Annotated in this window: 51 protein-coding genes and 3 pseudogenes (2 of these 54 cut by a window edge); 27 read left to right on the forward strand and 27 right to left on the reverse strand. The window is 72.1% G+C overall.

Features of this window, described 5'->3' with window-relative positions; translation table 11 throughout:
* A protein-coding gene (locus tag GA0070607_RS16815) for an MBL fold metallo-hydrolase (RefSeq protein WP_089019053.1) crosses the window boundary here: on the reverse strand, positions 1-16 show its start. 782 nt of this gene lie to the left of the window's left edge; 16 of the gene's 798 nt are visible here — the first part of the coding sequence; its start codon is at positions 14-16; its stop codon lies beyond the left edge, outside the window.
* A 138-nt stretch (positions 17-154) separates the two neighbouring features.
* Between GA0070607_RS16815 and GA0070607_RS16820 the strand changes: the two genes are divergently transcribed.
* On the forward strand, positions 155-1,372 hold the full coding sequence (locus GA0070607_RS16820) for an NADP-dependent isocitrate dehydrogenase (RefSeq protein WP_089019054.1): 1,218 nt from the start codon (positions 155-157) through the stop codon (positions 1,370-1,372).
* Positions 1,373-1,643: 271 nt separating this feature from the next.
* Here GA0070607_RS16820 and galT read toward each other — a convergent pair whose 3' ends face one another.
* The 3 genes from galT to cysC all read right to left on the reverse strand — a co-directional run bounded on the left by galT (position 1,644) and on the right by cysC (position 5,176).
* The gene (galT, locus tag GA0070607_RS16825; RefSeq protein ID WP_089019055.1) at positions 1,644-2,720 is read right to left on the reverse strand and encodes a galactose-1-phosphate uridylyltransferase; all 1,077 of its coding nucleotides are present in this window, start codon (positions 2,718-2,720) and stop codon (positions 1,644-1,646) included.
* Entirely contained in the window at positions 2,717-3,541 is an 825-nt protein-coding gene (locus GA0070607_RS16830; protein ID WP_089019056.1) for a DeoR/GlpR family DNA-binding transcription regulator, read from the reverse strand. The genes galT and GA0070607_RS16830 overlap by 4 nt, the downstream gene beginning before the upstream one ends.
* A 105-nt stretch (positions 3,542-3,646) precedes the next feature.
* Entirely contained in the window at positions 3,647-5,176 is a 1,530-nt protein-coding gene (gene cysC / locus GA0070607_RS16835; RefSeq protein WP_089021893.1) for an adenylyl-sulfate kinase, read from the reverse strand.
* A gap of 213 nt (positions 5,177-5,389) precedes the next feature.
* On the opposite strand from cysC, the gene GA0070607_RS16840 reads away from it, so the two are divergent.
* From GA0070607_RS16840 to GA0070607_RS16860, 5 genes are all read left to right on the forward strand, one after another.
* On the forward strand, positions 5,390-6,304 hold the full coding sequence (locus GA0070607_RS16840; protein ID WP_089019057.1) for an ABC transporter ATP-binding protein: 915 nt from the start codon (positions 5,390-5,392) through the stop codon (positions 6,302-6,304).
* Positions 6,297-7,202 carry an ABC transporter permease gene (locus GA0070607_RS16845; protein WP_089019058.1) on the forward strand — a complete coding sequence of 302 codons (906 nt, stop codon included), beginning with the start codon at positions 6,297-6,299 and terminating at the stop codon, positions 7,200-7,202. The genes GA0070607_RS16840 and GA0070607_RS16845 overlap by 8 nt, the downstream gene beginning before the upstream one ends.
* Entirely contained in the window at positions 7,202-8,113 is a 912-nt protein-coding gene (locus GA0070607_RS16850) for an ABC transporter ATP-binding protein (RefSeq protein WP_030491871.1), read from the forward strand. The genes GA0070607_RS16845 and GA0070607_RS16850 overlap by 1 nt, the downstream gene beginning before the upstream one ends.
* Position 8,114: 1 nt before the next feature.
* Positions 8,115-8,825, forward strand: coding sequence for an ABC transporter permease subunit (locus GA0070607_RS16855; protein WP_089019059.1), 711 nt, complete (start codon positions 8,115-8,117; stop codon positions 8,823-8,825).
* 93 nt (positions 8,826-8,918) lie between these two features.
* Entirely contained in the window at positions 8,919-9,563 is a 645-nt protein-coding gene (locus GA0070607_RS16860) for a hypothetical protein (RefSeq protein WP_089021894.1), read from the forward strand.
* Positions 9,564-9,623: 60 nt separating this feature from the next.
* Here GA0070607_RS16860 and valS read toward each other — a convergent pair whose 3' ends face one another.
* The 7 genes from valS to GA0070607_RS16895 form a co-directional block, all read right to left on the reverse strand.
* Positions 9,624-12,188 (reverse strand): valine--tRNA ligase, encoded by a 2,565-nt coding sequence (gene valS / locus GA0070607_RS16865; protein ID WP_089019060.1) that lies wholly within the window; start codon positions 12,186-12,188, stop codon positions 9,624-9,626.
* A gap of 88 nt (positions 12,189-12,276) precedes the next feature.
* Positions 12,277-14,154: an ABC transporter ATP-binding protein gene (locus GA0070607_RS16870; protein WP_089019061.1), complete on the reverse strand. Its 1,878-nt coding sequence runs from the start codon at positions 14,152-14,154 to the stop codon at positions 12,277-12,279.
* The gene (locus tag GA0070607_RS16875; RefSeq protein WP_089019062.1) at positions 14,151-16,007 is read right to left on the reverse strand and encodes an ABC transporter ATP-binding protein; all 1,857 of its coding nucleotides are present in this window, start codon (positions 16,005-16,007) and stop codon (positions 14,151-14,153) included. Before GA0070607_RS16875 ends, GA0070607_RS16870 begins: the two co-directional genes overlap by 4 nt.
* Positions 16,008-16,044: 37 nt before the next feature.
* A complete protein-coding gene (locus tag GA0070607_RS16880; RefSeq protein WP_089019063.1) occupies positions 16,045-16,554 on the reverse strand; it encodes a methylated-DNA--[protein]-cysteine S-methyltransferase in 510 nt (169 codons plus the stop codon).
* Positions 16,551-18,029, reverse strand: coding sequence for a DNA-3-methyladenine glycosylase 2 family protein (locus tag GA0070607_RS16885; protein ID WP_089021895.1), 1,479 nt, complete (start codon positions 18,027-18,029; stop codon positions 16,551-16,553). Before GA0070607_RS16885 ends, GA0070607_RS16880 begins: the two co-directional genes overlap by 4 nt.
* A 171-nt stretch (positions 18,030-18,200) precedes the next feature.
* Positions 18,201-19,586, reverse strand: a complete 1,386-nt coding sequence (locus GA0070607_RS16890) for an FAD-binding oxidoreductase (RefSeq protein ID WP_089019064.1) — start codon at positions 19,584-19,586, stop codon at positions 18,201-18,203.
* A gap of 187 nt (positions 19,587-19,773) precedes the next feature.
* Positions 19,774-20,277 carry a sigma factor gene (locus GA0070607_RS16895; RefSeq protein ID WP_231929963.1) on the reverse strand — a complete coding sequence of 168 codons (504 nt, stop codon included), beginning with the start codon at positions 20,275-20,277 and terminating at the stop codon, positions 19,774-19,776.
* 138 nt (positions 20,278-20,415) lie between these two features.
* Here GA0070607_RS16895 and GA0070607_RS16900 point away from each other — a divergent pair.
* The 4 genes and pseudogenes from GA0070607_RS16900 to GA0070607_RS34140 form a co-directional block, all read left to right on the forward strand.
* A pseudogene (locus tag GA0070607_RS16900) lies at positions 20,416-20,844 on the forward strand (hypothetical protein); the annotation flags it as partial.
* Between the two features lie 224 nt (positions 20,845-21,068).
* Positions 21,069-21,803, forward strand: coding sequence for a Type 1 glutamine amidotransferase-like domain-containing protein (locus tag GA0070607_RS16905; RefSeq protein ID WP_089019065.1), 735 nt, complete (start codon positions 21,069-21,071; stop codon positions 21,801-21,803).
* 97 nt (positions 21,804-21,900) lie between these two features.
* Positions 21,901-22,986, forward strand: coding sequence for a redox-regulated ATPase YchF (ychF, locus tag GA0070607_RS16910; protein WP_089019066.1), 1,086 nt, complete (start codon positions 21,901-21,903; stop codon positions 22,984-22,986).
* Positions 22,987-23,028: 42 nt separating this feature from the next.
* Positions 23,029-23,613: pseudogene (locus GA0070607_RS34140) on the forward strand (DUF1028 domain-containing protein); the annotation flags it as partial.
* A 237-nt stretch (positions 23,614-23,850) separates the two neighbouring features.
* Here GA0070607_RS34140 and GA0070607_RS16920 read toward each other — a convergent pair.
* The 6 genes from GA0070607_RS16920 to GA0070607_RS16945 all read right to left on the reverse strand — a co-directional run bounded on the left by GA0070607_RS16920 (position 23,851) and on the right by GA0070607_RS16945 (position 27,663).
* Positions 23,851-24,225, reverse strand: coding sequence for a VOC family protein (locus tag GA0070607_RS16920; RefSeq protein ID WP_089021896.1), 375 nt, complete (start codon positions 24,223-24,225; stop codon positions 23,851-23,853).
* A 58-nt stretch (positions 24,226-24,283) separates the two neighbouring features.
* On the reverse strand, positions 24,284-24,565 hold the full coding sequence (locus GA0070607_RS16925) for a hypothetical protein (protein ID WP_089019067.1): 282 nt from the start codon (positions 24,563-24,565) through the stop codon (positions 24,284-24,286).
* 117 nt (positions 24,566-24,682) lie between these two features.
* Positions 24,683-25,414 carry a class I SAM-dependent methyltransferase gene (locus GA0070607_RS16930; protein WP_089019068.1) on the reverse strand — a complete coding sequence of 244 codons (732 nt, stop codon included), beginning with the start codon at positions 25,412-25,414 and terminating at the stop codon, positions 24,683-24,685.
* Positions 25,415-25,647: 233 nt separating this feature from the next.
* Entirely contained in the window at positions 25,648-26,010 is a 363-nt protein-coding gene (locus tag GA0070607_RS16935; RefSeq protein WP_007464929.1) for a PH domain-containing protein, read from the reverse strand.
* A gap of 10 nt (positions 26,011-26,020) precedes the next feature.
* Positions 26,021-26,776, reverse strand: coding sequence for a class I SAM-dependent methyltransferase (locus tag GA0070607_RS16940; RefSeq protein ID WP_089019069.1), 756 nt, complete (start codon positions 26,774-26,776; stop codon positions 26,021-26,023).
* On the reverse strand, positions 26,773-27,663 hold the full coding sequence (locus GA0070607_RS16945) for a LysR family transcriptional regulator (RefSeq protein WP_089019070.1): 891 nt from the start codon (positions 27,661-27,663) through the stop codon (positions 26,773-26,775). Before GA0070607_RS16945 ends, GA0070607_RS16940 begins: the two co-directional genes overlap by 4 nt.
* A 116-nt stretch (positions 27,664-27,779) precedes the next feature.
* On the opposite strand from GA0070607_RS16945, the gene GA0070607_RS16950 reads away from it, so the two are divergent.
* Together GA0070607_RS16950 and GA0070607_RS16955 are read left to right on the forward strand one after the other, a co-directional pair.
* Complete coding sequence (locus GA0070607_RS16950; RefSeq protein WP_089019071.1) at positions 27,780-28,133, forward strand: DUF1801 domain-containing protein; 354 nt, start codon at positions 27,780-27,782, stop codon at positions 28,131-28,133.
* Entirely contained in the window at positions 28,130-28,531 is a 402-nt protein-coding gene (locus GA0070607_RS16955) for a VOC family protein (protein WP_089019072.1), read from the forward strand. The genes GA0070607_RS16950 and GA0070607_RS16955 overlap by 4 nt, the downstream gene beginning before the upstream one ends.
* A gap of 239 nt (positions 28,532-28,770) precedes the next feature.
* Here the strand turns inward: GA0070607_RS16955 and GA0070607_RS16960 are convergent, their stop codons facing one another.
* Positions 28,771-29,079: a 4a-hydroxytetrahydrobiopterin dehydratase gene (locus GA0070607_RS16960; protein WP_089019073.1), complete on the reverse strand. Its 309-nt coding sequence runs from the start codon at positions 29,077-29,079 to the stop codon at positions 28,771-28,773.
* 183 nt (positions 29,080-29,262) lie between these two features.
* On the opposite strand from GA0070607_RS16960, the gene GA0070607_RS16965 reads away from it, so the two are divergent.
* Positions 29,263-29,703 (forward strand): (deoxy)nucleoside triphosphate pyrophosphohydrolase, encoded by a 441-nt coding sequence (locus tag GA0070607_RS16965; protein WP_089019074.1) that lies wholly within the window; start codon positions 29,263-29,265, stop codon positions 29,701-29,703.
* A 217-nt stretch (positions 29,704-29,920) separates the two neighbouring features.
* Here GA0070607_RS16965 and GA0070607_RS16970 read toward each other — a convergent pair whose 3' ends face one another.
* The 6 genes and pseudogenes from GA0070607_RS16970 to GA0070607_RS16995 form a co-directional block, all read right to left on the reverse strand.
* The gene (locus tag GA0070607_RS16970) at positions 29,921-30,988 is read right to left on the reverse strand and encodes a succinate dehydrogenase/fumarate reductase iron-sulfur subunit (RefSeq protein ID WP_089019075.1); all 1,068 of its coding nucleotides are present in this window, start codon (positions 30,986-30,988) and stop codon (positions 29,921-29,923) included.
* Positions 30,988-32,904 (reverse strand): fumarate reductase/succinate dehydrogenase flavoprotein subunit, encoded by a 1,917-nt coding sequence (locus GA0070607_RS16975; RefSeq protein WP_089019076.1) that lies wholly within the window; start codon positions 32,902-32,904, stop codon positions 30,988-30,990. Before GA0070607_RS16975 ends, GA0070607_RS16970 begins: the two co-directional genes overlap by 1 nt.
* A 12-nt stretch (positions 32,905-32,916) precedes the next feature.
* Positions 32,917-33,723, reverse strand: coding sequence for a hypothetical protein (locus GA0070607_RS16980; protein ID WP_089019077.1), 807 nt, complete (start codon positions 33,721-33,723; stop codon positions 32,917-32,919).
* 262 nt (positions 33,724-33,985) lie between these two features.
* Positions 33,986-35,398, reverse strand: coding sequence for a TldD/PmbA family protein (locus GA0070607_RS16985; protein WP_089019078.1), 1,413 nt, complete (start codon positions 35,396-35,398; stop codon positions 33,986-33,988).
* Positions 35,395-36,831 (reverse strand): annotated as a pseudogene (locus GA0070607_RS16990) (TldD/PmbA family protein). The gene GA0070607_RS16985 and the pseudogene GA0070607_RS16990 overlap by 4 nt, the downstream one beginning before the upstream one ends.
* Positions 36,832-36,864: 33 nt before the next feature.
* Complete coding sequence (locus GA0070607_RS16995) at positions 36,865-37,413, reverse strand: Uma2 family endonuclease (protein WP_089021897.1); 549 nt, start codon at positions 37,411-37,413, stop codon at positions 36,865-36,867.
* Between the two features lie 275 nt (positions 37,414-37,688).
* Between GA0070607_RS16995 and GA0070607_RS17000 the strand changes: the two genes are divergently transcribed.
* The 5 genes from GA0070607_RS17000 to GA0070607_RS17020 all read left to right on the forward strand — a co-directional run bounded on the left by GA0070607_RS17000 (position 37,689) and on the right by GA0070607_RS17020 (position 43,672).
* Positions 37,689-38,753 (forward strand): ABC transporter ATP-binding protein, encoded by a 1,065-nt coding sequence (locus GA0070607_RS17000; RefSeq protein WP_172899194.1) that lies wholly within the window; start codon positions 37,689-37,691, stop codon positions 38,751-38,753.
* A complete protein-coding gene (locus GA0070607_RS17005) occupies positions 38,750-39,775 on the forward strand; it encodes an ABC transporter ATP-binding protein (protein WP_089019080.1) in 1,026 nt (341 codons plus the stop codon). The genes GA0070607_RS17000 and GA0070607_RS17005 overlap by 4 nt, the downstream gene beginning before the upstream one ends.
* Positions 39,772-40,779 carry an ABC transporter permease gene (locus GA0070607_RS17010; protein WP_089019081.1) on the forward strand — a complete coding sequence of 336 codons (1,008 nt, stop codon included), beginning with the start codon at positions 39,772-39,774 and terminating at the stop codon, positions 40,777-40,779. The genes GA0070607_RS17005 and GA0070607_RS17010 overlap by 4 nt, the downstream gene beginning before the upstream one ends.
* A gap of 9 nt (positions 40,780-40,788) precedes the next feature.
* Entirely contained in the window at positions 40,789-41,775 is a 987-nt protein-coding gene (locus GA0070607_RS17015) for an ABC transporter permease (RefSeq protein WP_089019082.1), read from the forward strand.
* A 154-nt stretch (positions 41,776-41,929) separates the two neighbouring features.
* Positions 41,930-43,672 carry an ABC transporter substrate-binding protein gene (locus GA0070607_RS17020; protein WP_089019083.1) on the forward strand — a complete coding sequence of 581 codons (1,743 nt, stop codon included), beginning with the start codon at positions 41,930-41,932 and terminating at the stop codon, positions 43,670-43,672.
* Between the two features lie 117 nt (positions 43,673-43,789).
* Here the strand turns inward: GA0070607_RS17020 and GA0070607_RS17025 are convergent, their stop codons facing one another.
* The gene (locus GA0070607_RS17025) at positions 43,790-45,934 is read right to left on the reverse strand and encodes a S9 family peptidase (RefSeq protein ID WP_089019084.1); all 2,145 of its coding nucleotides are present in this window, start codon (positions 45,932-45,934) and stop codon (positions 43,790-43,792) included.
* Positions 45,935-46,020: 86 nt separating this feature from the next.
* Between GA0070607_RS17025 and mshB the strand changes: the two genes are divergently transcribed.
* From mshB to GA0070607_RS17040, 3 genes are all read left to right on the forward strand, one after another.
* The gene (gene mshB / locus GA0070607_RS17030) at positions 46,021-46,947 is read left to right on the forward strand and encodes an N-acetyl-1-D-myo-inositol-2-amino-2-deoxy-alpha-D-glucopyranoside deacetylase (RefSeq protein WP_089019085.1); all 927 of its coding nucleotides are present in this window, start codon (positions 46,021-46,023) and stop codon (positions 46,945-46,947) included.
* Positions 46,944-47,399: a hypothetical protein gene (locus tag GA0070607_RS17035; RefSeq protein WP_089019086.1), complete on the forward strand. Its 456-nt coding sequence runs from the start codon at positions 46,944-46,946 to the stop codon at positions 47,397-47,399. Before mshB ends, GA0070607_RS17035 begins: the two co-directional genes overlap by 4 nt.
* Before the next feature lie 82 nt (positions 47,400-47,481).
* The gene (locus GA0070607_RS17040; RefSeq protein ID WP_089019087.1) at positions 47,482-47,946 is read left to right on the forward strand and encodes a hypothetical protein; all 465 of its coding nucleotides are present in this window, start codon (positions 47,482-47,484) and stop codon (positions 47,944-47,946) included.
* 26 nt (positions 47,947-47,972) lie between these two features.
* Here GA0070607_RS17040 and GA0070607_RS17045 read toward each other — a convergent pair whose 3' ends face one another.
* A complete protein-coding gene (locus tag GA0070607_RS17045; RefSeq protein ID WP_089019088.1) occupies positions 47,973-49,022 on the reverse strand; it encodes a GNAT family N-acetyltransferase in 1,050 nt (349 codons plus the stop codon).
* A gap of 79 nt (positions 49,023-49,101) precedes the next feature.
* Between GA0070607_RS17045 and fdxA the strand changes: the two genes are divergently transcribed.
* Genes fdxA through GA0070607_RS17070 form a run of 5 tightly spaced genes read left to right on the forward strand, consistent with a single transcriptional unit; the run spans position 49,102 to position 52,872 of the window.
* Positions 49,102-49,428 (forward strand): ferredoxin, encoded by a 327-nt coding sequence (fdxA, locus tag GA0070607_RS17050; RefSeq protein WP_007464872.1) that lies wholly within the window; start codon positions 49,102-49,104, stop codon positions 49,426-49,428.
* A complete protein-coding gene (gene dapC, locus GA0070607_RS17055) occupies positions 49,425-50,531 on the forward strand; it encodes a succinyldiaminopimelate transaminase (RefSeq protein ID WP_269458435.1) in 1,107 nt (368 codons plus the stop codon). The genes fdxA and dapC overlap by 4 nt, the downstream gene beginning before the upstream one ends.
* Before the next feature lie 16 nt (positions 50,532-50,547).
* A complete protein-coding gene (locus tag GA0070607_RS17060; RefSeq protein WP_089019090.1) occupies positions 50,548-51,576 on the forward strand; it encodes a prephenate dehydrogenase in 1,029 nt (342 codons plus the stop codon).
* 10 nt (positions 51,577-51,586) lie between these two features.
* Positions 51,587-52,225, forward strand: coding sequence for an SIMPL domain-containing protein (locus GA0070607_RS17065; RefSeq protein WP_089019091.1), 639 nt, complete (start codon positions 51,587-51,589; stop codon positions 52,223-52,225).
* Complete coding sequence (locus GA0070607_RS17070; RefSeq protein WP_089019092.1) at positions 52,225-52,872, forward strand: nucleoside/nucleotide kinase family protein; 648 nt, start codon at positions 52,225-52,227, stop codon at positions 52,870-52,872. The genes GA0070607_RS17065 and GA0070607_RS17070 overlap by 1 nt, the downstream gene beginning before the upstream one ends.
* A gap of 33 nt (positions 52,873-52,905) precedes the next feature.
* On the opposite strand, the gene GA0070607_RS17075 is transcribed toward GA0070607_RS17070, so the two are convergent.
* Entirely contained in the window at positions 52,906-53,463 is a 558-nt protein-coding gene (locus GA0070607_RS17075; protein WP_089019093.1) for a sugar O-acetyltransferase, read from the reverse strand.
* Positions 53,464-53,649: 186 nt separating this feature from the next.
* Between GA0070607_RS17075 and GA0070607_RS17080 the strand changes: the two genes are divergently transcribed.
* Positions 53,650-56,129: the 5' portion of a S8 family serine peptidase gene (locus GA0070607_RS17080; protein ID WP_231929964.1), read on the forward strand. It continues 793 nt past the right edge of the window; the window shows 2,480 of its 3,273 coding nt (coding positions 1-2,480); it begins with the start codon at positions 53,650-53,652; its stop codon lies beyond the right edge, outside the window.

A 56,129-nucleotide genomic window follows, 5' to 3' on the forward strand; every position in this document is an offset into this window, starting at 1 on the left:
TGCGGCTCAGTGGCATCGGGTGATGATGTCAGGAGGTTTCTGCGCCGTGCAGCCCGGTTTCCGCCGGCCGGCCGAGGCCGGCTGGGGGCTGCCGGCTCGTTTCCAGTACGCTCGTACTGCTTGAGCACGTGTCCCCCGAGAGGAGCGCCGGCCGATGGCGAAGATCAAGGTAAACAACCCGGTCGTGGAACTCGACGGCGACGAGATGACCCGGATCATCTGGAAGCAGATCCGGGAGCAGCTGATCCTGCCCTACCTCGACGTCGACCTGCACTACTACGACCTGTCGATCCAGCACCGCGACGAGACCGACGACCAGGTCACCATCGACGCCGCCAACGCCATCAAGGAGCACGGCGTCGGCGTCAAGTGCGCGACCATCACCCCGGACGAGGCCCGGGTCGAGGAGTTCGGCCTGAAGAAGATGTGGCGGTCGCCGAACGGCACGATCCGCAACATCCTCGGCGGCGTCGTCTTCCGTGAGCCGATCATCATGTCCAACGTGCCGCGGCTGGTCCCCGGCTGGACGAAGCCGATCATCATCGGCCGGCACGCCCACGGTGACCAGTACAAGGCCACCGACTTCGTCGTCCCCGGCCCGGGCACCGTGACCATCACCTACACCCCGGCCGACGGCGGCGCGCCGATGGAGATGGAGGTCGCCAACTTCCCCGGCGGCGGCATCGCCATGGGCATGTACAACTACGACGAGTCGATCCGGGACTTCGCCCGGGCGTCGTTCCGGTACGGCCTGGACCGCAACTACCCGGTCTACCTGTCCACCAAGAACACCATCCTCAAGGCGTACGACGGCCGGTTCAAGGACATCTTCGCCGAGGTGTTCGAGAACGAGTTCAAGGACGAGTTCGCCGCCGCTGGCATCACCTACGAGCACCGGCTCATCGACGACATGGTCGCCGCCGCGCTCAAGTGGGAGGGCGGCTACGTCTGGGCCTGCAAGAACTACGACGGTGACGTGCAGTCCGACACCGTCGCGCAGGGCTTCGGCTCGCTGGGTCTGATGACCTCGGTCCTGCTCTCCCCGGACGGTCGTACCGTCGAGGCCGAGGCCGCGCACGGCACTGTCACCCGGCACTACCGGCAGTACCAGAAGGGCGAGAAGACCTCGACCAACCCGATCGCGTCGATCTACGCCTGGACCCGGGGCCTCGCCCACCGGGGCAAGCTGGACGGCACGCCGGCGGTGACCGAGTTCGCCAACACCCTGGAGCAGGTCATCGTCGACACCGTCGAGGGCGGCCAGATGACCAAGGACCTCGCGCTGCTCATCTCGCGCGACGCCCCGTGGCTGACCACCGACGAGTTCATGAACGCGCTCGACGAGAACCTGGCGCGCAAGATCGGCGCCTGATCCACGCGTACCGCAGCAACGGAGCCCGTCGGCACCCGCCGGCGGGCTCCGGCGTGTCCGCGGTCGACACACCGCCCGCGTCACCCCGACCGGCGCGCCTCGTTGACCAGGGTGGACGAGATGCCAGTCGCGTCCAGGAAGGTTGACCGCGGTCGACCCGCGGCATGCGTGCCGATCAGCCAGCCTTCCCGGCTGTGTCGAGCACAGCCAGCCGTCCCTTCCCTGCGGGGGGCCCTGTCCCGGGCCCCCCGCGCCCTGTTTCCGGCCTGTCTCAGGCGGCGCGCAGGAGGTCGGCGGCGCGTTCGGGGGAGATGTCGTTGATGAAGACGCCCATCCCGGACTCGGAGCCGGCCAGGTACTTCAACTTGTCCTTGGCGCGCCGGATGCTGAACAGCTGAAGGTGCAGGTGGCCCAGCTCGCGGTCGATCCGTACCGGCGCCTGGTGCCACGCCGCGATGTACGGCATCGGCATGTCGAACAGCCCGTCGAAGCGGCGCAGCAGGTCCAGGTAGAGCGGCCCGAAGGCGTCCCGCTCGCTGTCGCTGAGCGCCGGGATGTCCGGCACGACGCGGCGCGGCGCGACGTGCACCTCGAACGGCCAGCGGGCCGCCGCCGGCACGAACGCCGTCCAGTGCTCGTTCTCGACGACCACCCGGTCGCCGGCTGCGCGTTCGGCGGCCAGCACGTCCGCGTAGAGGTTGCCTCCGCCGGTCCGCTCGGCGTGCCGGCGTGCCGCGGCCAGCAGCGCCCGGGTGCGCGGCGTCACGAAGGGGTACGCGTAGATCTGCCCGTGCGGGTGGTGCAGCGTGACACCGATCTCGACGCCCCGGTTCTCGAAGCAGAACACCTGCTCCACGCCGGGCAGCTCGCCGAGCACCTCGGTCCGGTCGGCGAGCGCGTCCAGCACGGTGCGGACCCGGCTCGGGGGGAGGCTCGCGAAGGAGGCGTTGTGGTCCGAGGTGAAGCAGACGACCTCGCACCGGCCGAGGCCCGGCCGGACCGGCGTGAACGGGGTGATCTCCCCGGGTTCGTCGGCCACCCGGCCGCTCAGCGACGGGAAGCGGTTCTCGAAGACCACCACGTCGTAGTCGGGGGCCGGGATCTCGGTCAGGCGGTCGCCGACCGACGGGTCGAGCGGGCACTCGTTCGCCGGCGGGAGGAAGGTGCGGGTCTGCCGGTGCACGGCGACCGCCACCCACTCGTCGGTCAGCGGGTCGTAGCGCAGTTGGGACGCGGGGGGTGGCGGCGGGAGGTCCCGGCGGTCCGGCTGGTCGCGGACGGCGTCGTCGCGCTCGTCGAAGTAGATCAGCTCCCGGCCGTCGGCCAGGTCGATCGCGGTGCGCTTCACTGCGCCGTCCCCTCACTCGTCGGCGTGCGCGTCACGCGGCCCGCCCCCGTCGCCTTCACGATGATCAATTCGCCCACCTGTTCCTCGAGTACCCGTCGGGCGGGCGGAGGCAACCGGTCGTCGCTCACCAGGACGTGCGCCGCGGCCAGCTCGACGATCGAGGAGATGCCGACGGTGCCCCACTTGGTGTGGTCGGCGAGCACCACCAGCCGGTCCGCCGCCGCGACCAGTGCCCGGTCGGTCTCCGCCTCCATCAGGTTCGGCGTGGTGAAGCCGGCCCGTTCGCTGATGCCGTGCACCCCGAGAAAGAGCAGGTCCAGATGCAGCGTCCGGACGGTGCCGACCGCGAGCGGGCCGACCAGCGCGTCCGAGGGTGTGCGTACGCCGCCGGTGAGCACCACCGTCTGGTCCGGCCGACCGGCGGCGTGCAGGATCTCGGCGACCGGCAGCGAGTTGGTCACGACGGTCAGGCCGGGAACATCCACCAGCCTGCGGGCCAGCTCGGCGGTGGTGGTGCCGGCGGAGAGCGCGACCGCGGCGCCCGGCCGGACCAACTGGGCGGCCCGGTCCGCGATGGCGGCCTTCTCGGGCAGTTGGCGGACCGACTTGGCGTGGAAGCCAGGCTCGTCGGTCGAGCTAGGGCCGGCCGCCGTGGCGCCGCCGTGCACCTTGGCCAGCAGGCCGCGCTCGTGCAGCGCCTCCAGGTCGCGCCGGATGGTCATGTCGGAGACGCCGAACTCGATGGCCAGCTCGGTCACCCGGACGCCGCCCGTCGACCGGACCCGCTCCAGGATGGCCGCCTGCCGCTGCTGAGCGAGCATCCGCCGTGCCTCCCGGGGTCCACGTAGTCTCACGCGGTCAAACGTGTTCCAACAAAGATGAACACTAGCGCGTAGCCGGCAGCGGTGGAAGGAACGGGGTACGCCTCAGGCGGACGCGGTTTTCATCTCCACCCAGCCGGTCTCGGTCAGGTGGTGCAGCACGGCCTGCACCGCCTCCGGCACGCTCAGGTCGGTGGTGTCCACCACCAGGTCGGCGTCCGTCGGCTCCTCGTACGGATCGTCGATGCCGGTCATGCCGGTGAGCAGGCCGGCCCGGGCGCGCGCGTACAGGCCCTTGCGGTCCCGCTGCTCGCACACCTCCAGCGGGGTGGCGACGTGCACCAGCACGAAACCGGCCCCCGCGGCCAGGGCCATCTCCCGGGCGGTGGCACGGGCCGCCGCGTACGGGGCGATCGGGCAGCAGATGCCCACCCCGTGGTGCCGGGCGATCTCCGCCGCCACCCAGCCGATCCGCCGGATGTTGAGATCCCGGTCCGTCTTGCTGAATCCAAGCCCGGCGGAGAGTTCCCGGCGCACCACGTCCCCGTCGAGCAGGGTCACCGTCCGGTCGCCGCTCTCGCGCAACACGTCCGCCAGGCCTCGGGCGATTGTCGACTTGCCGGAGCCGGAGAGCCCGGTCAGGAAGACGACCAGGCCACGGTGCCGGCGCGACGGCCGGGCCCGGGCCAGCTCCTTCGCCACGGCGGGCGGGGTGTGCCACTCCGGCAGCGGGAAGCCCCGGTCGAGCAGGTCGTCGATCTCCTCCTGCGTCAGCGCGAGACGGCGGTTGCGCGGCGGGATGTCCTCCCGCCAGCGCCACTGCCCGTCCCGGTTGTCGTACGCCAGCTCGCGTGGCACCAGCACCCGCAGCCCCGCGCCGGAGAGCATCTCCCCGGTGGAGAGCAGGTGGGTTACCCCGTAGGCGGCGGAGACCCGGGCGCGCAGCAGCGCGTCGGCGATCTCCTCCCGCCGGTGCGACAGTGGCACCGCGACCAGGGTGGCCGGTGGCATCCGGTCCCGGGCGGCGAAGATGCTGCGCACCAGAGCCTCCGGCGGGAGCCCGCCGGCGCCACCCTCACCGACCGGAATCATCACCAGCAGGTGCGCGGCCAGGGTGCGGGCGGCGTGGGCGATCTGGGCGAGCTGCGGCCGGTGCAGCGGCCGGTCGGCGATCACTCCGAGCACCCGGCCCGGCGGCAGCAGCGCGCGGACCTCCTCCGGGCTGCGGCGCAACCGCTGGAACGGCCCGTGGCCACCGTCACCCAGCCGCCGGACCTGGCCGCCCACCCCGGCCACGCCCTCGCGTACCGGCCAGACGTCCGCCACGTCCAGGGCTGCCACCGGCGCGCCCTCGCCGTCGGTCAGCACAAGCGCCCGGCGGGCCGGGTCGCGCGGATCGAAACCCTGGGCCAGCGCGGCGGGCAGCTGGAGGGTCACCGCGACCTGCCACGGCGTGCCGTCCGCCAGTCGGCCGCGGCGGCTGACCGAGACCAGATCGGCGCGGGTCATGAAGCCGGTCAGGGGGGCGTACGCGCCGGTCAGCAGCAGCTCAAGATCTGCGAGCTCACCGGGACGCGGCGTGTACGCCGGCGCGTCCCGGAGCACCTCGTCGGGCAGCACCCAGCCGTTGCTCATCCACACCCCCCACTCGCTGACCGGCACACAGTTTCGCAGCCGACCGCCGATCGGTCGAGGCCGCCACTCCACCACCCGGGCGGCCGGTCAGCGGCGGATCCGGCCCGCGCGCATCCGAGAACGCACCCTAGGGGTCGGCCGCCACGAGGATCAGGGGAGTGCAGGGGGCGCGCCGGTGTCCGCGGGGGGCATCGACTCCCTACGCTTGGCACCGTGACACTGATCGCGACCCAGTCGCTCACCAAGACGTACGGAGGTCGGGTCACCGCGCTGGCCGACCTCACCGTCGCCGTCGAGCCGGGGATCATCGGCCTGGTGGGCGCGAACGGCGCCGGGAAATCCACGTTGATCAAGATCCTGCTCGGCCTGATCGCACCAACCAGCGGGCAGGTCTCGGTGCTCGGCATCGACCCGACCGCCGACCCGGCGGCCGTCCGCGCCCGGGTCGGCTACATGCCCGAGCACGACTGCCTCCCGCCGGACCTGTCCGCCGCCGAGCTGGTCACCCACCTCGGCCGGATGAGCGGCCTGCCGCGCACCGCGGCCCGCGAGCGGGCCTCGGAGGCGCTGCGGCACGTGGGGCTCTATGAGGAGCGCTACCGCCCGGTCGGTGGCTACTCCACCGGTATGAAGCAGCGGGTCAAGCTGGCGCAGGCACTGGTGCACGATCCCGACCTGCTGTTGCTCGACGAACCGACAAACGGGCTCGACCCGGCCGGGCGGGACGCCATGCTGGCGCTGGTGCACCGCATCGGCACCGAGTTCGGCATCTCCGTGCTGGTCTGTTCGCACCTGCTGGGCGAGGTGGAACGGATCTGCGACACGCTGATCGCCATCGACGGCGGCCGGTTGCTGCGCGCCGACAACATCTCCGCGATGACCTCGGCCACCGACGTGCTCGCCGTGGAGGTCAGCGAGGGCACCGAGGAACTCGCCGCCCGGCTCGCCGCGCTCGACCTGCCGGTGGCGCGGGACGGCCGGCTGCTGCTCGTACCGCTCGCCGACGACAGCACCTACGACCTGATCCTCGGCGCGGTCGCCGAGCTGGACCTGCCCCTGCACCGACTGGACCAGCGCCGGCACCGGGTGGCCGAACTCTTCGCCACGAGGGAGCTCTCCCATGCCTGAGCTGTCAACCGCCGCCGGGCGCTCCACGCCGACGGGCGTCATCCACGACATCGGCTACCAGCGCTACGAGGGCCCACGGCTGGGCCGCCGACAGGTCTTCGGCGCGCTCTACCTGCACGGTCTGCGCACCGCGTTCGGGTTCGGGCGCAGCGCCAAGGCCAAGATCTTCCCGTGGCTGGTGGTCGGCATCGTCTCCCTGGTCGCGGTGGCCCTGGCCGCGGTACGCAGCCAGATCGGCGAGCCGGTCGCCACGTACGCCCAGTTCGCCGACGCGATGAGCTGGCTGGTCATCTTCTTCGTCGCGGTCGTCGCTCCGGAGCTGGTCTCTCGGGACCTGCGCAGCGGTGTGCTGCCGCTGTACTTCTCCCGGCCGCTGCCGCGCGCCGACTACGCGCTGGCCAAGCTGCTGGCGCTGGTCACCGCCCTCTGGCTGCTGCTCGGCGGACCGCAGTTGCTGATGTTCCTGGGTGCCGCCTTCACCACCAAGCAGGGTATGCGCGGGGTGTGGAACGAGCTGCTCGACCTGCTGCCCGGGCTGCTCTACGCCGGGCTGTGGGCGGTGGTCTTCGCCTCGGTCGGGCTGCTGGTCGCCTCGCTGACCGGCAAGCGCGCCTTCGCCGCCGGTGGGGTGGTGGCGGTCTTCCTGATGACCACCCCGATCGTCGGGGTGCTGAGCATCCTGCCGTCGCGCGCCGCCAACGAGCTGGCCGGGCTCGCCTCGCCCTCCACGCTGGTGCAGGGGGTGGGCATCTGGTCGCTGGGTGACCTGCTGGTCGAGGGCGATCCGGGCGAGATGATGATCGGCGGGTTCGGCCCGGTCTACGCCCTGGCCGCCCTGCTGCTGGTCGCCGGCGCGACCGCCCTCCTGCTGGCTCGCTACCGGAAGGTCGCCTCCTGATGAGCACGCTGAGCCTGACCGGGGTGTCCCGGTGGTACGGCAACGTGGTCGCCGTCAACGACATCAGCATGGCGCTCGGGCCGGGAGTGACCGGCCTGCTCGGCCCGAACGGCGCCGGCAAGACCACGCTGCTGCACATGATGGCCGGGTTCCTCGCGCCGTCGCGGGGCACCGTGACCCTGGACGACGAGCCGACCTGGCGTAACCCCGACGTCTACCGGCGGCTGGGGCTGGTCAGTGAACGGGAGGCGGTGCAGGGTTTCCTCACCGCGTACGAGTTCGTGCTGGCCAGCGCGAAGCTGCACCGGCTGGCCGACCCGGCGGCTGCGGCCCGGCGGGCCATCGACCTGGTGGAGCTGGAGTCGGCGCAGGACCGCCGGATCGGCACGTACTCTAAGGGCATGCGGCAGCGTGCCCGGGTGGCCGCCGCGTTGGTGCACGACCCGCAGGTGCTGCTGCTCGACGAGCCGTTCAACGGGATGGACCCGCGCCAGCGGCTGCACATGATGCAGCTGCTGCACAGCCTGGGTGACGCCGGTCGGACGATCCTGTTCAGCTCGCACATCCTGGAGGAGGTCGAGCAGGTCTCCGGGACGGTGCAGGTGATGGTGGCCGGGCGGTTGGCGGCGTCCGGCGACTTCCGGACCATCCGCCGGTTGATGACCAATCGCCCGCACGTGTTCGCGGTGCGCTCCACCGACGACCGGGCCCTGGCCGTCGCGCTGATCGCCGAGCCGTCGGTCAGTGGGGTCGAGTTGGACCCGACCGGCCTGACCGTGCGGGCCGGTGACTACGGCGCCTTCACCCGGGCGCTACCCCGGATCGCGCTCAAGCAAGGCATCCGGGTGCGCCAGCTGGTGCCGTCCGACGAGTCTCTGGAGAGCGTCTTCTCCTACCTGGTGGAGGCCTGACATGTCGACAATTAGCTGGATCACCGCACGCGGGCTGTTCGGCCGGCGTCGATTCCTGCTGCTGCTTCCGTTGCCGTTGGTGCTGCTCGGGCTGGCCGTGCTCTGCCGGTCGTTGGGGGTGGACCCGGGCGAGTGGGGGCCGCCGGTGCTGGTCGGCCTCGGGCTGGCCGTGGTGCTGCCGGTGGTGGCGCTGATCATCGGCACGGGCGTGTTGGGCGCCGAGATCGACGACGGCACTGTGGTGCACATCCTGACCAAGCCGCTGCCGCGCTGGCAGATCGTGCTGCCGAAGCTCGCGGTGGCCGCCGCGGTCACCGCGGTCACCGTGGCGGTGCCGCTCTACGTCGCGGGCGTGCTCGCCGATTCGGTACGCCTCGGCCTGGCGCTGGCGGTCGCGGCGGCGCTCGGCGCGCTGGCGTACTCGGCGTTGTTCCTCGCGCTCAGCCTGGTCACCAGGCGGCCGGTGCTGCTCGGGCTGGTCTACGTGCTGATCTGGGAGGGGCTGCTGGGCAACTTCGTCAGCGGCACCAAGGTGCTCTCCATCCAGCAGTACGTGATCGCCCTCGCCGACCGGCTCGCCCCCACCGGGCTGCTGGAGACCACGGTGTCGGTGCCGGTGGCGTCGGTGATGACCGCGCTGGTCAGCGTCGGCTTCACAGTGCTGGCCATCGACCGCCTGCGCTCGTTCAGCGTGGCCGGCGAGACGAGCTGAACCGGTTGCGAGTTGCTGTTCCGGCCAGCCACCGCCCGGCGGTAGGGCTGGCCGGATGGACCGGCAGGGGCGTCGCCGGCCAGGCTGGTGGGCGTGAGCGTCGAACTGGAGCGGATGTCGTTGGCTGAGCCGTACTCCCGGAGCAGCCGGCCCTGGCTGACCAGCCTGGCGGTCGCCGGGCTGGCCTGCGCCACTGTCGCGACGGCGGCTCAGGGCAGCGGACGGTTCCACTGGTGGGCCGGGTTCATCCTGATCCCGGGCGCGTTGATCGCGGCCAGCGGCGGGCCGCTGCTGGCCCGGCGCGGGGGACGCGCCTTCGCCGGTTACGTCATCGCCTGCGTCGGCACGCTGGTGTTCGCGGTGGGCGCCCTGCTGATGTTCGGTGTGATGGGCCGGGGCTGGCCGGTGCTGGTGGTGTTGCCCTGCCTGGCGGTCGCCGGCACCTACCTGTGGCGGGCGGCCCACCCGCTGGCCCGTGGCCTGCACCGGGCGGTGGCCCTGCTCGCGCTCACCGGCGCGTTGCTCGGTCTGACCCTGCAACTGATCCGGGTGGATCTGATCCACCTGGAGACTGGCTGGTGGGGCGCTTTCCTGATGCTGGCCGGGGCGATCGTGCTGGGCAACGCCGTCGAGCTGACCCGGCACCGGATGCCGTACCGGCTTCAGGCGATCACCCTGCTGGTCGGCCCGGCGGTGGTCTCGATCCTGCTCGGCCTGCGCTTCCTGCGCGGCTGGTGAGCTGTTAGGAAGGGTCCCTTCTTATGCACCAGGCGTTAAGAAGGGGCCCTTCCTTGCGGGTCAGAAGGCGCAGGCGATGACGAGTTCCGGGGTGCGGTCGGGGAGCAGATCGAGCTTGCCGATCCGGCCGGCCGCGCGCAGGTCGTCGGCGACCAGGGTGAGCTGGTCCAGCAGCGCCGCCGGGCCGAGCGCCTCGGCCAGCGGCACCTCCGCCTTCATCGACAGCTTCCGCTCCGACTTGGCCCGCCGCACCTGGCTCAGCGCGTCGCCGGCCAGCCGCAGCAGCGCCGGTTCGCCCGTTCCCTCGATCGCCCGGGCCACCTCGTGGGTGGTGGGCCAGGGCGCCCGGTGCACCGAGCCGTACCGCCACCAGGACCAGACCTCCTCTGTGACGTACGGCAGGACCGGGGCGAACAGTCGCAACTGCACCGACAGCGCCGAGGCCAGCGCGGCCCGGGCGGAGTCGGCCGCCGCTCCGGTGCCGTACGCGCGCTCCTTGACCAGCTCGATGTAGTCGTCGCAGAACCGCCAGAAGAACGCCTCGGTCACCTGCAACGCCGCCGTGTGGTCGTAGGAGTCGAAGGCGGCGCCCGCGGCGGTGACCACGGTGGCCAACTCGGCGAGCATTGCCCGGTCCAGCGGCGCGGTCGCCGGGGCGCGCAGCGCGTCCGCGGCTCCCAACCCGAGCGCGAACTTCGACGCGTTGAGCAGTTTGGTGGCCAGCCGCCGGCCCACCTTGATCTGCGCCGGGTCGAACGCCAGGTCCATGCCGGGCTTGCCGCTGGCCGCCCAGTAGCGCACCGCGTCCGAGCCGTGCTGCTCCAGCAACGCCAGCGGGGTGACCACGTTCCCCTTGGACTTGGCCATCTTCTTGTGGTCCGGGTCGAGGATCCAGCCGGAGAGCACGGTGTCCCGCCAGGGCAGCACCCCGTGCTCCAGGTGCGACCGGACCACGCTGTCGAAGAGCCAGGTCCGGATGATCTCCTGCCCCTGCGGGCGGAGGTCCATGGGGAAGACCTGGGCGAACAGCTCCGGGTCGGTCTCCCAGCCACCGACGATCTGCGGGGTCAGCGACGAGGTGGCCCAGGTGTCCAGCACGTCCGGATCACCGACGAAGCCGCCCGGCCGGCCACGCTGCGATTCGTCGTAGCCGGATGGCGGGTCGGTGGATGGATCGACCGGCAGCGCGGACTCGTCCGGCGTGAGAGGCTGGGACCAGTCCGGCTCGCCAGCGTTGTCGAGCCGGTACCACACCGGCACCGGCACCCCGAAGAAGCGCTGCCGGCTGACCAGCCAGTCGCCGGTCAGGCCGCCCACCCAGTTGTCGTAGCGGTGCTTCATGTGCGCCGGCACCCAGTGCAGTTCCTCACCCCGGGCCAGCAGCGTCGCCCGCAGGTCGGCATCCCGACCGCCGTTGCGCAGGTACCACTGCCGGGTCGAGACGATCTCCAATGGCCGGTCGCCGCGTTCGTAGAACTTCACCGGGTGGGTGATCGGGCGTGGCTCGCCGATCAGGTCACCCGCGTCGGCGAGCATGCCGACGATCTCCCGCCGAGCACCGTTGACGGTCTGCCCGGCCAGTGCCGCGTACGGCTGCGCCGGCACCCCGGCCGGCGGCTCGGGGAGCAGCCGGCCGTCCCGGCCGATCACCACCCGGGTGTCCAGCCGCAGCTCGCGCCACCAGGTCACGTCGGTCAGGTCGCCGAACGTGCAGACCATCGCGACGCCGGTGCCCTTGGCCGGGTCGGCCAGCGGATGGGCGTACACCGGCACCTCGACGCCGAACAGCGGGCTGCGCGCCGTGCCGCCCACCAGGTCGGCGTACCGCTCGTCGTCCGGATGGCAGACCAGCGCCACGCACGCCGGCAGCAGCTCGGGCCGGGTGGTGTCGATCAGCACCTCCCGCCCGCCCGGTCCGGTGAACCGCAGCCGGTGGTAGGCGCCGGGCCGCTCCCGGTCCTCCAGTTCGGCCTGGGCGACCGCGGTGGCGAAGCCCACGTCCCACAGCGTCGGCGCCTCCGCCTGGTACGCCTCACCCCGGTGCACGTTGCGCAGGAACGCCCGCTGGCTGGTCGCCCGGGCCACCCGGCCGATCGTGGTGTACGTCAGGGACCAGTCCACGGAGAGCCCGAGCCGCCGCCAGAGCGCCTCGAAGGCCTGCTCGTCGACGACCGTCAACCGCTCGCACAGCTCGATGAAGTTGCGCCGGGAGATCGGGGTGGGGTCGCGGCGGGCGGCGTCGTCGACCGGGGTCGCCGGTGGCCGCCACACCGGGTCGTACGGCAGCGCCGGGTCGCACCGGACGCCGTACACGTTCTGCACCCGACGCTCGGTGGGCAGGCCGTTGTCGTCCCAGCCCATCGGGTAGAAGACCGCCTTACCGCGCATCCGCTGGTAGCGGGCAGTCGTGTCGGCGTGGGTGTACGAGAAGACGTGTCCCATGTGCAGTTCGCCCGATACGGTCGGCGGCGGGGTGTCGATCGAGTACACGTCGGCACGTCCCTTCGCGCGGTCGAACGCGTACGTGCCCTCCTCCTGCCAGCGGCGTGCCCAGCTCTCCTCGAGCCCGTCCAAACTCGGACGCTCGGGGACGCCGGCGCGGGCCGTCCTCGCCGTTTCGGTCATCCTGCGATCGTAGGCACCACCTCGGGGCCGGGCCACGTAGTTGCCGCCCAACACCCCGCCCGGCCGGGAAGAACGACGCGGCTCGTGGCTAGACCAGCGATTCGCGCCACTGCCGGTGCAGTGCCGCGTACCGGCCGTCGGCCTCGGCCAGCACGGCGGGCGGGCCGTCCTCGACGACCCTCCCCCCGTCGAGGACGAGTACCCGGTCAGCGGTCTCCACCGTGGAAAGTCGATGCGCGATAACCAGTGCTGTCCGGTCCCGCAGGATGGTGCCGAGCGCCCGCTGCACCAGCCGCTCGGTCGGCACGTCCAGCGAGGACGTCGCCTCGTCCAGGATCAGGACGGTCGGATCGGCCAGGAAGGCGCGGGCGAACGCGACCAGCTGCCGCTGCCCGGCGGAGAGCCGGCCGCCGCGCCGGTGCACCTGGGTGTCGTACCCCTCGGGCAGCGCGGCGATGAACTCGTGCGCGCCGATCGCCTGGGCGGCGGCCTGCACCGCGGCGTCGTCGGCGTCCGGCCGGCCGAACCGGATGTTCTCCGCCACGGTGCCGCTGAACAGGTGGTTCTCCTGGGTCACCAGCACCACCGCGCGGCGGAGGTCGGCGTCGCTCACGTCGCGCAGGTCGGTCCCGTCCAGCCGGACCGTGCCGGCGTCCGGGTCGTGGAACCGGGCCACCAGCTTGGCGATTGTCGACTTGCCCGCGCCGGTCGGCCCGATCAGCGCGACGGTCTGCCCGGCCGGCACGGTCAGCTCCAGCCCGGCGAGGATCGGGGTGTCCGCGCGGTAGCCGAAGGAGACCGCGCGAAAGGTCAGCTCGCCGCGGCCGGCGCCGTTCGGCAGCGGCACCGGCCGGGCCGGCTCGGCGACCGCTGGCCGCTCGTCCAGCACCCCGGCCAGCTTCTCCAGGGCGGCGGTGGCCGACTGGAGCGAGTTGTAGAACTGGCTGAGCTCCTGCATCGGCTCGAAGAAGCGACGCAGGTAGAGCAGGAACGCGGCGAGCACCCCGACCTCGGTCCGCCCGCCGAGCACCCGCCAGCCGCCGTAGCAGAGCACCACCGCCACTGTGACGTTGCCGATCAGCTTGATCGCCGGGGAGTACGTGGCGATCAGCCGGAACGCGTGCAGGCTGCTCGACCGGTAGTCGTCACCGAGCGACACGAAGATCCGCTGGTTACGTGGCTCCCGGCGGAACGCCTGCACCGCCCGGATGCCCCGCATCGACTCGACGAAGTGCACGATGACCAGCGCGACCGCCTCCCGGGTCCGCCGGTAGGCGCTGGCCGACGCCCGCGCGAACCAGCGCGAGAGCCAGAACAGGAACGGGAAGGCGAGCAGCGTCACCGCTGCCAGCGGCAGGTCCAGCCAGAGCAGGATGGCGGCCACCGACAGGATCGACAGCCCGGCGAGCACCAGGCTGTCGATCCCGCCGTCGACCAGCTCGGCGATCGAGTCGAGGTCACTGGTGAGCCGGGAGACCATCCGGCCGGAGGTGTACCGCTCGTGGAAGCCCACCGACAGTCGCAGGAAGTGCCCGAACACCCGCTGCCGCAGGTCCAGCAGGACGGCCTGGCCGATCCGGGCGGACAGGGCGAGGAAGCCGCGCCGGGCCGCGTACTCGGTCACCGCGGCGGCGGCGAACGCCCCGGCGACGGCGGCGAGCGGGCCGGGGTTGCCGGCCCGCAGCGGCGCGATGGCCCGATCGATGCCGATCATGACCAGGTACGGGCCGGCCATCGCGGCGGCGTTCTGGGCCAGCAGCAGGCTGACCGCGGCGGCGAGTCGCCCCCGGTGCGGGCGGAGCAGATCGGCCAGCAGTGCCCGGCTGTGCCGGCGCAGCCGGGTCACCGCCTCGGGGGTGCTCTCCTCGGCCCGGCTGCGGTCGGCCTCCGGGTCGGTGGCCGTCCCACGCCACCGGGTCAGCTCCGGCTCCTCCCCGGGTGGATCGGCCTGCTCCGGCACGCTCACGAACGCACCAGCCCCCGTCCGCCCGCGGTGGGCGCGGCGGGCCCGGTGACCCCGGCTGGCGGTGGCTGCCCGGCCGGCGGCTCGGCAGCCAGCAGGGCCCGGTAGGCCGGTACGGTGGCCAGCAACTCGGAGTGCCTGCCGATCGCGGTGATCCGCCCGCCGTCGAGCAGGGCGACCCGGTCGGCCAGCGCGATCGTCGACGGTCGGTGCACCACCAGCAGCGCTGTGCTGTTCCGCAGCACCCGCCGCAGCGCCGCCTCGACCAGCGCCTCGGTGTGCACGTCGAGCGCGGACAGCGGGTCGTCCAGCACCAGCAGCGCCGGGCGACCGAGCACCGCCCGTGCCAGCGCCAGCCGCTGCCGCTGGCCACCGGAGAGGGACAGCCCCTGCTCACCCACCCGGGTGGCCAGCCCCCACGGCAGGTCGTACGCGAAGTCGGCCTGGGCCAGCGCCAGCGCGGCCCGGACCTCGTCGTCGCCGGCGTCCGGGTGCCCCAGGGTGAGGTTCTCCCACACCGACATGGAGAAGAGCGTCGGCTCCTCGAACGCCACCCCGACAAGTCGGCGCAGCGAGTCGAGCCGCAGCTCGCGCAGGTCGTGTCCGTCCAGGGTGATCCGGCCGCCGGTCACCTCGTGCAGCCGGGGCACCAGGGAGAGCAGCGTGCTCTTGCCGCTGCCGGTGGCGCCCACCAGCGCCAACGTCTCGCCCGGCTCGATGCTGAGGTCGATCTCGCGCAGCACCGGCGTTGTCGTGCCCGGGTAGCGGAACGCGACCCGTTCGAAGCGGAGTCGGCCGTGGACCGCATCGCGGGGCAGGGCGAGAGCGCCCGGAGCGTCCACGATCTGCGGCGGGGTGTCCAGCACCTCCTGGATCCGGTCGGCGGCGGTGGCCGCCTCCTGGCCGTTGGCGATGATCCAACCCAGTGACTGCACCGGCCAGATCAGCATCAGCTGGAGGCTGACGAACGCGACCAGCTCGCCGATGGTGAGCGCACCCCGCGCGGCGGCGGCAGCCCCGGCCACCAGCACCACGCCGAGGGTCAGGTTGGGCACCAGGTCGAGCAGCGCCGCGGTGTTGGCCAGCAACCGGCCCTTGGCCACGCCGGTGTCGTGCAGCGTCCGGGCGCCGCCGGCGAAGCGGCCGGCCAGCTCGACCCCCCGGCCGTACGCCTTCATGGTGCGCAGGCCCTGCGCCGTCTCCTCGACCAGGGTCGCCACGTCTCCCTGCTGGTCCTGCATCCGGCGCGACGCGGCGTGGTAGTGCCGGCCGAACCGGCGGCTGATCAGCAGCAGTGGCACCGCGCTGGCCGCCACCAGCAGTCCGAGCGCCGGGTGCAGGTGGATCAGCAGCAGCACCACCACCAGGTAGGTGGTCAGGTTGAGCACCAGGAAGAACACGCCGAAGGAGAGGAACCGCCGGATCACCGAGAGGTCGCTGGTGATCCGGGAGAGCAACTGGCCGGACTGCCAGCGGTCGTGGAAGCTGGTCGGCAACTGTTGCAGGTGCGCGTAGACGTCGGCGCGCAGCGCCGCCTCCATGCCCACCGCGGAGGAGGACTGCACCCAGCGGCGGATGAAGATGAGCACCGCCTCGACGACGCCGAGCAGCAGCGCCAGGCCACCGAGCTGGAGCAGGCCGGCGGGATCGTGCCGGGCCACCGGCCCGTCCACCACCCGCTGCACCACCAGCGGTACGGCGATTCCGGCAGCGGTGCCGGCGAGCCCGGCGACCAGCAGCCAGGCGAACTCGGTGGCGTACGGGCGCAGGTAGCGGCGCAGCCGCCAGAGGTTGTGCACGGGGTGGGGGCCCGCGGCGACCCGGGCGGCCGGGTCGCCGTCGCTCTCCACAGGCACTACCCGACGGTAGCGTCAATGGCTGTCGATGCTTGTGTCAGGTTGTTGTCAACCGCCGCTCATGACCGAGAAGCCACTTCTTCACGTCCAGCCCCCAGCGGTAGCCACCGAGCGTGCCGTCGGTACGCAGCACCCGGTGGCAGGGCACGAACAGTGCCACGGCGTTACGGGCGCAGGCGGCCGCGGCGGCCCGCACCGCCGGTGGCCGGCCGGCCAGCGCCGCGTACCCGGTGTAGGTGACCGGGGTGCCCGGCGGGACCTCGCGCAGCACCTCCCAGGCGTGCGCCATGAACTCGCCGCCGGTGCTCTGCCGCACCGGCACCGCGTCGATGGCGGTGAGGTCACCGTCCAGGTAGGACCGGACGGCCACGCTGACCGGGCCGAGGTCGGCCCGCGGCCGCAGGGGCGCCCGCAGGGTGGGGTGGACCAGGGGCAGCAGCGCCGCCGGGTCGGGGGTGAAGCCGGCTGCCCGGACCTCACCGTCCGGACCGGCGATGATGCTCAGTGGGCCGGTCGGTGTGCTCAGCACGGTGCTGTCGATGCTCATGCCGCTCTCCAGAGTCTGATCGTGGCGTAGGACCGCCAGGGGCGCCAACGTTCGGCGTACGCGTCGAGGGTCTTCGAGGTGTCCGGCAGGCCGAGCGCGGCCGCGCCGCGCCGGACCGCCAGGTCGGTGGGGAGTAGGACGTCCGGGTCGCCGAAGGCGCGCATCGCCAGGTAGCCGGCGGTCCACGGGCCGATGCCGGGCAGCGCCAGCAGGCGCCGGGCGGTCTCCTCCCGGTCGCCGCCCGAGGCCAGGTCCAGCTCCCCGCCGGCTACCGCCCGCGCCAGAGCGCGCACCGTCTCCCGCCGCCCAACCGGCATCCCGAACCCCTCATCCGGCACCTCCAGCAGCTCCTCGGCGGTGGGAAAGCCCCGCAACCCACCCCGCTGATCATGAAGTTGTTGCCGCGACACGCCGGCATCGTCGACAACAACCTCATGATCAACTCGGGCGGCCAGCAGGCGGGTGAGGGTGGTGCGGGCGGAGGTGACCGAGACCTGCTGGCCGATGATGGCGCGGACCGCCAGCTCGAAGCCGTCCACCGCACGGGGGACCCGGATGCCGGGTTCGGCGGCGACCGCCGGGGCGAGCGCCGGGTCGGCGGCGAGCGTGGCGTCGATGGCGACCGGGTCCGCGTCCAGGTCGAGCAGCCGGCGGCAGCGGGCCACCGCCGGCGCCAGGTCGCGCAGGTCGGCCAGGCGCAACGTCGCCGCCACGTGCCCGTCCGCCGGGGTCAGCGCCACCTCGCCGGCACCGTGCGGCAGCCGCAACCCCCGGTGGTACGTCCCGTCGCGGACCTCCTCCACCCCGGGCAGCGCCCGCACCGAGAGGAAGTCCAGCAGCGCCCGGGCGTGCAGCGGCGGACGGTACGCCAGCCGGAGCGTGATCGTCCCCGCCCCGACCGGAGCCTGGCGCCGGCCACGGGCGGACCGCAGCTCGGACGGTGCGACGCCGTACACCTCGCGGACCGTGTCGTTGAACTGCCGCACACTGCCGAATCCCGCGGCGAACGCGATCTCGGCCATGCCGAGGCCGGTCGTCTCGATCAGGATCCGGGCGGTCTGCGCCCGCTGGGCCCGGGCCAGCGCGAGCGGCCCGGCGCCCATCTCGGCGCGCAGCATCCGGTGCAGGTGCCGCTCGGTGTAGCCGAGCCGGGCGGCCAGCCCGGGGACGCCGTCCCGGTCGACCACCCCGTCGGCGATCAACCGCATCGCCCGGCCGACCACGTCCGCGCGGACGTCCCAGTGGGGCGAGCCGGGTGCGGCGTCCGGACGGCAGCGGCGGCAGGCACGTAGCCCGGCACCCTGCGCCGCGGCGGCGGACGGGAAGAACCGGACGTTCTGTCGCTTGGGGGTGGTCGCGGGGCAGGACGGCCGGCAGTAGATCCCGGTCGACGTCACGCCGGTGTAGAACCAGCCGTCGAACCGCTGGTCACGGCTGTCCACGGCCCGGTAGCACCGCTCGAAGTCCATCTCCACGTCACCGATGATGCCCCGCTCCACGAGCGATCGGCTGGCGGAAATCGGACGCGGCCGTGCGGGAGCAAACGGGTGCGGGCGTAAGGAAGGGCACCTTATTAACGCCTGCTGCATAGCAAGGGCCCCTTGTTAACGGCCGGCCGGCGGCGGGGGCGCCGTGGCGCTGGCGGCTCAGCGGCGGCGCCGATGAGGCTGGCCGGAGCGGGTCGGCTGGCCGGATCGGGCGGGCTGGCCGGTGAGCAGAGCCGGCCGGAACACGCCGTCCGGGTCGTACCGCCGCCACAGCCGACGCACCCGGGCACCGGCCTCACCCGGGTAGATCCGGGCGAACGCCGCCGGGTCCGGCCGGCTCTCGAAGTTGACGTAGGCGCCGTCGGCCCGGCCGGCGGCGCCCCGCCAGGCGGCGTCCAACGCCGCACCGCCCTGCGGAGGGAACGTCGAGGCGATGACCAGGGTGTGCTGGTGCCGATGTGGGTAGGCGGTCGCTTCCGGGGCGATGTCGTTGACCGCTCCACCCATGGAGCGGAGCTGGATCACCGCCCGTCCGGTGACCGCCCGCATCACCGCCCGCGCACCGGCCTCGCCCAACTCGGTGAACAAACCGTTGGTGGTCGTGCCCCGCTGCTGCCCGACGTTCGGGTGCAGGTGCGCGGTCGGCACCAGGGTCGGATAGGGCAGCAGGTCGGCACGGTGTTCGAGCACCTTCCCGATGGCCAGTAGCGGCTCCACCAGGGGCCGGGCCCGGCGCAGGCTCTCGGCGGCCACCACGGCGGTGACGGACATGAGGGCCGACCGTCCCTCCGCGAACAGCACGGCGGCCGCGGACAGCTCGCGGGGCGCCTGCGACAGGTAGTTCGCCCACTCCCGAACGGTGCGGCCGTCCGGGTGCGCCTCGATGACGAGCTGCGCCACGCCGACGTTGCGCTGCTCGGTGGCCTCGATCTCGAACGCCACCACGATTCCCGCCCCCGGGCCGGCGCCCCGCACCAGCCAGAACAGTTCCGGCTCGTGCTCCGCGTCCGCGCGCAACAGCGTCCCGTCCGCGAGCGCCACCTCCACGGCACGGACGCGGTCGATGGTGAGGCCGTAGGAGCGGACCAGCCAGCCGACGCCACCGCCGGTGGTCAGGCCGCCGACGCCGACGTTGCCGTGGTCACCCGAGCTGATCACCAGACCGTACGGGGCCAGCGCCTTCGCGACGTTCGCCCAGCGCGCGCCGGCCTCGACCCGGACCACCCCGGACCGCTCATCGAGAACCTGCACCCGGTTGAGCATGGACAGGTCGATGACCAGACCACCGTTGTTGGAGGAGGCGCCGGAGAGGCCGTGTCCGCCGCTGCGGACGGCGATCGGCAGCCGTTGCTCCCGCGCGTACCGGATCGCGGCGACCACCTGCGCGGCGTTCTTCGGCAGCAGGACGCCGGCCGGCGACGCCGTCGTGGTGTACGTCGAGCGCAGCTGCGCGTACCTGCGGTCGCCGGGTGTGACGATCTGTCCGGTGAGCGAGTCGGGCACCCGGGCCAGGGCGGCGGCGCGCCGGTGTCCGTGGTCGGTCATCGCTCAAGAGTGGGCGGTCGCACCGGCCCCGACAAACTCGCGTTGGCCACTGATCCTGTTCGTCGGGTTGCGGGAGCGCGCCGGTTCGGAAAATGCCGCGCGAGGGTGACCGGGATCTCGGACCGAGCGTTCGCCCGGGCCGGTCAGATCGGGCGGCAACCGCCCGATCTGACCGGATCTGATCAGCTCACTCGGCTCGGCACGCCGGGCGGGCCGAGCGGGCTGGGCTCGACCGTCGGAGGCGCCGGGCTGGGTACGACGACCGGCCCGGACGGACTGGGTACGGCGACCGGCCCGGACGGGGTGGGCGCGGGCAGGCTGGGCACGACACGACCACCGCCCGCTGCGCCGGTGGCAGGTGGCGCAGTGCAGCGCGCATCGCCAGCCGCACGTCCGACCCGCTGCTCGGATCGGCGCCCACCGGCTCGTCGGCCGGGTTGAGCGGCGTCTCCCGCCACCGCCGCAGTCGCCGCCACCAGCTGATCTGCTCGCGGTACATGACCACCCGCAGGTATCCCTCGGGGTCGGCGTGCCGGATGGTTCCCCACTTCGGGATGGTGCGTGCCAACGCCGACTGGAACAGATCCTCGGCGGCGTTGCGATCCCCGGTCAGCAGGTACGCGACCCGCAGCAACGCCGGAGTCCGGCTGGCGACGAACTCGGCCAATCGGGCGCGTTCGTCGTCGTCCACCCGCCACCCCCGTTTGGTTGTCACCCGTACAGACGCCCCAGGTCATCCTCGCTATCCACGATCCGTGCCGCTTTTCCGCCCGGAAGTGTCGGTCGTGGCGGGTAACGTCCGGCCACCAACTCAAGAAGGGGTGCGGTGATGGCGAGCGTGGCGGGTCGGGCGGCGGCATCGACACGGGACGCGTTCCCGCCGCTGCCCCGAGCGGTGGTGCAGTCCTTCTACCGCCGGATGCGTGCCGTGGCACCGGCGGCCGTCGGCGCGATCGAGCGGGACCGGGCGGCCGACGCCGAGCCGGCCTTCGCCGACACCGCCTGCGGCCGGTTGGCCCGCTCACTCGACGACGCGGGCCTGCGCGCGCTGGGCATGTGGACGCACCACTGGTGCATGCGCTTCTACGACGACGACACCCGGGTTGGCCGGCGGCTGGTCCGGGAGATCGCGGGCCGGCCGGGGCTGGGCTGGACGGCCGACGAGGTGCGCTGGATGCTGCGCGAGTCGGTCTGGGCCGGCCCGGCCGCCGCCGAACGGTTCACCCTGCCCCACGCCGCCGCCGCGCAACTGCCCCCGGAGGAGCGGCCGTTCGGGGAACTGCCCCCGGGTCACTGGCCGGAGGACGAGCCGGCCGAGGGCCAGCGCACCGAGTCGACCGGAACGATCGTCGACGCGCCGGCCTTGGTGCCCCGCCAGAGACGCGCTGGCTGAGCGGGCATCGGCCCCACCACGGGCGGGGTGATCGGCCGGCGGCCCGCTGCGGCAGGATGAAGCCGTCCCGCACCGACGGAAGGACCCACATGCCCGCCAGCGAACCGACAATCCTCGCCACCAGCATGGGCTTCTTCCGGGGCGACCGCGGCCCCACCGACCTGCGCCCGGGCCCGGTGTTCGAGCTGGCCGCCGAGCTGGCCGAGGCCGGCCCGCAGCCGCGCATCTGCTACCTCGGGCAGGCTGTCGGGGACCAGCCCACCTCGTTCACGGCCATCTACGGCGCGTTCGCCGACACCCGCTTCCGGCTGTCGCACCTCGCCCTGTTCCCGATGCCGAACGTCGAGGACGTCCGCGCCCACCTGCTCGCCCAGGACGTGATCTGGGTCGGCGGCGGCAGCGTTGCCAACCTTGTCGCGCTGTGGCGGGTGCACGGGCTCGACGAGATCCTGCACGAGTGCTGGCAGGCCGGCGTGGTGCTGGGCGGCGTCTCCGCCGGCTCGATCTGCTGGCATGTGGGTGGCGCCACCGACAGCTTCGGCCCCCGGCTGCGTGGCTTCACCGACGGCCTGGGCTGGCTGCCGTACGGCAACGGGGTGCACTACGACAGCGAGGGCCAGCGCCGACCGCTGATGCACGAGCTGGTCGGCGACGAGACGTTGCCGACCAGCTACTGCACCGACGACGGGGTGGGGCTGGTCTACCGGGGCACCCGACTGGTCGAGGCGGTCGCCGACCGCGAGGGCGTTTCGGCGTACGAGGTCAGCCGCGGCGCGGACGGCAGCGTCCGGGAGGCGGTCATCGCCCCGCGCCTGCTCGGCTGACCGCCGCCCCCGCAAGCGCCTCCGGAGCGGGCCGGCTGGAGTCGAAAACCGAGCCGCGTGGACCGGCCGGTCCGGCACCGGCGTAAGCTGGCCCGTCGTGAGTCTCACCATCGGCATCGTCGGCCTGCCCAACGTCGGCAAGAGCACGCTTTTCAACGCGTTGACCAAGAACGACGTGCTGGCGGCGAACTACCCGTTCGCCACCATCGAGCCCAACGTCGGCGTGGTCGGGCTGCCCGACGAGCGGCTGGGGAAGCTGGCCGAGATCTTCTCCTCGCAGAAGGTGCTGCCGGCTCCGGTGTCGTTCGTCGACATCGCCGGCCTGGTCCGCGGCGCGTCGAAGGGGCAGGGCCGGGGCAACGCCTTCCTGGCCAACATCCGGGACGCTTCGGCGATCTGCCAGGTGGTGCGGGCCTTCTCCGACCCGAACGTGGTGCACGTTGACGGCAAGGTCTCCCCGGCCGACGACATCGAGACGATCAACACTGAGCTGATCCTCGCCGACCTGCAGACGCTGGACAAGGCGCTGCCCCGGTTGGAGAAGGAGGCCAAGCTCCGCAAGGACCGCCTGGCCGCGGTCGCCGCCGCGAAGGCGGCCATCGAGGTGCTCGACGGCGGCACCACCCTGTACTCCGGGGCCGCCGCCGCCAAGATCGAGCTGGAGCACCTGCGTGAGCTGCACCTGCTCACCACCAAGCCCTTCCTGTACGTCTTCAACGTCGACGAGGCCGAACTGGCCAACGCCGCGTTCCTCGACGAGCTGCGCGCCCTCGTCGCCCCCGCCGAGGCCGTTTTCATGGACGCCAAGATCGAATCTGAGCTGGTGGACCTGCCCGAGGAGGAGGCCCGCGAGCTGCTGGAGTCGATCGGGCAGAACGAGCCCGGCCTCAACCAGCTCGTCCGGGTCGGCTTCCGTACCCTCGGGCTCCAGACGTACCTGACCGCCGGCCCGAAGGAAGCGCGCGCCTGGACCGTCCCGGTCGGCGCCACCGCGCCGGAGGCCGCGGGCGTCATCCACTCCGACTTCCAGCGCGGCTTCATCAAGGCCGAGGTCGTCTCCTACGACGATCTGGTCGCGGCCGGATCGATGGCGGCGGCCAAGGCGGCGGGCAAGGTCCGCATCGAGGGCAAGGAGTACGTCATGCAGGACGGCGACGTCGTGGAGTTCCGCTTCAACGTCTGAACCCGGGCGTCTCCCACCTGGCAGGCGTCAGTCGAGGCGAACATGGGCAACCGGGGCCGGCTCCGGCATGCCTGGCGTTCGTCCGGGTACCTGCCGACCGTGACCTTTTCGATCGCCGCACGGTGTCCGCGTACCGGTCAGCTCGGGGTGGGAGCCCTGACGGCCAGGCCGGCGGTCGGCAAGATCGTCGCACACGTTCACTCCGGCGGTGGTGCGGTGGCAACCCAGGCCACCTCGAACCCGTTCCTGGCCTACGACGGCCTGCCGTTGCTCGGCGAGGGCCGCTCGCCGCAGGAAGTCCTGACCGAGCTGCTGGCCCGGGACCCGGGTCGGGAGGTGCGACAGGTCGGCATGGTCGACCATCAGGGTCGCTCGCACGCGTTCACCGGCTCCCGGACAAGCGCCTGGGCGGGACACCGCACCGGGCCGGGTTACGCGGTACAGGGCAACCGCCTGGTGGGCCCGGAGACCCTCACGGAGATCGTCCGGGTGTTCGAGGACAGCCGAGAACTCGACCTGGCCGAGCGGCTCGTGCTGGCCGTCGGGGCCGGCGAGGAGACCGGTGGCGACCGGCACGGCGCACGGTCGGCGACCGTGACGGTGATCGGCGATCAGCCGTACCCGCTCTGGGACGTACGGGGTCGACGACGCCGAGCATCCGGCGCGGGAACTACGCCGGCTGCACGGCGTCTTCCAGGAGGAAGTGCTGCCGACCATCCAGGGGCTCCCCACCCACGACGACCCCATGGGCGAGGCCGCCCGGCGGGCGCTCGGGGGACAGCTGCGCGACGCCCTGTGAGCAGGCGGAGGATAGCGTCTCGGACCTTGACGCGGAACTGAGCCGTAGTTCGCCGTCCACGCCCGCTACAGCTCGGACCAGACGCCCAGTTCGTTGCCGCTGGGGTCGGTGAAGTGGAACCGACGGCCTCCGGGGAAGTCGTACGGCCCGTTCACCACCTGGCCGCCGGCGTCCTTCACCACCTGCGCGGATCGATCCAGGTCCGCCGAGTAGAGCAGCACGAGCGGACCGCCGGCCCGGACCTCCTGGTCGGCACGCAGACCGCCCACCTCGGCTGCGGCGTCACCGTGGGGGCTGCGGATGCCGGCGTACCCCGGCCCGTAGTCGTTGAACTGCCAGCCGAACGCTTCGGCGTAGAAGCGCTTGGCCTGGTCGAGGTCGGTGACCGTGAACTCGATGTAGTCGATGGCGTGGTGTCGGTGCGGAGATGACTCGGACATGCTCCGCATCGTGCCCGCCGGGTACGACATGGCCAGGACACCCACCGGTGAGCCGGGATCACCGGTCCGGGCGGTCGTCCTCGACGCGAGGACGGTCCGGACGCAGGGCCGCTCTCGATGGAGTCTCGCCGCCGAGTAGCGCCGCCCGCAGCCGGGCGTTCTCGCGTGCGGCGTGGCGGCGCGGGCCGATGTCGGCGACGACGGCGCCCGCCCAGGCGAGGGCCACCAGCGCCCAGCCGATCCAGTACGCCGTGCCGTCCGAGGCCTCCTCCACGAGCAGGCCCACGATCAGCAGGATCGCCGAGAGTGCCCGGACGATCAGGCGGCTGCGTCTGCTCATGGCGGGAACCTCGCTTCCGCCGGCGGAGATCGACTCCGGCTCCGTGAAGGTCGGGTGTCATCGACAGTGACACATCGAGACCACCGGCCTCCCGGCCCCGGAGTCGATCAATCGCCGCTATTCCGCCCGGTAGACGGAGATGTGGGCCGTGCTGTCCGCCTCGAACGGTCGCCGGTGCCAGTCGGCGTACCGCTCGGTGAGCCGGAGCCCGGCCTGCTGCGCCATCGCGTCGATCTGGTGCGGCCAGGCGTACCGCATGGCGAACGGCTTCAGGTGTACGCCGTTGCCGTCGAACGTGATGGTCTGCCGGATGAACCGCTGCGCCGGCCGGTCGTACCTGTGCAGTCGGATCGTCGCGGAGTCCTCGGTCACGGCACGGACCTGCACCTGTTCGTCCCGGTCGAAGCTGCGCGGGTCGGGCACGAAGGTCTCGACGACGAACGCGCCGCCGGGCGACAGCACCCGGGCGACGTTGCGGAAGCAGTCCGCCTGCCGCTCGGCGTCCACCAGGTTGAACAGCGTGTTGTAGACCAGGTAGGCGAGGCGGAACGGGCCCGGCACGGGTACGTCCGCCATGTCGGCGACCACCACCGGGATCTGGTCGCCGCCGGGCTTGGCCCGGAGTTGCGCCAGCATCTCCTCGGACGCCTCGACGCCGTGCACGCTCAGGCCGCGCTCGGCCAGCGGCAGCGCGACGCGGCCGGTGCCGATCGCCAGTTCGAGGACCGGACCGCCGTCGGCCAGGCCCGCCAGGAAGTCGACGGCCGGCGCCGGGTCGGGATTCGGTCCGTCGTCGTAGCCGGCGGCCCACAGTTGGCCGAAGAGGCCGGGATCGTCGAAGACCGACATCAGCGGCCTCCGGGGGTGGTCAGGGTGTCAGCGGTGCTCTCCCGCGACGCGGATGTCGGAGCGGATCTGCTCACGAAGCCTCGATTCCTCAGGTCGGATGACGTTCGGGCGGAGGAACTTCGTCGAGTGGGGCATGTCGGCTGCTCCTTTCACGCGGCTGTCGGCTGAGGACACCAGAGGCCGCCGGAGCAGGGCAAGGCATTTACCTCGCGCGACCCGGCGGCCCGGGCGGTTCAGGAGATGTGGTGCAGGATCACGTTGTGCACGTGGTGGCTCTTCTGCGCGCCACGGAACTCCACCTCGTAGGTGTGCGTGCCGACGTGGATGGCGATCGCGCCTGTGGAGAAGAACGTGCCGCCCCAGGACTTGTTGCTGACCACGCTCACGCTGGTGATCTTCGAGTACGGGATGCTGGTGATCGCATGCCGCTTCCCGACGAACGAGCGGTCCTGGATGATCACGCGCCGGTCGGTCAGCCCGATGAACCCGGTGCCGGTGCCGACAGCGTCGTAGACGGCGATGATCTGCTCACCGTCGAGGAGCCCACTCTCGATCTGCTGGACCTGCTCCTTGCGGTCGTACGCGATGTTCGCCATGCAGACCAGGCTAGGTAACCGGCGCCAGCCCGCCGCTGTGGGCGATGACCAGGAACTCGCCGTCGCCCTGGCCGACGGGCTCGCGGTGCCAGCCGCCGTGGATCCGGTCCACGGTGAAGCCCGCAGCGGCCAGGGAGTCGCGCAGCTGCGCCTCGGAGCGGAAGCGCAGATCCGCCGTGCTGAGCAACTCCTCGCCGTCGACGAAGCGGTAGTGGTGGGTGAAGCTGACCGTGCCGTCGCGTACCCCGGTGACCTCGGTCCACGCACGGACCTCGTCGCCGTCCGGCAGCATGATCAGCCGCTGGGAGTCCACCGGGTTCCAGCGCTCCCAGCGGCGGTCCGCCGGGTCGCGGGCGTCGAAGACCAGCCGGCCGCCGGGCGCCAGCGCCCGGTGCAGGTCGGCGAGGGTACGCGCACACTCCGCGTCGTCGACGAAGAACTGCGCCACGTGGCTGGTCAGCACCGCCACGTCGAATGCCCCGGCCGGCAGCACGGCCGAGGTGCCCTCGATCCAGGTCACCCGCTCGCCGCCCGGCCGGGCGCGGGCGGCGGCCAACGACGCGCCGGCGGGGTCGACACCGGTGACGGTGTGGCCGGCGGCGGCGAGGGCGACGGTCAGGCGGCCGGTGCCACAGCCCAGGTCGACGACCCGAGCGGCCGGGGTCTCGTCGACCACCGCCCGGAAGAAGTCGTCGTCCGGCCCCCACGCGCACTCGGCGTCGTAGACCTGGACCAGTCGCGGATGTCGGAACTCGCCGTGTCTCATCGGCCCGCGCTGTTCGCGTCGGTCGCCGCGCGGACGAACTCCCGTACCCGGTTGGTGGTGTTGCTGGCCAGCCACACGGGGCCCCGCTCGATGGGCGGCGCGTCGTGGATCGGCACGTACGCCACGTCGGGGCGGGGGTAGTAGCGGGGGGTGTGCCCGCCCACCGGCAGCACGCCCCGGCCCATCGCCACCAGTGTCAGCATCTCGGAGAAGGTGTTCCCGGCGGGGCCCTTTGGCACCGGCCGGCCGGACGGGGTGTGCTCCGGAGTCCGGTCCCGCTTGAACTCCGCAGACGTCACAGATGGGTACTGCACCACGGGATGGTCGGCGAGCACCTCCAGCGACACGGACCGTTCCCGGGCGAGCGGGTGATCCGCGGCCACCGCCAGCATCCGGCCTTCGGACAGCAGCGCCGGGCCGTTGACCATCCCGTCGAACGGGTACGAGGCGATCAGCACGTCGGTCGAGCCGTCGAGCAGCCCGGACCGGGTGGTGGACAACTGCGCCTCGTGCACCTCCACCTTGCAGTCGGGGTGCCGTTCGGAGAACAGGGCCACCGCACGGAGCAGCACAGGCGCGGTCCACTCGCCGAGGAACGCCACCCGCAGCGTCCCGGTGATGCCCCGGCCGGCGTCGACCGCCCGGCGGACCGCCTCGTCGATCCCGGCCACGTGCGGGGCCAGGTCGTCGGCGAGTTGCCGCCCGATCGGGGTGAGCTGGACGACCCGACTGGTCCGGGCGAACAGCGGTGCCCCGATCTGGCGCTCCAGCTTCTTGATGACGTGACTGACCCGGCCGGTGCTGACCCGTAGTCGCTCGGCGGTCCGGCCGAAGTGCAGCTCCTCGGCGAGGGTCAGGAAGGTCTCGACCTCGTACCGCTCCAGCACGTCGCTCCCACCGTTGACCTGTGGTCAACGATCGTAGCGGCAACCGATCTTGGTCCGCTGCCCCCGTCGGCGCATCGTGGAGCAGGCAAGGAACCCGCCGATTGAGAGGCTGCGAAATGAGCATCGACGACTACCTGGCCGGTCTGGCCGGCCCGCTCCGCGAGATCGGGGAGAAGCTGACGCCCGTCATCGCGGACGCCCTGCCCGGGGCGACCGGCGCGATGTGGCACGGCCACCCGGTGTGGAGTCTGGGCGGCCGGCCCGGCCAGCGCCCGGTCTGCCTGGTCAAGGGGTACGGGTCCTACGTCACCTTCGGGCTCTGGCGGGGGCAGGAGATCGTCGACCGGTCCGGGCGACTGGTGCCCGCCGCACGGGCCATGGCGGTGGTGAAGCTGCACGGCGTCGCGGACATCGACCCGGCCCTGTTCACCGACTGGCTGCGCGCGGCGGCCGCGCTGGAGGAGGCGTGAGCGCGGTGCGGGTGACGGGATTCGACCATCTGGTGTTGACCGTCACGGACGTGGAGCGGGCCCTGGACTTCTACTGCGGCCGGCTCGGGCTCGCGCCGGTACGGGTCGACGAGTGGCGGGCCGGAACCGTCCCGTTCCCGTCGGTGCGGATCAGTTCCGAGAGCATCATCGACCTCGTCCGGGGCGACCCGCAGGGCACGAACGTCGACCACTTCTGCCTGGTGGTGGCGCCGCTGGACTGGGCGCAGGTGATCGCCTCGGGCGTCTTCACGGTGCTGACCGGGCCGGTCGACCGGTTCGGTGCCCGCGGCTCGGCAACCTCGATCTACGTGCGCGACCCGGACGGCAACTCGGTGGAGCTGCGCTGGTACCCGCAGGACGGCCGCGCTGACGGATGAGCCCGACCACGCGGAAGCCCCACGCTTCCCGTCCACGCGACGGGGAAGCGCGGGGCTTCCGGGGTGTGTCAGTGGTCGCTGCGCGGGTCGTGGTCGGCGCTGCGGCTGCCGGACTTGGCCAGGCCGCGGCTCACCAGGTAACCGATGGTCAGCAGGGTGATGTACCACCAGGCCTTGTCGGCGGCGAAGTAGTCGCTGACCGGTGTGCTCGACGTGGTCGGTGCCGTCGCAGCGAGCGGTCAGGACTCGGTGACCGCGCGGTACGCGTCCTCGATGCGGGCCGCCAGCAGGACCTCGCCCTCGGTCAGCGGCTCGCCGTTACCGTGCCCGACCCGGATCTGGGTACTGTCTGACCGGCGGCTGATCTCGGGACGAAGACGCAGCGCGTCGGCGACGACCTTCACCCGTTCGGTCAGCGCCGCGTGTTGGGTATCGTCGATCTCCAGAGTCCGTCGAATCTGCTCGCCTTCACGCGTCCAACCCGATAGCAAGGTCAACGCGTCGGAAAGGTAGTCGTGCTTGGCCCGGCTGTTGAACAGCACGCGCATAACCGCACCCCCCAAGCGCCGTTGCCGGCTTGTGGCCAAATCGTCGCCATCCCGTGTCTTGTCGGTGCCCTCTAGTCTGTCGTCGCTCGGAAGGGGTGTCCACGCCCACACTTCCGTGTTCTATTGGCCTAGCGGACGGCGACGGTACCCAAACCGCCGATTGATCTGGCACCCTGGACGCCCGTGCGGACCGAACGGGCTAATGGTGGCGGGCAGGCTGAACGACGGGACCTGAAGGTGATCGTGGGAGCGGCGATCATCCGGGATGGGCGGGTGCTCGCCTGTGCCCGTTCCGCCCCGCCCGAGGTGGCGGGGATGTGGGAGTTTCCGGGCGGAAAGGTCGAGCCGGGGGAGGCCGAGACCGACGCGCTGGTCCGCGAGTGTGCCGAGGAGTTGGCCGTACGCGTGGAGATCGGCGACCGGGTCGGCCGCGACGTGCGGATGGCGCACGGCCGCTCGGTGCTCAAGGTGTACGCCGCCCGGCTGCTGCACGACGATCAGCCGCAGGCGCTGGAGCACTCGGGGCTGCTCTGGCTCTCCGCCGACGAACTGGACTCGGTCACCTGGCTCCCCGCCGACGCCCCGATCGTCGCAGCCCTCCGCTCCCTCCTGACCACCTCCTGACCCCCAACCCTCCCGGACCCTCCCGGACCCCCTCCGCCTCCCGCTGCCCCCCGCTGCCCCCGTTGATCATGAAGTTATTGCTGCGACACGCCGATCAGAGCGGCAACAACTTCATGATCAACGGGGTGGGAGGTTGGGGGGAGGGGGAGGGGGAGGGGGTGGGTATGGGGACGGGGGCCCCCGGCGATGCCGGTAGCCCCCGTCCTGGTGGTCGTGCTCAGTGCTTGTCGTCCTGCTCCGGGTGGGCGAAGTTGAGGTGCTCCGGAGGCAGCGGGAAGGTCACGTCGTCACCGAACGGCGACGGCGCGGCGGCCCGGTCGAAGGTGAGCTCGGTCAGCGGCAGCCGGCCCCGGTCGTCGACCGCTGGCGCGGTCGGGTGTGGCACCTCCCGGTGCCAGTTGACGCCGCTCTGCGCCTGCGCCTCGGCCTGCGGGTCGTGGGAACCACCCGCGTGCGAGTGAGTGCCGCCCCGGCTCGTACCCGGCGGCGTCGCCGAGCCCTGACGGGCGGTGGTCACGCTGGTCTGGGGCGTCTCGCCCCGACGGAAGATCTTGCTACCAAGCCACACAAGGGGATCGTACCTGCGGTCGACGACCCGCTCCTTCATGGGGATGATCCCGTTGTCAGTGATCTTGATGTGCTCGGGGCAGACCTCGGTGCAGCACTTGGTGATGTTGCAGAAACCGAGGCCCTGTTCGGCCTGCGCGTACTCCTTGCGGTCGGTCCGGGTGTCCAGCGGGTGCATGTCCAGCTCGGCCGCCCGGATGAAGTACCGGGGTCCGGAGAACGCCTGCTTGTTCTCCTCGTGGTCGCGGACCACGTGGCAGACGGTCTGGCACAGGAAGCACTCGATGCACTTGCGGAACTCCTGCGAGCGCTCCACGTCGACCTGCTGCATCCGGTAGTCGCCCGGGGCCACGTCGGCCGGCGGGGCGAACGCCGGCGTCTCCCGAGCCTTCTCGTAGTTGAACGAGACGTCGGTGACCAGGTCCCGGATCACCGGGAAGGTACGCAGCGGGGTGACGGTGACCGTCTCGTCCTCCGTGAAGGTGGACATCCGGGTCATGCAGCCCAGCTTCGGCATGCCGTTGATCTCCATGGAGCAGGAGCCGCACTTGCCGGCCTTGCAGTTCCACCGACAGGCCAGGTCCGGCGCGTCGGTGGCCTGGAGACGGTGGATGATATCGAGGACGACCTCGCCCTCGTTCACCTCGACCGTGTAATCCTGCAGGTCGCCACCGTTCTCATCGCCCCGCCAGATGCGGAACTGCCTCTTGGTTCCCATCAGTTGCCCGCCTCCTCAGCGAGGGCGTCGAACTCCGCGAGCTCCTCGTCGGTCAGGTACTTGGCCAGCTCCGCCCGGTCGAAGAGGCCGATCAGCTCGGCCCGCATCTTGGGCAGCGGTTTGCGGGTCAACCGCACGGTGTCCCCGTCCAGCGCGCAGACCAGGTTGACCTGCCGCCACTTGGGCTCCATCGCCGGGTAGTCCTCCCGGGTGTGCCCGCCGCGCGACTCCTGCCGCTCCAGCGCCGCCTTGGCGGTGCACTCCGAGACGACAAGCATGTTGCGCAGGTCCAGTGCCAGGTGCCAGCCGGGGTTGTAGCGCCGGCCACCGGCCGCGCTCACCTTCGCCACGCGCTCGCGCAGCTCGGCCAGCCGGCCCAGAGCGTCGGCCAGTTCGCCCTCCCGGCGGATGATCCCCACCAGATCCCCCATCACCGCCTGGAGATCCTGCTGGAGCGTGTACGGGCTCTCGCCGGTGTCCCGCTGCAGCGGGGCCAGCGCGGTCTCCACCGCGGCCTCGACCGCGTCGACGGCCACCTTCGGTCGCGCCGGCAGCCCGTCGGCGTAGCTGGCCGCGTGCCCACCCGCGCGCTTGCCGAAGACCAGCAGGTCGGACAGGGAGTTGCCGCCCAGCCGGTTGGAGCCGTGCATGCCGCCGGAGACCTCACCGGCGGCGAAGAGCCCGCGTACGTGACCGAAGGCGGCACCGGAGTCCGGGTCCACCTCGACGCCACCCATCACGTAGTGGCAGGTCGGCCCGACCTCCATCGGCTCGGCGGTGATGTCGACGTCGGCCAGCTCCTTGAACTGGTGGTACATCGAGGGCAGCCGCCGGCGGATCTCGTCGGCCGAGCGCCGGCTGGCGATGTCCAGGAAGACGCCACCGGCGGGGGAGCCCCGGCCGGCCTTGACCTCGCTGTTGATCGCTCGGGCCACCTCGTCGCGGGGCAGCAGCTCCGGCGGACGCCTGTTGTTGTCCGGGTCGGTGTACCAGCGGTCCGCCTCCTCCTCGGTCTCCGCGTACTGCTTGCGGAAGACGTCGGGGACGTAGTCGAACATGAACCGCTTGCCGTCGGAGTTCTTCAGCACGCCGCCGTCGCCGCGTACGGATTCGGTGACCAGGATGCCCTTCACCGAGGGCGGCCAGACCATGCCGGTCGGGTGGAACTGGAGGAACTCCATGTTGATCAGAGTCGCCCCGGCGCGCAGCGCCAGCGCGTGCCCGTCCCCGGTGTACTCCCAGGAGTTCGAGGTGACCTTGTAGGAGCGCCCGACGCCGCCGGTCGCCAGCACCACGGCCGGCGCCTCGAAGAGGATGAACTCCCCGGACTCCCGGTAGTAGCCGAACGCGCCGGCCACCCGGTCACCGTCGAGCAGCAGCTCGGTGATGGTCGTCTCGGAGAACACCCTGATCCGGGCGTCGTACGAGCCGAACTCCCGGAGGTCCTCCTGCTGGAGCGAGACGATCTTCTGCTGGAGGGTGCGGATCAGCTCCAGGCCGGTCCGGTCGCCGACGTGCGCCAGCCGGGGGTACTCGTGGCCGCCGAAGTTCCGCTGCGAGATCTTGCCGTCCTTGGTGCGGTCGAAGAGCGCACCGTACGTCTCCAGCTCCCAGATCCGCTGCGGCGACTCCTTCGCGTGCAGCTCAGCCATCCGGAAGTTGTTCAGGAACTTGCCGCCGCGCATGGTGTCGCGGAAGTGCACCTGCCAGCTGTCCCGGCTGTTCACGTTCCCCATCGCGGCCGCCGCGCCGCCCTCGGCCATCACCGTGTGCGCCTTGCCGAAGAGCGACTTGGAGATGATCGCGGTCTTCTTGCCGGCGAGCCGGGCCTCGATCGCCGCACGCAGACCGGCGCCGCCGGCCCCGATGACGACGACGTCGTAGTGGTGTCGTTCGATACGAGTGGTAGTGGTCATGTCAGGGGCCCTTTAGTTGATGAACCGCAGGTCGGAGAACCAACCGGCCGCGAGCGCCATGATGTAGAAGTCGGCCAGCGCCAGGGTGCCGAGGGTGATCCAGGCGAGCTGCATGTGCCGGACGTTCAAGGCCGAGATGAACGTCCAGGCCTTGTACCGCACCGGATGCTTGGAGAAGTGCTTGAGCCGGCCGCCGATGATGTGCCGGCAGGAGTGGCAGGAGATGGTGTACGCCCACAGCATCACCACATTGACCAGCAGGATGATGTTGCCCAGCCCGAAGCCGAAGCCCTCCGGCGAGTGGAAGGCGAGGATCGCGTCCCAGGTGTTGATCAGCGAGATGATCACGGCGGCGTAGAAGAAGTAGCGGTGCAGGTTCTGACCGAGCAGCGGGAAGCGGGTCTCCCCGCCGTACTCCTTGTGCCCGTCCGGCACGGCGCAGGCCGGCGGCGACAGCCAGAACGACCGGTAGTACGCCTTGCGGTAGTAGTAGCAGGTGAGCCGGAACAACAGCAGGAACGGCAGCGTCAGCGCGGCGTCCGGGATGATCCACCACCCCGGCAGGAACCGGCCGAAGTGCGAGGCTCCCTCCACGCACCGCTCTGTCACGCACGGCGAGTAGAACGGGGTCAGGTAGTGGAAGTCGTCCACCCAGTACCACTTGTGCATGAAGACCCGGACCGTCGCGTACGCGACCCAGGCGCTCAGCCCGATCACGGTGATCAGCGGGGCGAACCACCACCGGTCGGTACGCAACGTCTTCGCCGCGATCGCGGCGCGCGCCCGCGCTCCCCGCGGCCTCGTTGCCGTTGATGTCATTCGAGTCGTCTCCTCGACGGGCCCGTACGGGCGGGCTGATCTTCTCCGGTCGGCACGCGGACCGGCGAACCCGCACCCGCTGCCACGTCATGCGCACACCAACAACCACGCCGGATCGACCGGCGCAGCTAAGTGACACACGTTACGCCGATCTCTGCGAGCCGTCCGCGCAAGGGACCGTCCCGTGTGTCCGACCTGCGGAAAAGCCCTGGTACGCAGGTTAATGGCGCGGTGTTGAAAAGATCACTGTCGGCCCGCCCGCTCAGCCGGAGGCGCCCCCGGTGAAGTGCCAGGACGCCAGTCGCACCGGCGGCGCGGCCCACCAGGCACCGTCCACCCGGTCCGGTTGGCGTACCGGCCGCGCGCCCAACCCGAGCACCGCGCCCGGTCCGAGCGCCTGCGGGTACGACTCGGTGAACCGCAGATCGCGGACCGCCCGCGTGACCGTGCCGTCCTCGACCAGCCAGACGCCGTTGCGGGTCAACCCGGTGACGACGAGGCTCTTCGGGTCGAGCACGCGGGTGTACCAGAGGTCGGTGACCAGCAGCCCTCGACGTACGCCGGCGACCAGCGCGGCGGTGTCCGAGTCGACGACGGCGCCGGCCGCCGCACCGGTGGTGCTCCGGCCCACCGGACTGGCCGGGCCGGCCGCCGCACCGGACAGGCGCAGGTTGCGGGCCATCGGCCCCCAGGTGGCACCGCCCGCGACCGCGTGCCCGGTGGACTCCGCGCCCGCCTCGACGGCGGTGCGCCGGTCGTGCGCCACCGCTCGGGTGGTGCCCCCCTCGACCAGGGTCAGCGCCCGCCGGCCGGTGCCCTCGGCGTCGAACGGCAGCCCCGACGCGCTCAGCGGGTCGTCCACCAGGGTCACCGTCCGGTCGAACTGGTCCGCCCCCGGCTCGGCGAAGGACTGCCGCTCGGCGTACCGCTTGCCGTTGAAGCCGTACCAGGAGAGGTTCTGCAGCAGATCCGCCACGGCGGCCGGCTCGAACACCACCTCGTAGTGCCCCGGCGGCAGCTCGATCGGGTCGGCCGCGGCCTGGGCCTTGGCAGCGGCACGCCCGCCCAGCTCGGCGCCGTCGATGTCGGACAGCCGGTCGGCGCAGTGCCGGGCCACCCCGTCCGCGCCGCCCTGGCGGGCGATGCCATCCATCGCCGCCTCCACCGAGCGACCCTGCGCGGTGTGCCCGGTCGAGTTGGCGTACGCCGACGAACGGTGTGCGGTGCGGCAGTAGCCCGCCGTGCTGAGACCTCCGGCGGCGGCCACGAACGCGCGGACCCGGTCGGCCCGCTGGTCCGGCTCGGCGTGCGCGGTGGCCTCGTCGACGGGCGGGGCGAGCGGCGCGGGCGTGGGCGGGGCCAGGCCCGGCCAACCCGGGTCGGGTGGGCAGAGCCGTGCCGCGGCCAGTGTGCGCTCGACCAGCGCGCGCAACCCGTTGGCGGTGACGACGCTGCCGCTGCCGGCGGCCGTCCGCCCGTCGACGTGCACCCGCAGCCGGATCCCGACGGTCGACTCGGCGACGTTCTGGTGGATGGCCGAGTTGGCGAACCGGGTAAGCGCCAGGTCGGCGCGGGTCACCACCGCCTCGGCCTGCGCGGCCGGGCCGCCGAGACGCCGGACCAGCTCGATGACCTGCCCGGCAAGCTCCAGTTCCGTCGGCCCATCCGCCCTCATGCCGACACCCCCACCCGGACGTTGCGGAAGCGAGCCGGCGCGGCCGGATGGCCGGTGTGCCCGGTCTGGCCGGGCTGGCCCTTGCCGCAGTTGGGCGTCCCCCAGGGCACCGTCTCGCCGGAGAGCATGTCCATCGAGCGCCAGAAGAGCGGGCCGATCCCGGTGTAGGTGGGGTTGCGCAACATCCGCCCACGCCGGCCCTTCTTGATCTCCCAGCCGATCTCGCAGCCGAACTGGAAGTTGAGGCGCTTGTCGTCGATCGACCAGGATCGGTTCAGGTCCATCAGCACCCCGTCGTCAGTGGCCGCGATGATCTCGTCCAGGGTGTGCGGGCCCAGTTCCAGGCCCACGTTGGTCATCCGCACCATCGGCAGCCGGGCCTACCCGTCGGCCCGTACGCTGCCGCCGTAGTCGAGGCTGGCCATGGCGGCCGAGTCCCGGCCGGCGAGCACGCCCACCCACCGCCCGTCGCGGACCGCGTCCCGCTTGACCGCCGGGGAGCCCTCGTCGTCGAAGCCGAAGCTGCCCAGCGCGCCGGGGATGGTCGGGTCGATGGTGACGTTCATCAGCTCGGAGCCGTAGCGCAGCGAGCCGAGCTGGGCCAGGTCCAACCAGGACGTGCCGGCGAAGGCCGCCTCCCAGCCGAGGATCCGGTCCAGCTCGATGGCGTGCCCGACCGACTCGTGGATCTGCAGGGCCAGCTGCTCGCCGCCGAGGATCAGATCCGTCTCGCCGGCGGGGCACTGCGGTGCGGTGAGCAGCGCCCGGGACTCCTCGGCGATCTGCGCGGCGTGGGCGGCCAGGTCGAGCGACTCGACCAGCTCCCAACCGGTGGTGCCGTACTGCCCCCGGTAGCTGGGCCAGGAACGGCGCTGCGTCTCGCCGTCACCGATCGAGGTGGCCGAGATGCCGCCGCCGCACTCGCGGATCCGCTGGTCGATCCGGTGGCCCTCGCTGGAGACGAACCACTTCGCGGTGTCCCAGATCTGGTACAGCCCCTCGGCCAGGTCGGCGCCGTGCTCGGCCATCGTGCGGGTCGCGCCGACCAGCAGGTCGCCCTTGTCCGACAGGGGCACTCCGAGCGGATCGATCTGGCAGCCCGAGGCCCAGCTGGCGGTGACCGCCTCGACCGGCACCAGGTCGACCGGCGGGCCGGGCACCCGCGCGCTCGCGGTGGCGATCCGGGCCGCGCGCCGGCCGGCGTCACGGGCGGCGGCGTCCGAGAGATCGGGTACGGCGTGGAAGCCCCAGCTCGCCCCGACCAGCGCCCGGACGCCGATCCCGATGCTCTCGTCCTGGGTCAGCTCCTCCACGTCGCCGTTGCGCGCGGTCATCGACTCGTAGCGGCGGTGCATCACCCGCGCGTCGGCGTACCGGGCACCCGCGTCGAGGGCGGCCTGGACAGCGGCCGTGGCCGCGTCGAACTCGCTCATGGGACCGACCCTAGGCCAGCCGACGGACAGCCGTCAGGGGAGCAGATCCTCCGGCCGGATGGTGGCCTTCACCGGCTCGGTGAGCACCAGCAGATCGCCCGGTCTGGTCACCGACTGCTCGGTGTAGTGGCCGCCGCGCCGCCGGTACAGATGCATTGTGCCGCTGTCCTGCTCCACCAGGAGATACCACTCGATGCCGGCGGCGGCGTAGTAGTGCATCTTGAGCACCTTGTCGGTCGACGCGTTGCTCGGCGAGATGATCTCGCACACCAGCCGCACGTCACCCGCCTCGACGTTGAGTTCGTCGAAATCGATCGGGCCAGTGATGACAAGGTCGGGAATCGGGATCCGTCCCGGCCTGAGTCGAACGTTCACCGCTTCCAGCACGTGCAGGCCGGCCTCGCGAACCGGGGCTCGTAGCACCGCGCGTAGTTCGCCGGAGATGTTCTGGTGTCGGGGGGTGGGGGCTGGGGTCACGTGGAGGCTCCCGTCGAAGAGTTCGACGCGTTGCTGCGTCTCGCCGAGGGCGAGGTACTCCTCTTCGGTCCACGGGCCTTCGTGGTTGAACACCGCCGCGGTCATCGTCACCTCCACCTCGTGCCGGCGGGAATCCTTCCGGTGCTGCCGCCACCATGGTCGCACCCGCCGTGCGATCACGGCATGAACGGCCATGAATGGCGAGGTGAGGGGTGTTCAGGCCGATGCCGACTCGTTACGCTCGGGCCCGCTGACAGTGCCGACTTCGTAGCTTATTTTCACCCTCGGGACTTTCCTGTAAGTTCTCTTCGTCACTGAGGGAGGCGGCCGTGGACAGCTCGGATCCGGCGCCGTCCGGGGAACCGGACGACCGTCCCACCGTGCCGGTGCAGCGCTCCGACCAGGATGCCTACCTGCGGGTGACTGACCTGCGGGTCCGGTTCGACACCGAGGACGGCGTGGTGCGCGCGGTCGACGGGGTGTCGTTCGCCGTCGAGCGGGGCCGCACCCTCGGCATCGTCGGCGAGTCCGGCTCCGGCAAGAGCGTCACCTCGCTGGCCATCCTCGGCCTGCACGACGCCAAGCGCGCGACCATCACCGGCGAGATCTCCGTCGGCGGCCGGCAGTTGGTGGGCCTCGGCGACGAAGAGGTGCGTCGACTGCGCGGCCGGGACATGGCAATGATCTTCCAGGATCCGCTCTCCGCGCTGCACCCGTACTACTCGGTGGGCCGGCAGATCGCCGAGGCGTACCGGGTGCACCACCCGAAGGCCAGCCGGCGAGAGGCCCGCCAGCGGGCGGTGGACATGCTCGACCGGGTCGGCATCCCGCAGCCGGCACGCCGCTTCGACCAGTACCCGCACGAGTTCTCCGGCGGCATGCGCCAGCGGGCGATGATCGCCATGGCGCTGGTCAACGACCCGGCCCTGCTGATCGCCGACGAGCCGACCACCGCCCTGGACGTCACCGTGCAGGCGCAGATCCTGGACCTGCTCGCCGACCTCCAGGCCGAGTTCCACTCCGCGATCATCCTGATCACCCACGATCTCGGCGTGGTCGGCCAGGTCGCCGACGAGGTGCTTGTGATGTACGGCGGTCGGGCCGTGGAGCGCGGCAGCGTCGAGCAGGTGCTCCGCTCGCCGCAGCACCCGTACACCTGGGGGTTGCTCTCCAGCGTGCCGTCGTTGCACGGCGACGCGGACGCGGACCTGCTGCCGATCCGGGGCAACCCGCCCAGCCTCATCAACCTGCCGTCCGGCTGCGCCTTCCACCCGCGCTGCCGGTACGCGGACCGCCCCGGGGACCGCGCCCGCACCGAGGTGCCCGAGCTGCGTCCGGCGGGCTCAACCGGCGCGGACGGCCACCTGGTCGCCTGCCACCTGACCGCCGAGGAGCGCACCACGCTCTACGCCGAGGACATCGCATCCGTGGGGGTGGCCCGATGACCGATCAGCCGCTGCTGCGGGTACGCGGCCTGACCAAGCACTTCCCGGTACGCCAGGGGCTGCGCTCCACCGGTCTGGTGCAGGCGGTGGACGGGCTCGACTTCGACGTGCGCCCGGGCGAGACGCTCGGCCTGGTGGGGGAGTCCGGCTGCGGCAAGACCACCACCGGTCGGATGCTTGTGCGGTTGCTGGAGCCGACCGCCGGCAGCATCGAGTTCGAGGGGCGGGACATCACGCACGCCGGCCGGCGTGAGCTGCGCCCGCTGCGCCAGGACCTTCAGATCATCTTCCAGGACCCGTACGCCTCCCTGAACCCCCGGCACACAGTGGGCCGGATCGTGGCGATGCCGCTGCAGGTCAACGGGATCAAGCCGCCGGGTGGGATCAAGGCCCGGGTGCAGGAGCTGCTGGAGCTTGTCGGGCTGAACCCGGAGCACTACAACCGGTACCCGCACGAGTTCTCCGGTGGCCAGCGCCAGCGCATCGGCATCGCCCGGGCGTTGGCCCTGCGGCCCAAACTGATCGTCGCCGACGAGCCGGTCTCCGCGCTGGACGTCTCGATCCAGGCGCAGGTGGTCAACCTGCTGCGGGACCTGCAACGGGACCTCGGCCTGGCGTTCGTGTTCATCGCCCACGACCTGGCAGTGGTCCGGCACTTCTGTCAGCGGGTCGCGGTCATGTACCTGGGTCGGATCGTGGAGATCGGTGACCGGGCGGACATCTACGAGCGCCCGCAGCACCCGTACACCCGGGCGCTGCTCTCGGCGATCCCGGACGTCACCCGGCTCGGCCCGGGCGGCCGGATCCGGTTGACCGGCGACGTGCCCACCCCGCTCGACCCGCCGTCGGGCTGCCGTTTCCGCACCCGGTGCTGGAAGGCGCAGGACATCTGCGCCACCGAGGAGCCGGCGCTGGTGCCGCGGGACGGCGGCGAACAGGCCACCGCGTGTCACTTCTCGGAAGCGGGAGAGGTCCCCACGGGGGACGCTGCCGGCGCGATCGTCGAGGAGGTGGCGCGGTGAGCCTGTCGCCGGTGGAGGGAGTGGCGCTGGCCGAGATCGAGTCCAGCGCGGACGCGGGCGGGCCCGCGGCCAAGGGTGTCGTCGGTCGCTCGCCCGGTCAGCTCGCCTGGCTCCGGCTGCGGCGCGACCGGACGGCCATGGTCAGCGGGGTGCTGCTGATCTTCTTCATGCTGCTGGGGCTCGCTGCTCCGCTGATCGAGATGGTCTACGGGATCGGCCCACGTGAGCAGTTCCAGAGCCTGCTCGACGGCTTCGGCATGCCGCTGGGCTACGTCGGCGGCGTCAACGGGGAGCACTGGTTCGGCCTGGAGCCGGGGCTGGGCCGGGACATCTTCATCCGGCTGATCTACGGGCTGCGGACCTCGCTCTTCATCGCGTTCGCCGCGGCCGTGATCACCGCGACGATCGGCATCGTGCTCGGCGCGCTCGCCGGCTACCTGGGCGGCTGGCTCGACGCGGTCATCAACTGGATCACCGACCTGACCCTGGCCATGCCGTTCCTGATCATCGCGTTGGCGCTCACCCCCACCCTGACGCTGCGCTTCTACGGCGAGCGGGGACAGGTGTCGTCGGCCTTCGGAGTGGGCGTGCTGATCGCCGTCTTCGCCGTCTTCGGCTGGACCAGCACGGCCAGGCTGGTGCGCGGGCAGGTGATCGCGTTGCGTGAGCGGGAGTTCGTGGAGGCCGCGAAGGCCAGCGGCGCCGGGCTCGGGCACATGCTCTTCCGGCAGTTGCTGCCGAACATCTGGGCGCCGATCCTGGTCTCGTTCTCCCTGGCGGTGCCGCAGTTCATCACCAGTGAGGCCGCGCTCTCGTTCATCGGCGTCGGCCTCAGCGACGAGACGCCGAGCTTCGGCCGGATGATCTACCGCAGTCTGGACTTCCTCCAGACCGACCCGGCGTACGTGTTCTTCCCGGGCATCACGATCTTCGCGCTGGTGTTCGCCTTCAACCTCTTCGGCGACGCGTTGCGTGACGCGCTCGACCCGAAGTCGTCCCGGTAGGGGTTTCCCATGGCGCGATTCCTGATCAAGCGGCTCTTCTCGGCCACGCTGACCCTCTTCGCGGTGAGCGTGCTGACCTTCCTGATGTTCTTCGCCCTGCCGCGTGACCCGGTCACCGGCATGTGCCCGAAGAACTGCAACCCGGAGCGGCTGGAGCGGGTCCGGACCGAGCTGGGCCTGAACGACCCGCTGATCAGCCAGTACGCCGGCTACATGAAGGGCATCGTGACCGGACGCGACCTGGGCAGCGCCCAGGGTGGCCGGTGTGACGCGCCCTGCCTGGGCTGGTCGTACGTCACCAACGAGGCGGTCTCGGACACCATCGCCCGGGTGCTGCCGGTGACGCTGAGCATCGTGATCCCGGCGGCCATCCTCTGGCTGCTGCTGGGGGTGGGTCTGGGCATGGTCTCCGCGCTGCGCCGGGGCACCTGGCTGGACCGGGCCGCCATCGGCTTCTCGCTGACCGGCGCCTCGTTGCAGCTGTACTTCGTGGGCGCGGTGCTGCTGCTGGTGTTCGTCTACAACCTGCGGTTGCTGCCGGTGCCGAGCTACACCTCGATCTTCGACAATCCGGCGAAGTGGGCCAGTGGTCTGGTGCTGGCCTGGGTCGCGCTGGCCTTCCTCTTCTCGGCCATCTACGCCCGGCTGTCCCGGGCGCAGATGCTGGAGACGCTGTCGGAGGACTTCGTCCGCACCGCTCGGGCCAAGGGCCTGGCCAAACCCACGGTGTACGGGCGACACGCGCTGCGCGCGGCGATCACGCCGGTGGTGACGATCGCCGGCCTGGACGTCGGTGGTGCGCTCGGCGGCACCGTCATCACCGAGACCACCTTCGGCATCCAGGGGCTGGGTCGCACGGCGGTGGACGCGGTGCGCTCCGGCGACCTGCCCACCATCATGGCCACAGTGCTGATCTCGGCCGTCTTCGTGGTGCTGGCGAACGTGCTGGTCGACCTGCTCTACGCGGCCATCGACCCCCGGGTCCGGCTGCGCTGAACCGGTCGTCGTTCTGGGTGTCCACCACCCGGTCGGCGGCGAAATTTATCGACAACTGTTACACAATTCGTAGGTTTTCTTCTTTACGATCCTCGAGACGTCGGCGGTTCTCGCCCCGACGGACCGCACGGCACATTGATGAAGGAGGTACTTCATGCGACCACGCGTGGCGGCCGCCGCAGGCGGCGCGATCGCTCTGGTTGTGGCATTGGGTGCGTGCTCGGAGAACACGGGCGAGGGCACCACTGTGGACACCAACCGGCAGCAGAGCGGGGTCATCGCGACCGACCCCAAGGACTCCCAGGGCCCTGCCGCCGAGGTGAGCGGCGCCCAGAAGGGCGGCACGTTCACCATCATCCGGGAGACGCCCATCTCCCACCTGGACCCGCAGCGGACGTACTCGTTCGCGGGTCTGATGGCGAACCCGCTCTTCGCCCGTTACCTGACCACCTGGAAGGACGACGGCAAGGGCGGCCTGGTTCTCGTCGGCGACCTGGCCGAGACGCCGGGCACCAATGTCAACAAGGACTGCAAGGTCTGGGAATTCAAGATCAAGGACGGGGTGAAGTTCGAGGACGGTCGCCCGATCACCTCCAAGGAGATCGCGTACGGCATCGCCCGCTCCTTCGATCCCGACCTCTCCGGCGGCCCGACCTACATCCAGGAGTGGCTGGCCGACAGCCCGGAGTTCGACACCAAGTGGGACTTCAAGAAGAACAAGACGTCGCTGCCGCCGGGCCTGAGCACGCCGGACGACAAGACGCTGCGCTTCGAGTTCGCCAAGCCCCGCTGTGACCTGCCGTTCGCGGTCTCGCTGCCGACCACCGCGCCGCTGCCCCCGGACAAGGACACCGGCGTCAACCTGGACAAGCAGCCGTTCTCCTCCGGGCCCTACAAGATCGCCAAGAACCAGACCGGCGTGCAGATCACCCTGGACCGCAACCCCAACTGGGACCCGAACACCGACCCGGTCCGGCACCAGTACCCGGACCAGTTCGTGTGGAGCTTCGGCCCGACGGCGGACGCCGCCAACAACCGGGTGATCGCCGACAACGGCGCCGACCAGAGCGCGCACGCCTTCAATGCCGTGCCCGCCTCGCTGGTCGCCCGGGTGGCCGGGGACGCCTCGCTGAAGTCGCGCAGCATCCTCTCGCCGACCCCCAGCGCCAACCAGTTGGTCATCAACAACCAGCGCGTCAAGGACCTCAAGATCCGGCAGGCGCTCAACTACGCCATCGACCGGGAAGGCCTGATCAAGGCGCTCGGCGGGCAGACCGTCGCCGCGCCGCTGACCACGCTCATGCCGCCGGCCACCATCGGCTACAAGGCGTACGAGGCGTACCCGGCGGGCCCCAACGGCGACATGGCCAAGGTCAAGGAGCTGCTCGGCGGGCAGACGCCGGAGCTGGTCCTCGGTGTCGCCGACAACACGACCGAGCAGCAGGAGGGTGCCCAGCTCAAGGCCAACCTGGAGCGGGCCGGCTTCAAGATCACGCTGCGGAACATCTCGGACGACGCGAAGCTGGACGAGATCAAGAAGAAGGACAACCCCTGGGACCTGTACATCGGTAACTGGGCGGCGGACTGGCCGAGTGGCGCCTCGATCCTGCCGGTGCTCTACGACGGCCGCACCATCAAGGCCGAGGGCAACAGCAACCAGTCCTACTTCAACGACCCGACGATCAACGCCGAGATGGACCGCATCCTGGCCATGCCTCCGGCCGACCAGGGCCCGGAGTGGGCCAAGCTCGACGAGCGGATCATGAAGGAGCACGCCCCGGTGGTGCCGCTCTTCGTCGACGTGGCCTACAACGTGCACGGGTCCAAGGTCGGCGGGGTCTTCATCTCCAGCGTCTTCGGCTACTCGTCGTTCGTGAACGCGTACGTCAAGCCGTAACAGCTACCTCACCCGGTCGAGGTCCGAGCCTCACCCGGTAAGCAAGGGCCCCTTCTTAACAGCGCCGTTAAGAAGGGGCCCTTCCTCTACCTCAGGCGTTAATAAGGGGCCCTTCCTTCACAGCAGGTGGGTGCGGAGGAAATCCAGCTCCAGTGGGAGCAGGCGCTCGGCGGTGCCGTTCGCGGCCATGTGGGTGGCGCCGGTCAGCGGCAGCACGGCGTGCGGGCGGCCCGAACTCAGCAGGGCCGCGGAGAGCCGGAGCGTGTGCGCGGCCACCACGTTGTCGTCGGCCAGGCCGTGCACCAGCAGCAACGGCCGGGCCTGGTCCGGGCCGGCGACCGGCTCGGCGGCCAGCTCGACCAGCGAGTGGTGCGCGTAGATGTCCGCCCCGTCCTCCGGCGGCCCCAGGTAGCGCTCGGTGTACGCGGTGTCGTACAGCGCCCAGTCGGTCACCGGAGCGCCGGCGATCCCGCACCGGAACAGCTCCGGATGACGCAGCACCGCCAGCCCGGCCAGCCAGCCGCCGAACGACCAGCCGCGTACGCCGACCCGGCCCAGGTCCAGGTCGGGGTGCTTGCCGGCGAGCGCGGTCAGCGCGTCGATCTGGTCGGTCAGGACCACGTCGGCCACCCGCCGGTGGATCGCCTTCTCGAACGACGGGGCCACCCCCGGCGTACCCCGGTTGTCGATGGTGACCACCGCGAATCCGGCGTCGGCCCACCACTGGCGCTCCAGCCAGGCTGCCCGGGCGGCCACCACCTCCTGGTGCCCCGGACCGCCGTAGATGTCCAGCAGCACCGGCAGCCGCCGGCCCGTCACGTGGTTGTCCGGGTAGAGCACCGCCGCCGGCAGCCGCCGGTCGGTCACCCGTTCCAGCAGCGGCAGCGGCGAATATGGCGGGGTGGCGGCCAGCGACCGCAGCTCGGCCAGCTCCCGGTCGCCGCGGCGGACCGTCCACCGCACCCCGGCGTGGTCCAGCGAGGCGACCCCGACCACCAGCACGTCCCCGCCGACGGCGGCGGTGTGCCAGCCCGAGTCGGTGGTGAGCCGGCGGGCGTCCACGCCGCCGCCGATGGTGGTGCGGACCCGGAACAGGTGCCGCTCGCTCGGTTCGCCGTCACTCGCCTCGACCAGCAGGTCGGCCGGACCGGTGCCGGCGGGGAGTCGGCCCACCACCCGCCGCACGTACAGCGACGGCGGGGTGAGCAGGGTGCCGTCGGCGAACAGGCACCGCGCGTCGTACCCGTCGTGGGCCAGCTCGCCGCCGACCAGCACCCGGCCGTCCGGTAGGTGCGCCGGCGTGCCGGCGATCGGTTCGACCCAGCGCGGATCGGCCAGTTCGGCGTGCACCTGCGTCTCACCGGTCCGTGGGTCCACCGCGAGCACCAGCCCGTGCTGCTGCGACCGGCGCAGCACGGTGATCAGCGGGCTGCCCTCGACCCAGCTGACCCCGGTCAGGTACGGGTAGGTCTCCCGGTCCCAGTGCACGTCGACCCAGCCGTCGTCCAGGTCCAGCAGGTGCAGGCTGACCTCCGCGTTCGGCCCACCCGCCCGGGGGTACGCGACGGCGGTCGGCGGGCTCGCCGGCTCGGCCGGGTCGTGCAGGTGCCAGCGGTCCAGCCGGGACTCGTCGACCCGGGCCGCGAGCACCGAGCCGCCGTCCGGCGCCCACCAGTAGCCCCGGAACCGCCCGAACTCCTCGGCCGCGATGTGCTCGGCCAGCCCCCAGCTCACACCGGCGTCCTCGCCGGCCAGCAGGGAGTCGGTGCCCTCGGCATCGATCACCCGAAGCTCGCCCCTTCGGATGCCCTCGGCCGCGTCGGTCACGTATGCCAACCGCTGCCCGGTCGGGTCCGGCCGTGGGTCCAGCACCGGGCCGACGGTGGCCACCTCCACCACGTCGCCGTGCACCAGGTCGGCCCGGAACAGCCGCCCGGCCAGCGCGAACACCGCGATCCGTCCGGCGGCGTCCAGCGCGTACGAGCCGATGCCGGCGGCGCTGAGCCGCAGCCGCTCGCGTAGCGCGCGCTCACCGGGGGAGAGCGCCCCGGCGTCGCCGTCGGCGCCCAGCAGGGTGGCCGGGTCGGCGACCAGCCGCTCCTCGCCGGTGGCCACATCGAGCAGCCAGAGCGCGTCCGCCGGATCCTCCGGGCCGCCGGAGCGCAGGAAGATCACGCGGCAGCCGTCCTCCGCCACGGAGACAGCACGCGGCGCGCCGTGGCTGAACCGGCGGGTGCGGGCGGCCAGCTCCGGAAAGTCCACAGGCCAAATCGTAGAGCCGCGTCGGGCGTGATGTGGCCGACCTGGGCGGACGCGTCTAGGGCCGCGGGCCGGAACCGCCGGTTAGAGTGACCGTCGTGACGATGCTGCCCGACCGCCGCCTGCTGCTGGTCCACGCGCACCCCGACGACGAGTCGATCGGCACCGGCTCGACGATGGCCCACTACGCCGCCGACGGCGCGCACGTCACGCTGGTGACCTGCACTCTCGGCGAGGAGGGCGAGATCCACGTACCGGCGCTGGCCCAGCTCGCCGCGGCCGAGGCCGACCAGCTCGGCGGGTACCGGATCGCCGAGCTGGCCGCCGCGTGCGCCGCGCTCGGCGTCACCGACCACCGCTTCCTCGGCGGCGCCGGCCGCTACCGCGACTCGGGGATGATGGGGCTCGCGACCAACGAGCACCCCCGCGCCTTCTGGCAGGCCGACCTGGACGAGGCCGCCGGGCACCTGGTGGAGATCATGCGGGAGGTCCGCCCGCAGGTGCTGGTCACGTACGACCCGAACGGCTTCTACGGCCACCCCGACCACATCCAGGCGCACCGGGTGGCGATGCGCGCCGTCGAGCTGGCCGCCGCCGAGGGCTGCGCCCCCGCCAAGGTCTACTGGACGGCCATGCCGCGCAGCGTGCTCGAGGCCGGCATGACGCACTTCGCCGAGTCCTCGGACAACCCGTTCGCCGGCATCCGGGACATCGCCGACCTGCCCTTCGGCACCCCGGACGACCAGATCGCCGCCCGGATCGACGCGACGGAGCAGCACACCGCGAAGGAGTCCGCGATGCGGGCGCACGCCACGCAGATCCCGGCCACCTCCTGGCTCTACTCGATCGCCGGCAACTTCGGGGGCGAGTTCATGGGCGTGGAGTTCTTCACGCTCGCGGTCGGCGAGAAGGGCCCCGGCGCCGGCCCGTACGGCTGGGAGGACGACCTTTTCGCCGGGCTGCCCGTGGAGAGCGCCCGGGGCCGGCTCTCGGTCGCCGCGGCCGGTCTCCGGTGACCCTGCCCGCCGCTCCGGTGTCGGTCGTGCAGGGCCAGGACGCCCCGCCCCCGGCGGGGCCGCCGCCGCGCCTGCTTGACCTGGGCCTGCGGGTGGCCGGCGCGATCATCGTGGTGGTGGCCGGGGTGCTGACCGGTGTGCTGGAGCTGCTGTTCTCCACGGTCCGGGTCGGGGGGCAGCTGATCGGCGTGTCGGCGCTGCTCGCCGTCGGGGCCAACATCGCGCTGAGCTGGTTCGCGTACGAGGTGGTCGGCCGCCGGTGGGCGGTGGCGCTGCCCGCGGTGCCGTGGTTCGTGCTGATGGCGGTGGCCGCCGTCCGGACCAGCGAGGGCGACCTGCTGCTGGCCGGCGACAACTGGGTCGGCCTGGCGATGATCGTGGCCGGCGCGATGACCTTCGCGGTGATGGGCTTCCGGCAGATCCTCGCCCCTCCGCCCGCACTCGGCGGCTGATGACGCCACCCAGGTACGGGTGGTAGATATCTCTGCCAGGGATGCGTGCCCCACGACGGGGCGTTCGGCAGGAGGTCGTGCGATGGACGGACGGTGGCGTGACGTCGGAGTGCTCGCGGGAGGGCTGTTCGCGGTCAACGTGGTCGCCCGGCTGATCATCCGGTTCGGCTTCGACGGTGACGACACCGCAGCCGACCGGGTGTCGCTGGCGATGTTCGCGGTGATCGGGCTGATCCTGGCCGTGGTCGCCTTCCGCTGGGCTCGCCGCCGGCCGCTGGCCGACTGGGCGGCCGACATGGCCCTCGCGGTGCTGGCGGCGATGGCGCTGACAGTGCTGATCGGGCCCCTGCTGGTCGGTCACAACCCGTTCGCCGGCGGTGCGGGGACGTTCTTCGCCCAGATCTGGCTCTACCTGCTCGCCACCGGCGCCGGAGTGCTGGTCGGCTACCTGGTGCTCACCGCGCTCGGGCGTGACTACCGCTCCCAGCAGCTCAAGCGGTACGCCGAGGTCAAGGCCGCCAAGCCGCGCCGCGTCGTCCGCCGCTGAGCACCGCTGCCCGGCGGCAGCCGGGGTCAGTCCGGGGCGACCCGGGTGAGGTAGGTGTGGTGGGTGGTGAAGCCGAGCCGCTGGTAGAGCGCGACCGCCGCCGTGTTGTGCTGCTCCACCTGGAGGAAGGCGTGCGTCGCGCCGGCTCCGCCACCCCAGCCGGCCAGCGCGTCGATCACGCGGCGGGCCAGCCCCTGTCGCCGTGCGGCCGGCAGCACCTCGATGAGGCTGAGCCCGAGCCAGCGGCCCTGCCCGGTCACCGTGCCCCGGCCGATCGCCACAAGCGTGTCGTCCGCGTACGCATGGGCGAAGCGGACCTGGTCCACGGCGGTGAGCACGTGCCGGGCGGCGTCCGGCAGGCCACCCTTGCGCCCGGCGGCGATCGCCAGCCACGCCTCGCTCGGTGCCTCGGCCAGTTCGATCACCACGTCGGCGTGGTCGAGCGCCGCCTCGCCGGCAGCGCCGGGCTGTTCGTCGGCGCTACCGGCGCTAGCGGCGCTACCGGTCGACGATCTGGACCCGGGCGTCCGGCCAGCGTCCGACCGTGCCGACAGGGGGAGGCGCGCGGTCTGCACCAGCGTCGGCGGCCGGCTGCCCCAGCCGCGGGTGTCCAGCTCGGCGCCGACCGGCGCGGCGAGCGGTAGCGGCGTGTTGATCAGCGCCGTTTGGCAGTGCTCGGCGTACCAGCGCTCGACCGCGTCCACCGCCGCCGGCAGCGGCCGGTCCGGGTCGCCGATCGGCAGCGCCGAGTTGGCCCGCCCGGTCCAGCCGTCGGCGGCCCGCAGCAACCAGTCGCCGAGCCGGCCCCGCGTCGGTGCCGGCCAGGCCTCGTCGGCGGCCCGCTCGAGGGCCACCACCGCGGCGGCCGTCGGTCGGCGGGTCGGCGGCACCCGCTTGGCCCGGTGCACCTGCGCCACCGGGACCCGCAGCTGACCCTGCGCGGTGGCCAGCGTGAGATGAGTCTCGCTCAGCTCCACCAGCTCGCCCAGGGCGTCCGAGAAGAGCGGCCGGCCTTCGCGAATCCCCACAATCCGGCGGACCACGATCCGGTGTCCCACATCCTGCTGTCGGAGCACGATCGACCCCCTCCCCGGCGAGATACTAGGCTCTAACCGTCGCGGGAGATCGCGGCGTGTCTTGCGGAGGAGAAGACCGGTGACCTACATCATCGCCGAGCCGTGCGTGGATGTGCTCGACAAGGCATGTATCGAGGAGTGCCCGGTCGACTGCATTTACGAGGGCAACCGGATGCTCTACATCCACCCCGACGAGTGCGTCGACTGTGGTGCCTGTGAGCCCGTCTGCCCGGTGGAGGCGATCTTCTACGAGGACGACGTCCCGGAGCAGTGGAAGGACTACACCGGCGCCAACTACGAGTTCTTCGAGGACCTGGGCTCGCCCGGGGGCGCCTCGAAGATCGGCAAGGTGGAGAAGGACGCCACCTTCGTCGCCGCGCAGCCGCCGCGCGGCGAGGGCCACTGAACAGCCTCGCGCCGGTCTCGTCGCGGCTGCCCGAGTACACCTGGGACGCTCTGGCCGCAGCGGCCACCCTGGCCGCGGCGCACCCGGAGGGCCTGATCAACCTCTCCATGGGCACGCCTGTCGACCCGGTGCCCGAGGTGATCCGGCGGGCGCTGGCTGACGCGTCCGACGCTCCCGGCTACCCGTTGACCGCCGGCACCCCGGCGCTGCGGGACGCGATCGCGGCCTGGGTCGCGCGGGCCTGTGGCGCCGGGGTCGATGGTCTCGGCGTGCTGCCGACCATCGGCTCCAAGGAGCTGGTCGCCTGGCTGCCCACCCTGCTCGGGATCGGTCCGGGCGACGTGGTGGTGGTGCCGTCGGTCGCGTACCCCACGTACGAGGCCGGGGTCCGGCTGGCCGGGGCCACCGTGGTCCGCGCCGACTCGCTCACCGCGGTCGGGCCGACCTCCCGGGTCCGGCTGGTCTGGGTCAACTCGCCCGGCAATCCGACAGGTCGGGTGCTGCCCGCGGCGCACCTGCGCAAGGTGGTCGACTGGGCCCGGGAACGCGGCGCGGTGGTGGCCAGCGACGAGTGCTACCTGCCGCTCGGCTGGTCGGCCGAACCGGTCTCGGTGCTGTCTCCGCAGGTCTGCGGCGGCAGCTACGCCGGGGTGCTCGCCGTGCACTCGCTCTCCAAGCGGTCCAACCTCGCCGGCTACCGGGCCGGGTTCGTGGCCGGCGACCCGGCGCTCGTCGCCGAGCTGCTGAAGGTCCGTAAGCACGCCGGCATGATCGTGCCCGCTCCCGTCCAGGCGGCCATGGTGGCCGCCCTGCAGGACCAGCAGCACGCCGACGAGCAGCGGGAGCGCTACCGCGCCCGACGTGAGGTGCTGACCGCCGCGTTCACCGGCGCCGGCTTCACGGTCGAGCACTCGGAGGCCGGCCTCTACCTCTGGCTCACCCGTGGTGAGGACTGCTGGCAGACGGTCGACTGGCTGGCCCGGCGCGGCATCCTGGTCGCGGCCGGCGTCTTCTACGGCCCCACCGCCGGCCAGCACGTCCGGGTGGCGCTGACCGAGTCCGACGAGCACGTCGCCGCGGTCGCCGGCCGGCTGCGGGCCTGACCCCGGGGGCCCGGTAATGACCGGCGAGGCGACCGGGCGGTACGCCGGAGTGCGGGCGGCCGTGGTCGGCACCGGCCTGATCGGCGGCTCGGTGCTGCTGCGCCTGGCCGACGCCGGCCTGGACGTGGCCGGTTGGGATCCCGACCCGGCGACCCGCGAGCGGGTCCGGGCCGGGGGGATGATCGCGCCGGACACGATCGAGCAGGCCGTGGCCGGCCGGGACGTGGTCTTCCTCTGCGGCCCACTGCCCACCCTGCCCCGGACGTTGGCCCGGGTCTCCGCCGTGACCGCGCCGGGCTGTGTGCTCACCGATGTCGGCAGCACCAAGGCCGACGTCGCCGAGGCGGCCGACCGGCTCGGGCTCACCGACCGGTTCGTGCCCGGGCACCCCATGGCCGGCGCGGAGTCCGCCGGCCTGACCGCCGCCTCCACGACGCTGCTGGTCGGCGCCGCCTGGGTGCTCTGCCCGGCACCGGCCGCGGCGACGCACGCCTTCCGCTGGCTGACCGGGCTGCTGGTGGAGCTGTTCGGTGCCCGGGTGGTGCCGATGTCCGCGCCGGCGCACGACTCGGCGGCCGCGCTCGCCTCGCACGTGCCACACCTGCTGGCCGGGGCGTTGGCCGGCGCGGTGCAGCGGGCGCCGCTGCGCGACGCGGTGCTGGCGCTCGCCGCCGGCAGCTTCCGGGACGGCACCCGGGTCGCCGGCACCCCGGCGGAGCGGACCGCGAACATGCTGCTCGGCAACCGGGCCCGGGTGCTGCACGAGTTGGCCGAGGTGAGCGGATTCCTGGACGGGCTGGCGGCCGCGCTGCGGGCCGGTGACGCGGCGGCGCTCACCGCTCGGTACGCGGAGGCCGCCGCGGCCCGGTCAGCGCTGCTCGACCCCCGGTACGCCGGGCGGGACCGGGAGTTCCCGGCCGACGGTGACCATGCCGCGGAGGTGACCTGGCTGCGAGGGCTGGGTGAGGCGGGCGGGCACCTGACCGGGTGCCGGGTTGGGGCGACAACGGTCTCCTACACCGCGTGGCTTCCCGTCGCTGACTAGGCTCAGGCGTATGGCAGGCGATGGCCCGGTGGTGCAGGTGCGCGGCGAGGCGTACCGGGAGGTGCCGCCCGAGCTGGCCCGGTTCGCGGTCACCGCGACGGCCCGGGACCGGGACCGGGAGGCCGCACTGACCCGGCTCGCCGAGCGGGCCGCCGCCGTCCGGGTTCTGCTGGACGGCTCCGAGCCGGTCGTGGCCCGGCGGGAGACCGGCGACCTGCGGGTCCGGCCGGAGACCCGGCGTTCGGGCGAGCGGGTGGTGGCCTGGCACGGGAGTGTCACCACCACTGTCACCGTCACCGACTTCGCCGCCCTCGGTGAGCTGATGCTCCGGCTGGCCGACCAGGACCAGGTCGAGGTGGCCGGTCCCTGGTGGGAGCTGCGCCCGGACAGCCCCGCGCACCGCGAGGCGCGGCACGCCGCGATCAACGACGCGCTGCTGCGCGCCCGGGAGTACGCCGAGGCGCTGGGCGCCCGGATCACCGCACTGATCGAGCTGGCCGACGCCGGTCCGGGCGAGCGGCCGATGTTCGCCCGTGCGGCGTACGACGGGGGCGGTGGCGGGCCGGAGCTGGAGCTGGACCCGCAGCCACAGACCGTCCAGGCGGCCGTGCGGGCGCGGTTCACCATCAGCGACCCGGTTCTGGGCTGATGCCGCCGGCCCGGGTGCTCTCCGTCGACGAGCTGGTGGCGCGGGCGCGGGCGCTGGCTGAGGCCGGTCCGCGGCAACTGCTCGGCATCGCCGGGGCACCGGGCGCCGGGAAGTCCACGTTGGCCGAGCAGATCGTCGCCGGGGTCGGTCCGAGCGCCCGGCTGGTGCCGATGGACGGCTTCCACCTGGCGCAGTCGCAGCTGGTCCGGCTGGGCCGCGCCGATCGCAAGGGCGCGGTGGACACCTTCGACGCCAACGGGTACGTCTCGCTGCTGCGCCGGATGCACCGGCTGGAGCCGACCTCGGTCTACGCGCCGGAGTTCCGCCGGGACCTGGAGGAGCCGGTGGCCGGGGCGATCGAGGTGCCGCCATCGGTCCGGCTGGTGGTGACCGAGGGCAACTACCTGCTGCTGCCGGACTTCCCGTGGCAGGAGATCCGGTCGCTGTTGCACGAGGCGTGGTTCCTCGATCTGGACGCCGAGGTGCGGCAGCGGCGGCTGGTCGCCCGGCACGAGGCGTTCGGGCGGTCGCTGGAGCAGGCTCGGGCCTGGGCGCTGGGCAGCGACGAATCCAACGCTTCCCTGGTCACTGGCACCGCTGACCGCGCCGACCTGGTGGTCCGCCTGCCCGAGCCGCCTTCGCCCTGACCGGAGCGCCGTGTCGGGGCTGCGCCGCGCTGATCAGTCCAGCTGGCGGATCGGCCGGGCCGGGTTGCCGACCGCGACCACGTTGGCGGGCAGGTCCCGGGTCACCACCGCGCCGGCGCCGACGACGGTGTTCGCACCGATCGTCACCCCGGCCAGCACGATCGCGCCGCCGCCGAGCCAGACGTTGTCGCCGATGGTGATCGGCTTCGCCGCCTCCCACTTGTCGCGGCGCGGCCCGGGTTCCACCGGGTGCGTCGGAGTGAGCAGCTGCACGTTCGGTCCGACCTGGACGTCCGCGCCGATGGTGATCGGAGCGACGTCGAGGAAGACCGCGTGGTAGTTGACGAAGCTGCGTGGCCCGATCCGGACCTGCCAGCCGTAGTCACAGTAGAACGGTGGGCGGATCCAGGTGCCCTCGCCCAGCTCGCCGAGGAGCTCGCGCAGCGCCGCGAGGCGAGCCTCCTCGTTCGCGGCGGAGGTGCTGTTGAAGCGCTCCATCCGGCGGGCGGCCTGGTCTCGGTCCGCGATGATTTCGGGATCGTCGGCGAGGTAGGGCTCGCCGGCGAGCATCCGGTCCTTCATGGAGTTCACCCGGTCGATGATGCCGGTTCCGACCGGGTAAGGGTTGGTTGGTCCGTCATTTTTTCGACTTCCCCATGCATACGCGGTATGTAATTCTGACGGTGGTCAATGCGTCTCTATTCGTAACGACGCTCCACCGAGGAGGATCCGTTGCATCGAAGTAGCAGAATGGCCGCGGCAGCCGTAGTCGCTCTCATGCTGGGCAGTCCGGCGGTCGCCGTGGCAGCCCCGTCGACCACCACCGCCATGCCGGACGCCGTCGGGCGCACCTCGACCGACGCCGCGTCTCCGACCACCACCGTCACCCTGCTCAGCGGAGACCAGGTCACCGTCACCGCGTCCGGGTCCGCCGCCGTGCGTCCCGGCCCCGGCCGTGCCGACATCCGCTTCCTCACCACCCGCGACGACGGCCACCTCACAGTGCTGCCGCAGGATGCCCTGCCACTGGTCCGCGCCGGCCGGGTCGACCGGCGGCTGTTCGACGTGACCGGTCTGATCGCCGCCGGCTACGACGACGCCCGCCGCGACCACCTGCCGGTGCTGGTGACCGGCGACGCGGGCGCTCACCGGAGCGCCGTCGCTCCCGCCGGACTGACCGTCACCACACCACTGCCAGCGATCGGCGGCGTCGCCGCGAGGGCGGACAAGCAGCGCGCGGCGACGGTCTGGGCGTCGCTCACCGGGGCCGGTGCCCGGGTCGGCACGGCGGGGGGTGCCGACCGGATCTGGCTCGACGGCCGCCGGCAGATCACCCTGGACCACAGCGTGCCGCAGATCGGCGCGCCGGCCGCGCACCAGGCGGGCTTCACCGGCCAGGGCGTACGCGTCGCCGTGCTGGACACCGGTATCGACACCAGTCACCCCGACCTGATCGGCCGGGTCGCCGAGTCGCAGAACTTCACCGAGGCCTCCGGGGCCGGTGACACCGTCGGCCACGGCACCCATGTCGCCTCGATCATCGCCGGCAGCGGCGCCGCGTCCGGCGGCAGGTACCGGGGCGTGGCCCCGGACGCCACCCTGCTCAACGGCAAGGTCTGCGAGGAAGCGGGCTGCCCGGAGTCGGCGATCCTGGCCGGCATGCAGTGGGCCGCCGTCGACCAGCACGCCGACGTGATCAACATGAGCCTGGGTGGTCGCGACACGCCCGACGTCGACCCGCTGGAGGCGGCGGTCGAGTCGCTGACCGCGCAGACCGGCGCGCTCTTCGTGATCGCCGCCGGCAACGACGGCACCGACGCCTCGGTCGGTTCCCCGAGCACGGCGGACGCCGCCCTCGCGGTGGGCGCGGTGGACCGCGACGACGCGCTGGCCGACTTCTCCAGCCGAGGCCCCCGGGTGGGCGACGGCGGGCTGAAACCGGACCTGACGGCGCCCGGCGTGGAGATCGTCGCCGCCCGGGGCGACGGCACGCTGCTCGGCGAGCCGGTGGGGGACAAGTACGTCTCGCTCTCCGGCACCTCGATGGCCACGCCGCACGTCGTCGGGGCGGTGGCACTGCTCGCCCAGCAGCACACCGACTGGGCGGCAGCCCAGCTCAAGGCCACCCTGATGGCCTCGGCGAAGCCGCACCCGGCGCAGACGGCCTTCCAACAGGGCGCCGGCCGGGTCGACGTGGCCCGGGCGATCACCCAGCGGGTGGTCAGCAACCCGGTCAGCGTTTCCTTCGGCCAGCCCGCCTGGCCGCACAACGACGACACCCCGGTCAGCCGGCAGGTCGACTGGCGCAACGAGGGTCCGGACCCGCTCAACCTGGACCTGACCCTCGAGGTGACCGGCCCGGACGGCCAGCCCGCGCCCGCCGGCATGTTCGCCCTCGGCGCGAGCCAGGTCACCGTGCCGGCCGGCGGCACCGCCGGCACCACGGTCACCGTGGACACCCGGCTCGGAACGGACGGCTACTGGACCGGGCGCATCGTGGCCCGCTCCGGGACGGCGGTGGCGGTCACCCCGGTCGCGGTGAACCGCGAGGTGGAGAGCTACCAGCTCACCGTGCGGCACCTGGACGCCACCGGCGGGGCCGCCACCGACCACGCCACGGTGCTTATCGGTCTGGACACCTTCATCACCTACGACCTGTACGACCCGGACGGCACCGTCGACACCCGGGTGCCCAAGGGCCGCTACGGACTCGTCAGCCTCCTCTTCGCCGAGGACGGGCTCGCCCAGCTGGCCCGTCCGGAGCTGATCATCGACGGCGACACCACAGTCACCGTCGACGCCCGGCAGGCCCGGCCGGTGCGCACCGCCGTTCCGGAGCGCTCGGCCGCGCCGGCGCTGGTGGACATCGGAGCGAACTGGGTCAGCAGCGACGGCGGCTATTACGGGTTCGGCGTGATCTCGCCCGACTTCACCGGGCTGGCCACCGGACATCTCGGTCGCGCGGTCTCCGGTGAGCGGTTCTTCGCCACGGTGAGCAGCCAGTGGATCGAGCCGGAGGTCGCCAACACCCCCTACCTGTACGCGCTCAGCGAGAAGGTCCCCGGCCGGATGCCGACCGGCTTCGACAAGACCTACCGAAGCCGGGATCTGGCCAGCGTCACGCACCGGTTCCGGGGTGGCTATCCCGGCCTGGTCGCCGAGCGGCTGGTCTTCCCGCACCTCGACCCGGATCTGGGCGCCTGGGGGGTCGGCTTGACCACCGCGGTGCCCGGGCAGCGGGTCGAGCACTACAACAC

Source organism: Micromonospora coriariae (assembly GCF_900091455.1).
In the GTDB taxonomy this organism is placed as follows: Bacteria; Actinomycetota; Actinomycetes; order Mycobacteriales; family Micromonosporaceae; genus Micromonospora; species Micromonospora coriariae.

What these genes read in the sequence shown, in the direction of transcription:
- GA0070607_RS16820 (WP_089019054.1), top strand. Translation starts at nt 155, where the DNA reads ATGGCGAAGATCAAGGTAAACAACCCGGTCGTGGAACTCGACGGCGAC.
- GA0070607_RS17005 (WP_089019080.1), top strand. Translation starts at nt 38,750, where the DNA reads ATGACCGATCAGCCGCTGCTGCGGGTACGCGGCCTGACCAAGCACTTC.
- GA0070607_RS17065 (WP_089019091.1), top strand. Translation starts at nt 51,587, where the DNA reads ATGGCAGGCGATGGCCCGGTGGTGCAGGTGCGCGGCGAGGCGTACCGG.
- GA0070607_RS16845 (WP_089019058.1), top strand. Translation starts at nt 6,297, where the DNA reads ATGCCTGAGCTGTCAACCGCCGCCGGGCGCTCCACGCCGACGGGCGTC.
- GA0070607_RS16880 (WP_089019063.1), bottom strand. Translation starts at nt 16,554, where the DNA reads ATGAGCATCGACAGCACCGTGCTGAGCACACCGACCGGCCCACTGAGC.
- GA0070607_RS16930 (WP_089019068.1), bottom strand. Translation starts at nt 25,414, where the DNA reads ATGTCGGTCTTCGACGATCCCGGCCTCTTCGGCCAACTGTGGGCCGCC.
- GA0070607_RS16850 (WP_030491871.1), top strand. Translation starts at nt 7,202, where the DNA reads ATGAGCACGCTGAGCCTGACCGGGGTGTCCCGGTGGTACGGCAACGTG.
- GA0070607_RS16950 (WP_089019071.1), top strand. Translation starts at nt 27,780, where the DNA reads ATGAGCATCGACGACTACCTGGCCGGTCTGGCCGGCCCGCTCCGCGAG.
- GA0070607_RS16980 (WP_089019077.1), bottom strand. Translation starts at nt 33,723, where the DNA reads ATGACATCAACGGCAACGAGGCCGCGGGGAGCGCGGGCGCGCGCCGCG.
- GA0070607_RS16960 (WP_089019073.1), bottom strand. Translation starts at nt 29,079, where the DNA reads ATGCGCGTGCTGTTCAACAGCCGGGCCAAGCACGACTACCTTTCCGAC.
- GA0070607_RS17020 (WP_089019083.1), top strand. Translation starts at nt 41,930, where the DNA reads ATGCGACCACGCGTGGCGGCCGCCGCAGGCGGCGCGATCGCTCTGGTT.
- GA0070607_RS16890 (WP_089019064.1), bottom strand. Translation starts at nt 19,586, where the DNA reads ATGACCGACCACGGACACCGGCGCGCCGCCGCCCTGGCCCGGGTGCCC.
- GA0070607_RS17060 (WP_089019090.1), top strand. Translation starts at nt 50,548, where the DNA reads ATGACCGGCGAGGCGACCGGGCGGTACGCCGGAGTGCGGGCGGCCGTG.
- GA0070607_RS16970 (WP_089019075.1), bottom strand. Translation starts at nt 30,988, where the DNA reads ATGGGAACCAAGAGGCAGTTCCGCATCTGGCGGGGCGATGAGAACGGT.
- GA0070607_RS16985 (WP_089019078.1), bottom strand. Translation starts at nt 35,398, where the DNA reads ATGAGGGCGGATGGGCCGACGGAACTGGAGCTTGCCGGGCAGGTCATC.
- GA0070607_RS17070 (WP_089019092.1), top strand. Translation starts at nt 52,225, where the DNA reads ATGCCGCCGGCCCGGGTGCTCTCCGTCGACGAGCTGGTGGCGCGGGCG.
- GA0070607_RS16995 (WP_089021897.1), bottom strand. Translation starts at nt 37,413, where the DNA reads ATGACCGCGGCGGTGTTCAACCACGAAGGCCCGTGGACCGAAGAGGAG.
- valS (WP_089019060.1), bottom strand. Translation starts at nt 12,188, where the DNA reads ATGACCGAAACGGCGAGGACGGCCCGCGCCGGCGTCCCCGAGCGTCCG.
- GA0070607_RS16920 (WP_089021896.1), bottom strand. Translation starts at nt 24,225, where the DNA reads ATGTCCGAGTCATCTCCGCACCGACACCACGCCATCGACTACATCGAG.
- GA0070607_RS16905 (WP_089019065.1), top strand. Translation starts at nt 21,069, where the DNA reads ATGCCCGCCAGCGAACCGACAATCCTCGCCACCAGCATGGGCTTCTTC.
- GA0070607_RS17015 (WP_089019082.1), top strand. Translation starts at nt 40,789, where the DNA reads ATGGCGCGATTCCTGATCAAGCGGCTCTTCTCGGCCACGCTGACCCTC.
- GA0070607_RS16925 (WP_089019067.1), bottom strand. Translation starts at nt 24,565, where the DNA reads ATGAGCAGACGCAGCCGCCTGATCGTCCGGGCACTCTCGGCGATCCTG.
- GA0070607_RS16830 (WP_089019056.1), bottom strand. Translation starts at nt 3,541, where the DNA reads ATGCTCGCTCAGCAGCGGCAGGCGGCCATCCTGGAGCGGGTCCGGTCG.
- GA0070607_RS16975 (WP_089019076.1), bottom strand. Translation starts at nt 32,904, where the DNA reads ATGACCACTACCACTCGTATCGAACGACACCACTACGACGTCGTCGTC.
- GA0070607_RS17040 (WP_089019087.1), top strand. Translation starts at nt 47,482, where the DNA reads ATGGACGGACGGTGGCGTGACGTCGGAGTGCTCGCGGGAGGGCTGTTC.
- GA0070607_RS16855 (WP_089019059.1), top strand. Translation starts at nt 8,115, where the DNA reads ATGTCGACAATTAGCTGGATCACCGCACGCGGGCTGTTCGGCCGGCGT.
- cysC (WP_089021893.1), bottom strand. Translation starts at nt 5,176, where the DNA reads ATGAGCAACGGCTGGGTGCTGCCCGACGAGGTGCTCCGGGACGCGCCG.
- GA0070607_RS16935 (WP_007464929.1), bottom strand. Translation starts at nt 26,010, where the DNA reads ATGGCGAACATCGCGTACGACCGCAAGGAGCAGGTCCAGCAGATCGAG.
- GA0070607_RS16940 (WP_089019069.1), bottom strand. Translation starts at nt 26,776, where the DNA reads ATGAGACACGGCGAGTTCCGACATCCGCGACTGGTCCAGGTCTACGAC.